We start from the raw sequence: 57,671 nt of genomic DNA on the forward strand, positions 1-57,671 counted from the left end.
ATACAGCAGTACGGCGGTGGTGGCCAGGACGGCGAGTTGGCGGGCGGTGAAGGGCCCCAGCAGCCGGTCGGAGCGGTCGACGTCGGCGGGGATGCGCACGATGGTGCTCACTGGAGGGTGCCTCCTCTCGGGGCGCGGGGCGCGCGGCGGCGCACGGGCAGATCGGGCATGGGCAGATGCAGCTGCCGCCCTGCCGGACGCGCCGGTGCGGGTGGTTGTTGTGGGTTCGGTGGCGGCGGGGCGGGTTTGACCCGGGTGACGGGGAACGGCAGCGGGTACTGGCCGCTGCGCGTCGGGCGAAGACGCGCGTACGGGTCGGCCGGGGTGGGCTCGGTGAAGTCGAAGGCAAGTTGTTGCGGTGTCGCGCGGCGACCGTGACGCTGCGGCAGCGGCTCGGGAGCCGGTGGTGATGTTCGGACCCGGCGCACCGGGATCGGGAGCGGGTACTGTCCCCCGGCCCCGGCGCGGATGCCCCGGTACGGGTCCGGCGGAGTGAAGTCGAAGGCGAGCTGGCGTCCCCTCGGTGCCCGGGTCGGACGCGGCGGTGGGGTGACGGTCGCCTCAGTCGGTGCCGGGCTGGGTTGCCGCGCGACCCGGCGGACTCCTTCCAGGGGCAGCATGAGCTGCCCGTCCCGTGTCGAGCGCACCCACGCGTACGAATCAGGCGGCCCATCGCTGGCGCCGGTGCGAGGCGCTCGTGGGGCGCGGGCAGGGCGCGGAAGTCGCCGTGCCGATCCCCCCGACGCGGCGGAGCGAGCACTGCTCGAGGTGGCTCCTTTGAGCATGCCGAGGGTCTTGTAGGCGATGAACCCGCGCACGATCGACCCGAGGAAGCTGCGGCCTTGCCCAATCTCGAGCACCGACAACAACCACATCGGCGTCTTGATCAACACGAACATCAACGCCAAAGCAACAGTGAGATCGGCAATCTCGTTGGCGTCCGGGCCGAACAGATGCCACCCACCGGGAGTCAGCAGGACCCGCAGGACGGTCACCAACGTCAGCGATTGCACAACCTGGATCGCCAGGCACGCGGCGAAGCTGCGCCACCACCAACGGGCGATGCCATCGAGGCCGGGCAGCCCGTGACACATCAATGCCAAGGGCGCGCCCACGATCAGCAGGATCGTGATCGTGACCCGCACGACGTAGGAGATGAGCAGCACCAGCAGCATCACCGACAGCGCGAGTTGCAGCAGCACGAACACGCCTCGGCTCTGGTTGCTGGTGACAGCCAGCTCGGACAGCGCGTCGGCAGCCGAGCCGGAGTCGACGCCGTCTCCGGCCAGTGCACCGGCGAGGACGTTGGCGAAACCGATTCCGGCGGTAGCGATCATCATGCTCAATCCCCCCGCCCCGAAGCCGATCACCAGGCGGGGTGCGAGTTCACGGATCGACCATTGGGTTTGGACGCTCTCGCGCATCATCAACAACGCCCCGGCGGCCATCACGACCAGGACGTAGAGCGCGACCACGATCTGCCACGACTGATTCCACAGAGCCCCGATCTCGGGTACCTGTCCCGGCTCCGGTGTGGTGAGCAGGGTTTGCGAGAGCAGTTCCAGTAGCGGGTTGAGCGAGGTCTCCACGATGCGCCGGAAGAACCCGTCGACCGCGTTCTCCACACAACCGTTGATGTTGGTGACCCCGCACTCCGCCGACCCCGACCCCGAGCCCGAGCCGGATCCGGGTGTCGGTGCCGTTGTCGTGCCGGGCGCAGTCGTTGTCGGCGGGGCCGGTGTCGGGGCGGTGGTCGAGGGCGGTGTCACCCACCGGCGCGGGGTTGTCGTGGTCGGTGGAGTGGTTGTCGGGGCGGGTGTGGCCGGTGCGGTGGTCACCGGCGGGGCCGGTGTCGGGGTGGCGGGCTGGGCGGCGGCACCGGCGGAACTGGTGAGCGCGATCAGGACCGCGGCGAGCACCGCCGCTGCGCTGGCGGCAGCGATGCGCGCGACAGGTGAGAACCGGGCGGGTGCCGGGGGTGCCTGGGCCGAGGTGATCACGGTCAGGCTCCGATGATGGACTTGAGGACGGCGACAACGACCGGTGCCAGCATCGCCAGCGCGTATCCCAGGCACGCGGCGCGGAAGGCGGTTTTGGCCTTCTCGATCTCGCTGGGATCGCCGCCGCCGAGCAGATAGCGGGCTCCGGCGATGGTCAAGAACAATGTCGCCAGCCCGGCCAGGATGCCCACCAACCAGTTGCGGGCGTTGTCGATCACCTCCCCCAACGACGAGGCGATGGCCAGCACATCGGCGTGCGGTGGTGCCGCTGAAGCAGATCCGGCGATCGGTACCAGCAGGACCACGGTCGTGGCCGCGACCAGAAGCACCCGCAGCCAATGCCGAGCCGACCGTGGCGTCGCGTGGTTGAGATGTCCCTGGTTGGTGTTCATTCCGCCACCTGCCCATGCTCGATGCTCGACTGCGCCGGGACCGCTGTGGGTGGGTTCGGCCGGCGACCTCGCCGCGGTGACCGGTCCGGCGCCGTGAGGGCTGTGACCGCCTCGGCTTCGACCGTGCTGGTGCGCTCGTGGTCGATGTCTCGGGCACGATCTGACAGCCACGCCAGCAGCGCACGCTCGGCACGGGGCCGGGCCTTGCGCAGCTTCCACAGCGACACACCCTGTTCGGCCGCCAGCGCAGTCAGCGACCGGCCCTCCCACCGCGACGCGGCGATAAGTTCGGCGGCGTCGGCGGAGATCACTCCAGCGGCCACGGCTTGGGCCAGCACCGTCTCGGGGTGACCCGGCCCGGCCCCGATCGCCCGCACCCGCTCCCCCAGCGGGGCCAGATCCTGGTCGAGGTCTCCCACCACCGTCACGCTGGTTCGCTGATGGGTTGCCGTCTTGAGGACGGCGCGGTAGGCACCCCAACGCAGCCGATGCCAGACTCCCGGCTCGTCCACGCTGACGCGCGGCAAGTGGACCAGGAACGCGGTCAGGATTTCGGACTCGACGTCGTGGCGGGCGGTGCTGCTCGCGGTTACGTACCCGCTGGCGGTCCGCGACAGCATCGGCGCGGCCAGCCCGGCGCACACCAGCATCGCGCCCTGCTCCTTGGCGCGGACTCGTTGCAGCAGCCACACCCAGATCGCGTCGACCTCTGCCATCGGGGTGGCCGGGCGCCACAGTCGCTCGCGCAACTGCCCCCAGGTCCGCACCGTGGTGGCGGGGGGCTGCGAGGTCGGCACCGGGCGCGGGTGGGCAGGCAGGGTTTCGGCGGCCATCCGGTCGAAGCCCGCCCACACCACTGCCAGCGGCGAGTCCGGCTTTCCGCCCGGTCCTGCATATGTCGCGACGCGTGAATTCGTCACTACAGATCTCCTTGATCGGTCGAGAACTTCCGACCCCGCAAGGACACCTCTCGCCCATATCCGAAACGCACCCAAACCCTATCCAAACCACACCCAAAACCTATCTGAAACATATCCAATTCATATCTTGGGCGGATTGGCGAATATTTCTCTACCGCCCGCGACGCCGCTGCCAGGCCGCCGGATATCCATTCGGATATGTATGGCTACCTGCACTTGTGAAGCTGCGGATAGCGTCGGGATATGAACTGGATATGTTTCAGATATGGTCCGGATATTGCACCTTCCTCCATCGGCAATCCGGCACAAAAATTCTTCAAAAAATTTCCGAACCCGCAGGGAACAGGCCGCCTTCCCGAGGCCCAATTGTCGACTTTAGGAAATTTTCAGAAAAAATATCGGGCAGCCGAGTCCCGATTTCGGCTTTTTGGCGGAAGTAAGCGAGTACACACCGCTCTCTCGCTCAGGAGGCCGCAATGCCCGCCAGCTCCCGCCGTCCACGCTCCACCGCCGCCGTGGCGATCCCCTCGACCTTGTGGGCGCTCGGACCCGAACCGCTCGATCCCACCGACCGCTGGCCCGACCGGGCGCTGGTTCACACGATCACCGAATTCTCCGCGCCTGATGCGCGGGTGATGCTGCTCGGTTGGCCCGCCCCCGTGACACGAGGGGCGTTGCGGATCATCGAGCCCGACACCGCCGCCGCACTGTCCACGATCGGTGATCTGGGCCGCCACGGACTCGACGCCCCCACCGACCGAACCTGGCGCGGTGAGCCGGTGAATCTGGTCGTCGCGAGTCTGCTCGCCGATCACCTCGACCCGATCGCCGCCGCCGAGCACATCACCGCGCTCGCGACCGAAGTCCTCGCGATGGGCGGGTTGCTGGTCGTTTTCTCCCGCTGCCGACACAGCGACTCCGGGATCCTGTTCGACCCGGCCGGTTCGGTCGTGGCCGCCGCGCAGGCCGCCGATCTGCTCTACCTCCAGCACATCATCGCCGCCCCCATCTCCGGGCAGATCGTCGCCGCGACTCCCGGCCCTGCTCCCTCGGGCAACGCGCGCCACGCCATCGCGCACACCGACATCTTCGTCTTCCTCCAGCCCGTCCATGGCTGAGCCCACACGCCCTCTGCCCCACCGGAACTCTCACGCGAAGGACACCCCGATGACTCTCGAACCGACCGCCACCGCCACCGCCGACGTGGACTCCGGCACCCCCGCACAGCCGGGCCCGGCCGTCGCACCGGTGTCGGTGTGGGCCACGGCCCAGACCGCGCCCACCGCCCAGCGCCGAGGGCGCTATCACCCCGACAGCACCGCCCATCCCGCGAAGATGTTCCCCGCCATCGTCGCCCACGCCGTGAACACCTACACCCAGCCTGGGGACCTCGTGCTGGACCCGATGTGCGGAATCGGCACCACCCTGGTCGAATCCCTGCATCTGGGTCGCCGCGCGGTCGGGGTGGAGTACGAGGGCCGGTGGGCGGAGCTGGCGCGCACCAACATCGAGCTCGCCCGCGACGCCGGGATCGATCTCGCCGCGGAGGTCTACCACGGCGACGCCCGCAAGCTCGGCGATCTGATCCCGGCCGAGCTGCGCGGCCAGGCGAAGCTGGTCATCACTTCACCGCCCTACGGCGACAGCTTGCACGGCCACGTGCGCGCCAACCGCAAAGAGCCGGTCCTGAAGAAGAACCACCGCTACGGCCAGATCCTCGACCGAGGCAATCTCGCCAACGTCGGTCTCGGGCGATTGTTGAGCGGATTCACCAAGATCCTGGCCGGGGCCGCCGAATACCTCGCTCCCGGTGGGTATGTGGTGATCACCGCGCGGCCGTGGCGTCAGCACGCCGAACTCGTGCCGCTGCCCGCCCACCTCTACACCTGCGGCGAGCTGGCCGGGCTGGTGCCGGTGGAGCGGTGCGTGGCACTGCTGGGCCGCCTGTCCGACGGCGAACTCATCGCCAGGTCGAGCTTCTTCCAGCGCGACTTCATCGTCAAGCAGCGCGCGGCCGGGCTGCCGATGCACCTCATCGCCCACGAGGACGTCATCATCCTCCGCAAGCCGGACGCCGAGGAGGCGACCGGACGCCGCCGCGCGGGCCGTTTCCCATTCGGCAGCGCGGCGACTCTGCCGACCGTCGAGGTCACCGGCCCGGGATCGGTGGCCGCGTGAATCCCGAGCAGGGATGGCTGGGCCGGGCGCTTCTCGCGCCCGGCCGAGCCGTGGCCGACCTCCGCGAGACACTCGAACACGCCCTCGTGTCCGCCGATGCCCTGTTCGTGGTCGCAGCCGCTGTCGCGGTGCTCGCGGCGGTACGGCTCACGGTCCGGTGGCGGCGAGGCCGGCTGAGTGCGCGTGCCCGGCAGATCACCGTGCTCACCCCGCCCTCGGTCGACGCCAAAGGCGCACTCACCTTCTGGGCACACCTGATCGGCCAGCTCCGTCCAGCGTGGGCGAGGACGCTGCTGGGGCAGCCTCATCTGGGTTTCGAGTACACCGTCACCCCTGAGGAAGGGGCGGCGATCCGGCTGTGGGTGCCGGGCGCGATTCCACCCGGGTTGATCGAGCGGGCTGTCGCCTCGGCGTGGCCTGGCGCGCATACCGACACTGCCGAACCCGCCCGACCTCCACTGCCGAACCCGGTCAAAGGGATCCGGCGGGTCGTGGCCGGAGGCGAGCTACGCCTCGGGCGCCGCGAGGGACTCCCGCTGAGCACCGATCACTCCGGTGATCTGGTGCGCAACCTGATCACCGCCGCCGACGACCTCGCCCCCGGCCACGCCGTGTGCGTGCAGATCCTCGCCCGCCCGGTCACCGGCCGCCGCGTCGCCCGCGCCACCCGCTCCGCGGCGAGCACCAGCAGCCGGACCGGTGTTGCGGCGGGACTGCTGCGCGAGGCCCTCGACCTCCTCACGCCCGGCTCGAGCAGCCCCCGCGCCTCCCGCACCCCCACCGGGGTGGGAAGCGCGCGGGCCACCGACCGGCAGACCTCGCTCGAATACAGCGCCGCCGCGCGAGGGGCAGCGGCCAAAGCGCGAGGGGCGCATTGGGAGACGGTCGTCCGCTATGCCGCCTCGATCCCCGTCTCCACCGACCCCTCCGAGATCGACTCGACAGCCGAAGCGCGGGCGGTGGCGCGCGGACGAGCCGACGCTCTCGCCACAACCTTCGGGGCATGCACCGATCACAACTTCTACCGGCGTCGCCGTCGGCTTTTCCGCCTCGAGCGGTTGATCCGGGAGCGGCGTCTCGGGCGTGGGGATGTGTTGTCGGTGCCCGAGCTGGCCACGATCGCGCATCTGCCCACCGACGATGGGCTACCGGGCCTGCAGCGCGCCGGGGCTCGCGCGCTGTCCCCGGCCCCGGAGATCCCCGTCGGTGGGGAGTTCACGAAGCCGTTGGGGATGGCCGACACCGGCACTCGCCGCCCGGTCGCGGTCAAAGTCAGCGACGCCCGTCATCACCTGCACATCCTCGGACCTACCGGTGTCGGCAAATCCACGCTGTTGGCGCGCACGATCCTCGATGACGCCGAGGCGGGGCGCGGGGTGATCGTGATCGACCCGAAGGGCGACCTCGTCACCGATGTCTTGTCGAGGCTGCCGTCTGGCATGGGTGAGCGGGTCACGCTCTTCGACGCCGACGCATCCAGTGCTCCGCCGTGTGTGAATCCGCTGGACATCGGCCGGATCGGGCGCGCGGGGATGGATCTCGCGGTCGACAACCTGACCACGGTTTTCCGCCGGATCTTTCATCAGTGGTGGGGGCCGCGCACCGACGACATCATGCGCGCGAGCCTGCTCACCTTGTGCGCGCAGCCCGGGACCGCGACCCTGGCCGACCTGCCCCGCCTGCTCACCGAGGGTGCGTTCCGTTCTCGGGTCACCCGCACCACCGCCGATCCCGTCCTGCGCGGGTTCTGGGACTCCTACGAGCAGCTCTCCGATACCGGCCGCGCCCAGCTCACCGGCCCTCTGCTGAACAAGCTGAGGGCGTTCCTGCTGCGCCCGTTCGTGCGCGCGGCCATCGCCGGTGGCCCTTCGACCGTGGACTTCGGCGACATCCTCGACCACGGCGGCATCTGCCTGGCCAGATTGCCGAAAGGGTCACTCGGAGAGGAGACCTCACGGCTGGTCGGTTCACTGCTGGTCGCGCGGACGTGGCAGGCGGTGACCGCGAGAGCCCGGGTGCCCGCCGCCGACCGACCTGACGCCGCGCTCGTGCTCGACGAGGCGCAGAACTTCTTGAACCTGTCCACCCCTATCGAGGACATGCTCGCCGAAGCCCGCGGACTCCGGCTCTCCTTGCTACTGGCGCATCAGAACTTGGGCCAGCTCTCGCGCGAACTGCGCGACGGCATCTCGGCCAACGCGCGCAACAAGGTGATCTTCGCCGTGTCGCCTGACGACGCGCGCGATCTGGCCCGCCACACCGACCCGTGGCTGTCCGAGCACGACCTGTCCCACCTCGACGCCTTCCACGCTGCCGCGCGTCTGCTGGTCGACGGCCGCAACGCCCGACCTTTCACCCTCACCACCCGCCCCCTGGACCCACCGATCCCCGGGCGCGCCCGTGAAATCGCCGCCGCCGCCCGCACCCGCCTCACCGGCTCCCGCCCCGGCCGCGACGAGTGACCCGAGCACCGACAGCTCATCCCCGCCAACGGCCGCCGCCCGTTCGTCCTGAGAAAGGTTGTGCCACCGATGCTGTCCCGCCCTGCCCAGCAGGCAGACAACCGCCGACCCCGCCCCGACAACCGGCCCCGCCCCCGACCGCTCGACAGCACCGCACTCGTCTCGCGCCTGACCGAGCGCGACCGCTGGATCCTGGGCATGCTGCACGAACACCGCGTCCTGACCACCAACCAGCTCACCAGCCTGGCCTTCCCCACCCAGCCCATCGCGCTGCGGCGGCTGAACCTGCTGCACCGCTACGGCGTCGTGGACCGTTTTCGGCCGTGGCGGACCCAGGGCAGCGCGCCGATGCACTGGGTACTCGCACCAGCCGGGGCCGGCGTCCTCGCCGCCGAAGCCGGAATCACGGTCCGCGAGCTGGGCTACCAGCACCAGCGCGCCCTCGCCATCGGCCACAGCATGCACCTGACCCACACCCTCGGCGTTGCCGACTGGTTCACCGCCCTGATCGCCCACCCCGCCCTCGACCAGCGCGGCGACCCCGGCCAGCTCGAGGCGTGGTGGTCACAGACCCGCTGCGAGCGCCTGTGGGGAGACCTCGCCCGCCCCGACGCCTTCGGCCGCTACACCCACGCCGACACCGTGCTCGACTTCTACCTCGAGTACGACCTCGAGAGCACCACGGCGCTGTCGCGGGTCGCGGCCAAGCTCACCGGCTACGCCGAGCTGGCCCGCACCACCGGCGTCGTCGCCCCCGTCCTGCTCTGGGTGCCAAGTATCGCCCGCGAGACCAAAGCCCGCGCGGCGCTGCACCGAACCTGGGAACGGCTGCCCGATCCCGAGGCCGTGCCCGTGGCCACCGCCGCCGCCGAACTTCTCACCCCCACCCACGAGGCCAGTCCCGCCGACCAGGTCTGGCTGCCCCTGGACGCCAACGCCGCCAACGCCTCTCGCAGGCGACACCTGCACCAGCTCGCCAACGCGTGGCCTCGGCGCACCCCACCCGACGCCGACATCGAACCCGAACCGACCTGGGCACCGCAGGGCGGCATCGTCACCCTGTCCCCACCACACCCACAGCCACCGACCTACGAGTCCTGGTGAGCTAGCGATGCTGGTCAAGGCACTCGGGGCAGGATTCGGCGCGTTCGTGTTCCTCACGGTCGTCATCGCGACCGTGGTCAGCGCCGTCGTGGTGTTCGACCAGGCGCTCACCCCACGCGCCCCGGGAGCCTCGACCGGCGCCGGCTCGACTCCGAGCACCGAGGCGGTGCAGGACATCCCGGCCGAGATGCTCGTGCTCTACCAGGCCGCTGCCGGGGACTGCCCCGGCCTGGACTGGAGCGTGCTCGCCGCGATCGGCAAGGTCGAGACCGACCACGGCCGCTCCACCCTGCGGGGAGTGTCCTCGGGCGAGAACGCCTCCGGAGCCGGTGGACCGATGCAGTTCCTCGCTCCCACCTTCGACTCCGTCGTCTCGAAACATCCCCTGCCCGCCGGTGGCGCGAGCCCGCCTTCGCGCTACAACCCCTCCGACGCTATCCATGCCGCCGCGTTCTATCTGTGCGACTCCGGCGCACCCGATGACCTGCGCGCCGCGATCTGGGCTTACAACCACGCCGACTGGTACGTCGACCAGGTCCTCGACCAGGCCGCCCGCTACCGCGCCACCGACACCTCAGGCGGCGACTGCCAGACCGCGTCGCCGCCGAACCCTGCTGCTGCACAGGTGGTCTCGTTCGCTTGTGCCCAGCTCGGCTTGCCCTACATGTGGGGCGGCAACGGGCCTGACGTGAATGGCGGCTGGGACTGCTCGGGACTGACTCAGGCCGCCTACCGCGCCGCCGGGATCTCGATCCCCCGCACTACCTACGACCAAGTCCACACCGGCACACCGGTATCCGAAGACCAGCTCGCCCCCGGCGACCTCGTCTTCTACGGCACCGCCGCCGACGTCCACCACGTCGGGATCTACCTCGGCGCAGGCCAGATGCTGCACGCACCCACCTTCAACGAACCCGTCCATGTCTCGCCCTACCGGTGGAAAGGCGACGACTTCTACGCCGCTAGGAGACCCACACCCACCCACGATGACGGCTCCCGCGCCGTCTCCTGACCATCCCCTCGCAGGAATGGAGGAACCCGATGCATCACAACAACTCTCGTCTCCGCCGCACCGCCCGCGCGGCGCTGTGCGCGGCCATCGCCGCGACCGCCGTGACGGCCGGTGTCGCCGCCGCAGAACCCACACCCGACCGCGCCGGTACCCCGTGCCCACGCTGGACCGCACTGCTGGCACCGGGCACCTACGAGACAAACCCCACCACCACCGGAGGGTCGGCACCCGGCATCCTCACCCTGCTCGGGGAGTCCTTGACCGCCCGCTACGGCAGCGACGTCGAGATCCGCACGCTCGCGCCCTCCCCAGGTACGGGATCGGTGAGCGGAGCCGACCTCACCGCGGCGGTCTCAGGGCTGTGCTCAGACACGCGAGTCGTTTTGGCCGGCTACGGCCAGGGCGCCGAGGTCACCGGTGACCTCGCCACAATCCTCGGCAACAACAAGGGCCCGATCCCGGCCTCCCGTGTCCTGGCCGTGGCACTTGTCGCCGATCCGCGGCGCGACGCCACCACCACTCAGCTCGGTACCCCGGTCTCCGGGCAGGGTGTCACCGGGCCACGCTCGCAGGGCTTCGGCGTGCTGAGCGATCGGGTCCGCACGCTCTGCCTCGAGGGCGACAGCTACTGCTCGACCACCGCCGAGTCGTCTCCGGTCCTCGCCGCGGTGAGCCGCGCCCTCACCACCGCCACCTCGGCCGCCTCCACCCCGGCCCCGACCAGCACCACCTCGCCCACCACCACAACGAGACCTCCCGCCACCACGACGAGCACACCGGCTACCAGCATCGGCGCGGCCTCGACCGGGCAGATCAGCGCCTCCCAGGTCCTCGCCCAGGTCGTCACCGTCCTCAACGGGCTCGCCAGCTTCACCGCGAATGTGCCCGCGATCGTGGCCGACCTCGCTCAGTTGCCCGGACTGGTCACCGCTGGGGACGTGCGCGGCGTGCACCGCGTCTCGGGGGACCTGAACAATCAGTTCGCGCCGCTGGTCGAGCTGGCCGATGGGCTCGACCTGCGGCTGGTGGCGCGTGCGCTGGCGTTGGCCGCGCCGCTGGACACGACCGGTGTCGCGGCGATCGCCGCTGAAATCGTCGGTGTCCTGGCCGGTCTCGACATCTCCCGCATCGCCACCGATGTCGGCCGCGCTCAGGAGATCGCCTGGACCGCCGTGGAATCCCTCGCCGGTGGTGACCCGGTGGCGGCGGTGTTGGCGCTGACGGGGCTGGCACCGGTCGCCGCCGATCTGGTCTCAGCCACGGCCGCCGCGTTCACCGGCCAGCAGTTCCCCACCCTGACCAACACCTACACCGCCACGACGGCCGGAACGGGCATAGCGGGCAGCGCCACCGGCACGGGCACCGCGGTTCCGGCCGCCCAGGAGGGCCACACGGCCACGTTCGACGCCACCGGCTACAACATCGCCGCCCCTGTGCTGACCGACTGGATCGAACAGGCCATCGACCGCAGCAAGTAGCCCGCGCCGTCCGGCACAGTGCACAGGAAGCGGCCCGTGGTGCCGAGCGAATTGCTCGGCACCACGGGCCGTTCAGCGGGTAGGCGGTCAGGAAATGATCGGCGGCACTGCGCGCGGGGTGAACGCGGGCGGGGCACCCTTGTCGCGGAACCGCCACGACGGCAACGGCGTGGGCGCGGCGTCGATCTGCTCATCACCGCCGCTGTCGCCGCCGTCGCCGTCGCTGGTGGTGCCCTGGTCGATCAGCTCGTTCAGGGTGGCCACGACCACCTCGCGGGCGGCGGTGTCGAGGTCGCGGTACAGGGTGCCGGTCAACGGGCCGGTCATGATCCGCACCGCGCCGGTGTGCGGGAAGAACTCGCCATCGGTCGTCACCTTCTCGTAGCGCAACGCGATCGGTACCCACGGCACCAGCGAGGCCAGCACCGGCATTTGCAGCTCACGCATGGCTGTGTCCGCGATGGCGATCCACAGCTCCAGGCTGTCGGGAGCGTGGCGGGAATCGGCGTACACGCGGTACAGGGCCGAGGCGAGGACCTTGGGGGTTGGGGTGGAGTACATAGTCGAACACCTTTCTCAGGGGGTTAGATTGAGAGGGCGGTGTCGGACTCCCCGGAGATAGCAGCTCCGGGGATTCCGGCATCGCCCGTTGTCAGGACGCGAGGGTGAACTTCTTTGGGGCCGTGCTGGTCTGGTGCGCGGTCCCGTGCTTGGTCAGGGTGACCAGAGCGTTGTGGACCGCGCCGCTGGACCGGGCCAGGGCTTTGCCGATCTGGTGTGGGGTGAACTCCTTTCCGGGGTTTTCGCGCAAGTGGTCCTCGACCTGTCCCCGCAGCGCACCGGCGGGCAGGCGTTCCACCGTCGACTCCGCGTCCGCCGCAGCGCCGTCGTCGGCCGCCGCCGGGTGTACCGGGGCCGGGGTGGCGGGATCGTCGCCCGTGGGAGCAGCTACCGCCGTCTCTGAGGTGGTGTCGGGGGCGGGGTCGGCCGGGGCCGCCTGCTCGGCGGGGGTGGCCGGTTCGGGCGCGGTGGGTTCGGCCGCGATGGATTCCGGGGTCCCCGGTTCGGCCGGTGCGGTGGCCGTCGGTTCGGGTACGGCGGGCTCGGGCGCGGCGAGGGCCTGTTCAGGTTTCGCTCCGGCGGTCCAGTTCTTCCCGGCCCCGGGCATGCCCGGGTCGGTGTCCGCCCACACTGCCCCGGCGAGTTCCCATTCCGTCAGCAGATGCCGCGCGGGGATGGTCCCGATGGCTGCGAGTTCCGCCAGCTCGGCGGTGGTGCTGCCGGGGTGGGTTGCCAGGGCCTCCCACAGCGCGCGTGCTTCGGCGCTGTGCAGCGCGGGCACCTCCGCCGCCGACACGGTGGCGGGTTCGGTCGCGGGCCCGGCGGTGTCGGGGTCCGGTTCGGCCGATGTAAGTGTCTCGGGCGAAACCGGTTCCGGCGTGGCGGGTTCGGCCGGGCCCGAGTCGGCGGGCGTGGTGGGGGCCGGGTCCGGTTCGATGGCAGCGGGTGCGCCCGCGCCCTGGGTCCAGGTTTTGGCGGCCCGGCGCGTGTCGGGGTCGGTGTGCGACTGTGCACACCCGGCGGTTTCCCACTGGGCCAGCAACCGCCGCGCGGTGGACAGTCCGATCCCGGCGATGTCGGCCAGCGCGGCGGTGGTGCTGTCGGGGTGTGCCCGCAGCGCCGCCCACAGCGCGCGGTTGCTGTCGCGGGGCAGCACCGGCACGCCACCCGAGCGCGTGCCGTGTTCCGGGGCGGGTGCGGCCGTTTCCGTGGCCACGGCGGCGTTCTTCTTTTTCGACATGGGGGCTCCTTCCAACATTGGGTTTCGTGAATTCGGTGGTGTCCCGGCGGGACGGAATGCGCACCAATCGGGGCGATTTCCCCGCCGGGTCGGTGCCGTTTACGGTTCCATGACCGCTCGATAGGGCGTGTGATGTCAAGCGGAATGCGGAAAATTGTTCCGGCTCCGGATTCCTCTCTTTCACTTCTGGAATGCCTACGGCACGAGAGGAATTCGACTCGCCACTATTCATTTGCGCGAGACCAGGTGGACTCACGCCGGCGACCTCGCCGCGATGCCGCAGCGGACGAGGACACACTCCGGAGCACGCGGCCGGTTGCGGGTCGCGCCGCTACCGCGTTGCCACTGAGTTTGGCTCCGGGTTTGATCACGCCGCCCTCGTCGTGACCTTGGGTGTTCTTCATCAGGCGCATGAGGTCTCCTGTTCGTGGGGCTGTGTTGAGGTCGGTTGTGTCGCTCGCGGGTTCATCGGGTGAGGCGCTCGTGCAGGGGGCCGGTGGTGCGGTCGAGCCACACACTCGCCCCGTGCCCGCGCCCGCTCCGGCGCACCAGGTCGGCGGCACCGGTGGCGTAGGCGGCGATGTCGTCGGGGTGAACGAGGTGAATCCGGGGGGCGGCATAGCCGCCCGTACCGCCGGTCACGTGCGCCACGGTGTACATGCCGCGCTCGTCGTGCGGGCCGGGGGCGTAGATGATGAACTGATCGCCCGTGATGGCGTTGGCGATCACGTAGATCGGCTCGAGGGCGGCGGTGGTGGGGATCGCGGGGTCGGTCATTGGTTTGCCTCCTGTCGTTGCCGCCCCGGTCGGGGCGGGATGAGGGTTGGTGGTGGTTGGGCCGCGCCGGTGGCCCGGTGGCGGCCCCGTCCTGGTGCCCCGGACGCGGTGCGCGCCCGGGGCACCCGGCGGGTTAGGAGGCGCGTACGGCGGCGGTGGCGGCGCGGCCGATGGCGGCGGCGGTGGCGGCCGGGTCGGTAACCAAGTGCAAGGTCACTCCGTCCAGCGGCTCCGGGTCGCTGTCGGCCGGTGCCAGCCACAGCACCGCGCATCCGGCCGCGCGCAGCGCGTTCACGCGTGCCTGGGCACGGTGACGGTTGCGGCCTTGGTACTGGCCGTCGGAGATGATCACCAACAGCCGGGTCGCGCCGGGCCGGGCCAGGTCGAGGGCACCGTCGAGGGCCTCGACAGCGGTATCGATGGCGTGGAGGTAATCCGGGCAACTGAATTCGGTCACCCGCGCCGGGGCGGTGCCCGGGTAGGTGATCGGTGTGACCGAGGCCCCGAACGTCACGGTCGCGGTCTGGGCGGGCATGGTGGCCAGCTCGGCCGCGCGGGCGATGATCCACGCGGCCGAGGCCGCCGGGGCGGCGTAGCTGCCCATCGAGGAGGACACGTCGCACGCGACACCGACTCGCAACGGCGGCACCGGAGGGGTTTTGCGGGTGGTGCGGGTGAACGGTTCGGCGGTCGGGATCGCCCCGGCGGCGCGTTGGGCCTCCCGGGCCAGCGCGCCGCGCATCCGCAACCGGCCCGGCGGCAGCGCGGAGGTCGTTTTCACGGCGGTCCGTTCGCGGGTGGCGGCGGTGTTGAGGGCGCGGGCCAGCACCCGCGCGGCGGTGTGCTCCTCGGGGCGGGCGGTGCGTGTGCGTCGCGTGCTTGCCGTCCGGCCCCGGCCCGACCCGTCACCGAACACCTTTCGTGCTTGCGCGGCAGCGTCTTTCGCTGCGCGTTCGGCAGCCTCCCGCGCGGCGGCGGCTACCTCGGCGGGGTCGGGGTCCACCGGCGAGGCGGCGACCGCGTTGCCGATGTTGGTCACGGTGTCGCCGATCGCGGCCCCCAGTGGCGAGGACGGCACGGGGTCGGTGTGGGGGTCGGGGCCGACGATATCGAGCCAGCGTTGGCCGAGTTCGAGCATGGCGGCGGTGTCGGTGTCGGCTACGGTGTGGGCCTCGCGCCAGATGGCGCGCAACTGGTCGAGGGTGTCGGTGCCGAGGATGGCCTCGATCGCGGTGGCGGCGGGCGCGACCTCGGCCGCCTCCAGGATGCCGCCGTCGTGCCGGGCCAGGATGAGCGCGGCGTTGCGGGCGGCGTTGTAGGGGGTTGGGGGGATCTGGGCGGCGGCGATCGCGCCGCCGTTGTCCCCGATCACGATCTCGGTGGTGCTGGCGCGCAACCAGTGCCGGTCGTCGGGGCGGCGGCGAATCTGGGCGGCCTCGATCCGTGATTCCTCGAGCAGCATCGCGGCCTCGACGACCCCCGGGTGCGCCACCGGCGGCGGGTTCCACGCCGAATGTTTGGCGTGCGCGCATTCGTGCACCAGCGCGCCCCACACCGCCGGGTAGCGGTTGCGGTCACTGTTGCGGGCCGGGTTGGCATCTGCCGGGTCGATCTTGAGGCGGGAACCGTCGAGTTCGATGGCCGCGAGCCCCGGCACGAACACCGCCGGGTTCCCGAACGCGGCACCGGGGGCGATGCTCACGGTCAAATCGTCACGGTCGGCGATCGGCGGAACCTCGGCGGTCATCGCAGCGGAGAGGGTGGCCCATCCCCCGGTCACCGGCACCGACGCCGGGGCGGGGGTGGCAGGCGCGGCGGGGGCCGCCCCCGCCCCGGCGGCGGCCGGGGCAGAAGCGGTGCCGGTGCCCGGGGTAGCGGGGGCGGGGGCGGTGATCACGTGGCCGGTCATGGCGGGCTATACCTTTCGTAGGCGGGCTGGGTGGTCAGATGCGAGGGCCGAGAGCCAGCGGGGCGTGGTTGGCGCCGTACACGGTGCGCACCACTGCGGCCACGATGGCCCGGTCGTCCTCTGGGGCGGCCCCGATCAAATTGGCGGCGGCGGTGGCGGAGTCGGTGGCGGCGGCGATCTTGTGGAACGCCAGCAGCTCGCGCAGCTGGGGCGCCCACCCGACCTCGCCCTTTTCCTGTCGGGCGGCCAGCTCCCGCGCCACCTTCACCGCCCGCCGTTCCACCCCGAGCTGGGCGGCGAGGTCGTAGTCGCTGCCCACCTGCACCTGGAACGCGAACCGGCTCGCCAGCGCATCGGACAGGATCGCCCCGTGCACCCCGGGGTTGTGCCCGGCCACCACGAAGAACCCGGGCTCGGCTTTGACCACCTCGCCGCCGTGGGCTTTGATCACGATCTCGCGGCGGCCGTCCATGGCCGGGTACACCACCGACAGCACGGTCGGCGGGATGAGGGTCGCGTCGTCGATGAACAGCACCCGGCCCTCACGCATGGCCCGGACCAGCGGCCCGTGCACGAAAACGAAAGTGCCATCCGGGTTCTGGGTGTACTCGCCCACCAGATCGGCGACCGTAGTGTCCCCATCACCCTGCACGGTCAGCAGGTCACCGTAGGCGGCCTCGATGAGCGAGGTCTTCCCGGTTCCGGGCGGCCCGTACAGCAGCACCGGCACCTCGGCCGCGCGCATCGTTTGCAACACATCGACATCGGCGCGCCCAGCCAACTTCCGCACGTGGTAGTCCTGCCCGTTCGGCCGGGCCACCGTGTTGCCGGTGCGCGCCGGAGCCGCCGGGGCGGCAGGAGTGGCCGGGGCGGCGGGAGTGGTGTTCTTCTTGGGGCTGCGGCGGGCCGGATTCGCCGCCTTACTGGCGGCCGGGGCTGCCGGGATGGCAGGCGCGGCCGGTGCCGGGGCGGCAACGGTCGGGGCGGCGGCGGTGGCCGTGGTGGCGGTGGCGCGGTAGCGGCGCGGGGCCGCCGAGGTGCGTTCGGCGTGCCCGGCGGCGGTCAGCGATTCCAGCGCGTTGCCGACCGCGCCGGACGACCGGCCGAGCCCGTTGGCAATCTCACGCGGGGACTGTTCGCGGGCCGGGTCGGCGGCCAGCGCGGCGGCAATCATGCGGCGGAGTTCGCCGTTGGGCAGGCGACCGGCGGACGGTGCAGCGGTAGCGGCGGTGGCGGGTGTGGTGGGCATTGCGACTCCTGCAATTCCGTTCCGAATTCGCGCCGGTTTTCGGCATACGTGCGGCGTGGCCGCCATTCGGATTTCTGCGAATTTCCCGGCAAATTCCGGGAACGTGGTCGACCCTAGCTCGACCTCGAACAGCCACACAACCCCGAGAAAGGCTCAATTTTCCGGACAATAGCGAATCGGTCTAGGCAATACGGAAACGCGGCGCGCACATGCACTCGCCAGCCAGGCCACGCCTCGGCCAGCAAGCCCGGGAAGAATGAATAGATAATGATCAATAGAAAAAGGAGAACGAGGGGAGAGGAGGAGGCAGGCGACTGGGTATTCAGACACAAGAGGACGCATGAAACCGGCCGTGAGACACCGCCCGAGCATGTCTATACATCTTTGTGTATAGACAATCCCCGCTGATATCCGTCCAATATTTGCCTGCCGACCTGCTGTTTCGCGCCGCAGGGGTGCGTCGTTCCAATCCTCGCACCGAATCATGCAGCGAATCTCACCATGGAACATCGCACGGAAATTCTTTCATCGAGCCACTCAGGCCGACAGGGACTCCACCCTTGAGAAAAGCTACGAATGCCCGGCGCAGGAAACCCGATCCCTCCAGCAATTATCGAATAATAACGGAATGACACGAAAGCACGAACAACCGTTTCGTAAACGGCCGGAAAACTGATTTCTACACTAATCGACAATCAACGCAATCGGTAATATCAGATCGCATTCGACTCATTGTTGGGCGCGGCGGAGCGTTTCGAGAAGCTGTCGGGTTTCCTGGCTCGGGGACTGGCCGATTTCGGCGAGTCTCCGGGTCAGGAGAGTGTAGGTGCGGGTGAGTGCGGCGGTTTCGCCGAGGCGGGCGTGCAGGCGCAGGAGGTCGTGCCAGACTGCTTCGTTGTACGGGTCGTTCTCGACGGTGGTTTCGAGCATTCCCAGGGTCGCGCGAGGGTCGTCGGTGGTTCGGGTGGCCAGCCAGCTCAAGGCATTCAGCGAGGTGCGTCGCGCCGATTCACGAATGGATTGGACCCAGGTGTCGGTGAGGTCGCTGGCCAGCTCGCTCGTCGCCAGGGCCGCGATGCGGCGGGCGGCGTCGGTCTGTTCGGCGTCGCTGCGGGCGTGGCGGCGTTGCGCTACCGCCGCGTTGAAATCCCAGTAGTCGACGCCGAGGTGGCCCGAGAGCCGGACCTGGGTGCGATCTTCGGCGAGTACGTCGGTGATCTGCCCGCCGGTGGCGGTGCTGAGCGCGGCGCGCAAGCGGCTCAACGTGTTCGCCAGCGCACTACTGCCCCGATGTCCGGGCCGCTGGCCCCACAACAGCTCGATGAGCTGCTGGCGTGGCAGCCCTTCGGGATGCAGGGCGAGCACGGCCACGAGTTCGCGAGCACGCGGCTGCAGCTGTGTTGTGATCTCCACGCTTTCCCCGGAGCCGGGGTCGTGCCAGAAGATCCGGGTAGGCCCGAAGACCCGCACCGTCAGCGCGGGCGCGCCGTCTACCGGTGTCGGCACCGGTGCAGTATCGGTGGAGGCGGTCTCGGGGTGTGAGCTCGGCTCGGGCGCCGCGGTGAGGTTGCCCTCCGCGAGCTGGCCGGCGTGCTCGGCCTTGACAGCGAGCACAGGCTCAGAAGGCGGTGCGGCGATGGCCTCACCGGCATCCACCATTACAGGCTCACGTAGGCGAGGACGCGGGGTGGGCACGGTGGCGGGGTCGATGCTGTAGATCCTCGGCCCGTCCTCGCCGCGGCGTCTGCGGCGGTCCTGGCGGACCTCAGGGGCCGCGTGAGGTGGGTCGAACTGGCCGGAGCGTTCGTAGCGGCGCAGCTGGATCTCCACATCGATGATGGTGCCCCGAGCGGGCGGGATCAGGTGCTGGCGTGTGCGGCGGCCGGTCAGCAGGGCACGGGCACCGGCGCGGGAGGCGGGCAACTCTCCCACGACCGGGAACCCGATCGCGTCGATGTAGGCGCGGCTGCCGCCGATGACCACGATGCCCCGGGGGCTTCGACGCCGGGTGAGATCCAGGAGCCGCTCGGCGGCGGGCTCGGGATCGATGTGCTCGGCGCGCACCACGAACAGGGCGGCGTCGGCGGCGGCGATGACCGGATGCGCGGGCGAGCCCGGCTCGGGGACACCGCAATCGGCGAACACGGTCGCTCCGAGCCCGCGCCAACCCCGGTTCGGATCGGTCAGCAGCGCAGCGGCCGGGACAGGATGGGCGGGGTCGTATTCGGGAGGCGCGGCCAGGAACGCCTCCCCGCCGGGCAGATGCTGCACGTGCTGGGCCAGCAGCTCAGGGGTGATGGGATGGCCGACGGCGCCTCGGCGGGCGAGGCTTGCCAGGCCGAGATGCGGGTCCGCGCCGACCATTTCGGCGAGCTGGCCGCCTGCGGGGTCGGCTTCCACGATGAGAGCTGTTTCGGGGCCGGGCCAGGTGTGGGCAAGCGCGACGGTGGTCGTGGTGGTCCCGGCGCGCGAGCTCAGTCCGGCGACGGCGATCAGGTACGGCGCCTGCGGCCTCATCGATGGGTTCCTATCCCTGCTTCTGGACGTTGGAGATCACCAACGCGCCCCCGGTTTCGGCGGGGCGGGTGTTGATCAGCTGGAGGTAGTCGATCCGCGTGCGGTCCGGGCGAATCTCGGTGATGTGGACGTTGGCGGTGGTCGGGGAGATCGGGGTGATCGCCACGCAGTGCCGGGTGCCGTGCGGGATGGAGGCGATGCCCGCGGCGAGGCCCTCGAAGGTGATCCCGCTCTCGGGCGCAAGCAACGGCATCGCCTTTCCGGCGTCGCGGTCGATGTAGTAGGCGGCCTCGAAGGAGGCGATCACCCCGGCCAGGGTGGCGGGGTCACCGGCACGCTCGGTGACCACCTCTCCGGTGAGCCCGGTGCACGGCCCCTGAGCCGTGGTGGTCGAGCTGGGTGGTGCTGCCGTGGAGGGCACCTGCGCGCCGGTGTCGCTGGTCTTGTCTGTCGGCACCAGCAGGATCCCGGCCAGGACAGCAATAGTGGCCGCCAGCGCGGCCCAGGCACCGCGCGGCAGCCGGTTCGCTGGACCTGCCCCCCATCGGAGATCCCGGGCGGCGTAGGCCGCGCTGGGAGGATTGCGTATCCGGTTGAACCAGAACTCCTCCGGCAGGACGGGCTTGTCGGGCTCGTCGAAGTCATGGCCGGAGCCGGTGATCAGCTGCAGGTCCGGAGGAGTCTGGGGCAGGTCGACCCATGCTTCGGCATCGTCGTCTTCAGGTGGTTTCCGCGGGTACCTCGCCATTCATCTCGCCTCGGTTCAGGTGTCTCCGGGGCCTGCCCGCACCCCGAGAGGGAAAGTGGGGGTCGCGGGGTGCGGGCAGGGTTCCCCGGAGGGGTCAGGGGCGGCTCACGCGCTGGGCCGCACTTCGGCCTGGGTCTGTGCCGGGATCGGCTGGGACACGGGACCGTTGGCGATGTCCTCGGTGAGCCGGGCCAGGACATCGGAGACCGCCCAGTGCGCGGTGGAGCGGTGGTCGCCGTCGTATTCGCGCCAGTCCACCTTTGTGCCGCGCTGGCGGTAGGCGATCAGCGCCTTGCGTCCGGAGCGGACCGGCACGATCTGGTCGAGCTCGCCGTGGTAGAGATGCAGCGGCACATCGGATTTCACGTGTGCGAGCGACTCCAATGCGAGGACCCGTCTCCACCAGTGGTCGTTCCAGGGGTCAGGCTCGCGGCACCAGTGCGCCAGCGGCTCGGGGAACCGTTGCAGCAGTTCGAGGACGGTGAGGTGGCGGGCTTCGGCGGCGGCGACGAGACCGTCCTCGTTGAGTACATGCCGCAGCGGGAGCTGGTTGTAGGCGTGGGACAGCCCGATCAGCCCGGCGAACGCCAGCCCGGCCAGGCCGGTGCGGGTGCTCCGACTGACCAGCGGAGCCAGGACCGCGAGGTCGGAGAAGACCGCTCCGGCGGCGACACCGCGCAGGTCGATCTCGGGGGCGTACCAGGGCTGTAGCTCCCCCGCGACCGCTGCGACACGGCCACCGTCGGCATATCCCCAGGCCACCACCGGCGCTACCGGCAGGTCCAGGTCCGAGGCGCGATAGACCGCGCGGGCGAGGTCGAGGACCGGTTTGGCACCGGCGGCGCGCGCGGCGAGGAAGGTGTGCGGGCCGGTGCCCGCACCGAGGCCCTGCCCGTCAGGGATCGCGACGACCCAGCCTCGTGCGAGGGCAGCCTCGATACCGGTGGTGTCGGGTTCGGCACCGATCGCCAGCAGTTGCGACGGCGCGCAGACACCGCCCAGGCCGCGAAACTCCGGGCAGTACACCAGGATCGCGGTCGCGCCCGGGCCTGCGATGGTCTCGGGGACCAGCACGATCCCCGAGGCCGCGATGGTTTCGGAGCGGGCGTTGGCCGTGGCGTAGACGACCTGCCACGCCCCCCGCGCCTCGCTCAGCTGCGCAACGAACACCGGTCGTGTGCGCACGAGGTCTCCGGGGCGGTAGCCATCGAGGGTCGTGACGTTGTAGAAGTCGTTGCTGCTGGTATTCATTGGTGGCTCCCGGCGAGGTCGTGGGCGAGTGCGGTCAGCCACGCGATGCCGCTGGCGAGTTGCCCGGCTGCGGCGTAGCCGGTGTGGCGGCCGTGTATGTCGGCGTAGCGAAGCCACACGCCCGGATTGGTCAGATCGGCGTTGTCGGCCATCAGCTGCCCGAACGCACCCGAGAGTTGCCCGGCCAGTTTCGGCAACTGCCCGACCGGGTCGGAGGCCACGATCGCGGTGATCTGCCCCCACCGCGCCGACGCGGCGGCGGTCTCGTCCGGGCTAGGTGGCCGGGTGCGGGGGTCGGAGGCATCGATGAGGCGCTCAGCCAGACTCGCCGCGGGCGCGTAATGGACGAACCCGGCCCCGATCTGAAAGTCGTTGTTCACCACGTTGGTCCACGCCTCACCCAACGCTCCGGACAGGAGGGCCTGGATCGAACCCAGCGCGGCCAGCGGATCACGCAGATCGGTCTGGGCCGCGAGCTGGGCGGCCATCCGCAATAGGGCGGCGCGTTCGGGGGCGGCGCAACTCAAATCGCCGTCGACGCAGACATCGGCCACTCGGCCGGTCAGCGCCCCGTACTCGACACCCGAACTGGTGGCGATCCCGCCACCGGCTGCCGGGACGGTGGTGATCGCCACCCCCGACACCGCCACCCCGGACGTGCCGGGGGCCGGGTCGGGGGTGAGTTGGCCGGGGCGGCCGGGGATCACCGGTGAGCCCGGGGCGCGATCGGGATCGGAATACAGCGCGATACCCGCCACCCGCTCAGCCGAGACGGGTCCCTCGCCCGCGCCGACAGCGTGGGCGAATTCCGAGACCACCTGCGCGCCTTGGGAGAATCCGACCACCGCGAGCGCCGTGGCCGGGCAGTCGGCGGCGACCCTCGCCGCGGTCGCGGTCAGTGCGGCGAGGCCCTCGCCGACCGAGGCCGCGTACGGGGCCGCGCCGCCACCGGTGCCTACCGCGCCTCCGAACGCGGCCGAGTACGGAATGTAAGTGCGCTGCACCAAATCCGGCACGGCGGCTACCACCGGGCCGAGTATCGCGCCCAGCATCCCGGTGTCGGCGGTCTCGGACGCCCCCGGCGAGGACTCGCCGGTGCCCTGCACTCCAAGGACCCACAACACGGGGCAACCCGGCCCGGCGGCGGATGGTTGCGCCGACCCGAAGCCTGGCGTGCACAGCGCGCTCGTGCAGGCCGCCAGCACGGTGGCGGTGAGGAGACGCAGACCGGTCACGGCTGGCCCACCCCCGCTCCGGCACCGAACCCCGCGCCCACCGTGCCACCGGCCAGCGCGCCGACCACGGCGGCGGGAACCCCGGCCACGATCGCACCCGCGACAGCACCGGCTGCCGCGCCCAATGCGGTACCGGCCACACCGGAGGTGATCGTGCCGATGACCGGCACGGTCACTACCGTGCCCAGTGCGGCACCGGCGATACCGCCGATCGTGCCACCGGCAAGTCCGCCCGCGACCGCGCCCGCTGCCGCCGCTGGTGCACCCGCCAGTGCGCCTCCGATCGCACCACCGGCCCCCGCCCCGGCGATCGTGGCACCGGCCACCCGATCAGAGCGACCCGCCGGGATCCCGATCGAGTCCAGGAACGTCGCGGCCTGCGCTTCCAGGTTCGCGGCGGTGGTGTTGACGCCGTCACGAATCTCCGGAGGCAGCCAGTCCGGCGACGGCGTCTCCCACTGGCCGATTCGGATCGTGTCCGGCGGGGCCTCGATCGGCGCGACCGGAGGCACCGGTTCCGGTGAGTGCAGCTCGACCACCTGCACCGGCGGCGCGGGAGCGGGTGGAGGCGCCGGGCGCGGGGCCGGGCCGTTGCGGACCTCGGGCGGTTGTTGCGGATACACAGCGGGATCGGGCGGAGGCGCGACCGGTGGTGGCGGAGGCGGAGCGGGTGCAGCTGTTCCGGGCTGGACCGGTGCGGTGACTCCGGGCTGGTCGGCGATCGGATCCAGCGTCACAGCACTGGTTTGCGGCGCGGCCAGCATCATCACCACCGGCACAGCGCCGACAGCCAACACACGGCCACCCCACAGCAGCCGACCCCCGTACGCGAGGGATGTATTCCCGTTTTCGGGCACGACAAATAACCCTTTCGATCGAATGAGAAAGGCGAGGAAAAGGATCAGAAAATGCGCGTGACAACGCGCGAGAAAGGCTGATACTCCCGGCTGCCCGACCACAGCCGGGAGACCCTTCGACGTATCCCTCGAATCAGAGGAATGGCCCGACGATCAGACGAACGACAGGACCAGACTCAACGCCTGCGAGGCGACCGACAGCACATTCGAGACCAGCGACGCGCCCGCGTCGAGTAGCACCAGAATGTTGTATATGTCCACGGTTTCCCTTTCTGAGGAGCTGTGATGCTCCACCATCACAGCCCCGAAAGCCGCTGCTGCGCCACCCCTTCGAGAGGTAAGGATTGTGCTAACAAAACCATTACCCCTCCAACCACATGCAGTGGCCTGCGTCGATGCGAGAAAGGGGTAACGCGAGTGTCAGTAAAGAAACTTCCCGAACGCGCGTGACCCCGGTTCGCGAGTACGGCAAATACGCCGCGCCGCCGCGCGACTGCCGATGGCTATTTGTTGGCTAGCTCACGGAGAATACTGTTTGCCGGGGATGATCTTTCTCTGGTAGGAACGAATCAGCTCGGGGAAAGTGAACCCTTCAACGTACCCCACGTGGAAGGAAGTACGGAAGACCGTAGTAGGAGGGGCTTTACGTGACCCGGACAACGAACCCGGCCCGCCATCCAAGACGACGCCAGCAGGCCCGCACCTGCTCGTCTTGTTCGGAGATACCCGACCTCGGTGGCTGGGCGCGCCGGATCCGCGAGCGCCGCAAGCTCCCGCGCCCGCGCGCCGCCGATCGCCTTCACATCAGCAAAGAGATGCTCAAGAAGATCGAGAACAGCGACGCCCCGTGCTCGCCAGCGGTTTTGAACCACCTCGTCACCGCCTACGACCTCGATCGCGCGCAGGAACGCTACACCCGCGACCTCGCCCGGCCCCCGGTGGCTCTGCCGCCGATAGCGGAACTACGCACCCGCATCGACACTCCCGAGCACCGGGCGACACTGACCTACCTCGACCGCCGCGAGATCGCCGGCGCCTACATCGATCCGCTGTGGAATGTGGTCCTCGCCAATGAACGGTTCACTGCGGGCCTGCCCGGCATCCAACAGTTCCGCGGCAACGTCGCCTTGTGGTTCTTTCACCCCGGCTCCGCCACGCCCACCGCCGAACCCATCGTCGTGCACTGGGACAGCGCCGCCGCCTACCTGGTCGCGACCCTGCGCGGCGCGCTCGGACGCCACCGCGAAACGCCGCACGCCCTCACTCTTTTCCAAGACCTACGCGGCGCGGCCACCTTCCGCGAGACGTGGGACACCAGCGACGCGGTCGCCTACGGCCGCCGCCCCGAGGAACCCGTCCACCTGCGCGACCCCATCACCGGCGAGCCGTACTCCGCACGTATCCACCTCGGCTACGCCTCGAGTTCCCACGACGTCCGATTCTGCGTGTGCTACTGCGACCCCACCCCCGGACCAGGTCTGACCGACAGTGTTAGCCGACACGGAAAGTGCCGATGAACCGCAGCTCACTGTGCCAACCCACGAATCTCCGCACCACCGAACAGGAGTACCGAATGACAGGCAATCCCCCCACCCGCCACCACAACGCCGAGCAGGCACCTCGTCCTTCGCACGCCAGGGAGATCGCGCACGCACTACCCCCGCACAGACGGGCAAGATGAAAATGCGCAAAGCCCCGCCACTCGACGGAATGCCCGACTTCCACGACTCGCTGGAATGGCTGCGCCACCGCCATCACCTCTCCCGCGAATCCGCCGCCCAACACGCCGGTTTCAGCAGCTCCTACCTCCACCAGCTCATCCGGGATCGGACCTACCCCGGCCCTCGTGTCTTCACCAAACTGGTCGACGCCTTCGACCTCGACTCCTCCCAGCGGCGACACCTGCACGAACTGTGGCAACCCTCCCTCGAACTGCCACCCACCGAGGAACTACGCCAGCGCCTCACCGGCCTGGGCATCCAAGCCCACCTCGACCACCTCGATACCCGCTACACCCTCGCCGTCTACCTCGACCCCCTCCGAACCGTGCTGCACAGCAACCGGACATTCCACCGCATGGTCCCCGGCCTCGCCGAGTCCGACAACAATTACTTCCAGTGGATGTTCTCCCCCGTCGCCCGCGACCGCATTCACAACTGGGACAACGAAGCCCGCTACACCGTCACCATCCTGCGCGGAACCCTCGGCCGATACCGCGACCTCCCCCGAGCACGAACGCTGTTCCAGAGACTGCGAACCACCCCCGAATTCCCCCGCATCTGGGAATCCACACCCATGCAAGTCACCTATGACCGTCCCCGCCCGACACCAATCCATGTACGCACACCCGGCACCGACAAGCCCCTCCCACTCAGCCTCGAGATCAGCGACTACCCCGACTGCCCCCACGTCCTCCTCGCCTACGGTCTCTACGACACGTCGGCCATCGCGCGCTAACTGCGGTCCTGTGCGGCGGTGTGGGTGTCCACGATGCTCGCCGCCTGCTGCGATCAATCAAATGGTCAGTCGAACAGTCGCCCCAGCAGGGCGCCCTGGCCGGATTGCAAGATGTGCGCAGCCTCTAGCGGTATCCAGAAGCATTCGAAGTGGGTAGGCTCGCCTTGACCGTCATGGTCTTCCTGACTGCTCCAGCGTTCGGGTGCGGCCTCGCACAACTCCAGCTGGAATACGTGCCTCTGCTGCAACTCCCACCGATACGGCGAGATGTCGTAGGAGTATTCGCCCAGCTTGCGGACAACTCTGAACTCGGTCAGTCCTGTCTCTTCGCGGGCCTCGCGCAGCGCGGCGTCCTCCGGCGATTCACCGCGACGGATACTGCCCGCGGGGACCTGGATACCGACCTCCTCGTAGGAGAACTCAGTGTGACGGAAAACCAGCAGCTTGCCGTCGCGCACGATGTAGACCAGCACTTTATCCTTGCTGACCTTTTCGGGCATCGGAGTAGTCCTCTCTGAAGAGTAGGTGGGATGAAACAGGTGACATGCACAGGCGATGAAGCCGACCAGCCCAGGGGGTCGGCTTGCAGTAAACTGGTCGAAGTCTCTTACGTCGGTTCGAGGCGACGTTACGATTCCGCGTGGTTGCTCAGCGTCAATCAGGTTGCACTTCAACGTATTCTAAGGTCAGCGCAGCGCGACTCACCATGCGCCGGAGCCGGATAGTCGGTTCGCGCCCCGAGCAGGGCGAGAGCCGTAGCGCGGACAATGAAGCGGGAGGAAGCCCGCCCCACCGACAGCCCCGGAACAAGCGAGGACCAGGCGTTGCGCCGCACTGCTACAACGGCCGAGGCAGCATCTCGTCAGGGGAACCGCGGCCTTGTGAGGATCGCGGGCGGGGCGCGGATAGATGCTGCACAACATGAGCTTGTCCACCACCGGTTTGTGAGCGAAGGGAGCTGTGCTGTGGAGGACATCACGGTGCGTTCGGTCGATGGTGTTCGACTCGATACCGCCCTTCATCCGGCTTCATCAGGTACCGGCCGCGGGGTGGTATTGCTGGTCCACGGAATCACCGTAGATATGGATGAGGGCGGCGGGATGTTCATCCGGTTGGCCGAGCAGCTCGATGCTGCGGGGTTCAACGTGGTGCGGTTCTCCTTCCGTGGTCACGGCAACAGCGGCGGGACACCTCGCGGGGTCACGGTGGCTGGGGAATGTCTCGATCTCCAGGCTGCCGTGGAGGCTGTTCGTGAACGCTTTACGGGGCCGCTTTCAATCGTGGCGGCAAGTTTCGGCGCAGTGTCCACGACGCTGTCACTGCCGTGGCTGGAAAGCACCCTCCATCGACTGGTGCTGTGGAATCCAGTTCTAGATCTACGCCGAACGTTCCTCGAGCCAGAGTTGGCCTGGGGAAAGGAGAACTTCGGCCCACAGCAGCAGAAAGACCTCGCAGAGCACGGATGGCTTGTCGTCGACGGCCAATTCGAGCTTGGCCGAGTGCTGTTCTACGAGTTCGCGCACTATCGGCCCCTCGATCTGTTCCTCGAAAGCACAGTGCCATCCCTGATCGTGCACGGTGACCGAGACTCAGCGGTCTCCTACGACATTGCCGCCGGAGCGGCTCGATCACGACAGAACACGACGTTGCACACTGTCTTCGGTTCGGATCATGGGTTTGACTCACGCCAGCGCGAGGACGAAGCAATCACCACGACGGTTGAATGGCTTGTCGACCAGTCCGCGTCTGAATCGTGAATACAGCTGACCTCTACGGTCCGATCCAACTCGGCGAAACCTACCTGTGTCGGCACGAGCGGGTCATCGCTGAAATTCCGTCGCCGACGAGCGTCTCGCTGGGTACGGTTCGGGCATGTCACCTGACTCCGAGACCTCGATTGTTCTCGATGCAGTGCGCCTTCGGCCGTTGCGCGCATCGGACGAGCAGGTGATCCGCGCGGCGCATGAGGCCATGGCCGACAGCGACGGATTCCCCTTCGCATTGGGTCTCACACCGGCCATGCCCTGGCGGCAGTACCTATCGGCGCTGGAGGACTACCGCCACGGGATCAACTTGCCCGACGGAATCGTGGCAACCACCTTCCTGGTCGCCACGGTCGATGACCAGGTCGTCGGCCGCACGTCCATCCGGCACACCCTCAACGACGGATTGCGTCAACGAGGCGGTCACATCGGCTACGGTGTCCTTGCACCATTTCGGCACCGTGGCTACGGCACCGCCATCCTCCGCCACAGCCTCACCGTCGCCCGCGCGATCGGCCTCGACCGGATACTCATCACCTGCGACGACAGCAACCTCGCCTCCCGGCGCATCATCGAAGCATGCGGCGGCATTGTCGAATCGGTCGTACCATGCAGCGACGGCACTCTGAGTCGCCGGTACTGGATCGACTGAGCTGCCCATCCGACGCGATCAGGTCAGGCGCAGTTCGTACACCGCCCGGCTGCGGCCGGGTCCTTTGAAGTCGCTGATGATCGAGATGCCGTTGACCTCGTGGTCGCCGGGCACGTTGACGAATCCGAGAGCAGTCCAACTGGCGTGTGGTGCATGGTTCTCGGGTTCGGATGTCAAATACAAACGCTCGCAGCCCCACTTCTCGGCCTGTGACCGCACGCTGCGCAAAAGCGCTCGCGCGATCCCGCATTGCCGATACTGAGGATGGGTCATGACGTCCTGGACGTACACGTCTGCGGGGTCGTCTTGGCTTCGGAATGCGATGACCGCTCCGGTGATGGTGTTGTCCTCGTCGATCGTGATGGGGCAGGTCGAGGAGAACAGCTTGGCGTAGAGCCAGTAGTCAGACAAGGTGCGGGCACTGACAAATGGCTCCCCGAGCCCCATGAGTTCGCGGACTTCGCTGATGTGTTCTGGCTGTAGTGGCGTGACGATCACAGACACTCCTCGGTGTGAGACTTTCGGACAATGCTGGTCAACTGCTGGGCCATGTCGGCAGGTACCACCGCGTCGGCGATGCTCCGGCCGACGACAGCGATGTCCCCGTCATCGCTGCTGGCGAGGGCGTCATCGGCAGTGCTAAAGCCGCCGGAGGCCCTGACCGGCAATTGACTACACGTACGGATGGGTCTGCGGTCGCGAGTGGGTGGTTGCTACCGACGCCGAGGGAGATGTTGGTTGTGACGACGAAGCCGTCGATGCCGACGCGTTCCATATCGCGGAGCCCGGCAGCGTTGACATACGCAGGCGACGCATCGAGGCGCGCATCGTGCGGATCAATGGGACCTCAGGGATGGTCCCGCTGTTGCGGGTCATGAGGTTGTTGACGCGGGAGATCCGGTCTTCGCCGCCAAGTGCCGCTCCACTGATGCCACCTTGCCGGTCATAGCGTCGGTGACGCCCGGCCGAATATCACCCTTCAGCACGATGCTGCATCGGGGTGCGACAGCCATGACCGCGTCGATCGCCTGCTTGATCACCGCCATGACTTCGTCCCATTCACCCTCGATGGTGGTGAAGAGGGCGTTCGTTTCGTTCGGCAGTCCGCTCGCTCGAATCACGCGGACAGCCTCGGCAACTCCTTCGCCGACGCTCTCGCCGGTCCCCATCGGCGTGACTGAGAAAGCGATGATCACGGCAGCTCCTATCGGTAAGGTCCTGAGGTCATGAGGCGTGGAGCAGATCGGCGATCCCGCGCCGAAGTTCCTGGGCGCCAGCGGAAGATGTCAGACGGTCGGCGCTGGCGGCCCGGTACACCAGCTTCAGGCCGTCGAGGACACGCGCCGAGCTAGTGCCGCGAGCGCTTTCGACCGCCTGGGTTCCAAGCGCCAATCCTTCATCGCTATCCCCATGGCGCAACTCCAGGGCAGCCAGCCGGATCAGGCTGAGCTGACGTGACCGGGCATGCTCATCGGACAAGTTGAGCGCTGTTCGGAGCCTTGCGGTCGCGCTCCGCACTTCGGCATTCTGGTGGTACGCGAGGTCGAACAGTCCTTGCGCCGTGTCCCCCTGAAGCAGCGACTCGGTGTAGTAGGACTTGAAGCCTTCGTGGTCGGTATCCGGATGATCCTGCGCCTGCGCTTCGGCGAAGAACTGCTCGGCTTGCTCGACAGCCCGCATACACTCGACCGCATTACCGAGCTTGCCGAATGCTCGTGACTGCACCGCCGCCATGTCGGCGCGGCGCAGCACCGACAGTCGGTCGGAGCGAACCGATGCCAGCCCAAGCAGCGTCAGCGCGTTGTCGGCATTCCCGAGATAAATATCCTGACGGGCCAAGCATGTCAGAACTGCCGCGCGCAGCCACCACTCGTCAGCTTGCTCGGCGCAGTGCCAACCCGCGCGAAAGCTGGTGCGGGCTGCCTCATGGTCGCCGCGGTCGTACTGTGCCCAACCGACGACCCGAAAGAAGGTCCCCACCACCGCGTGCATGGCGCTGCGTACCGGCTCCGACATATCCGCCCGTAGGTAGTCCACTGCCACCCGGAGCTGCGCGACCATGCCGTCCCCGATGTGCAGGCCAGCGTCGTCCGCCGCACGGAACAAGGCGGCCCAGTCACCGACGCGGTTGACGTGATCCATACCCACGCGGGCGGGTGCGTGGTCGATTGGGCGGGTGGCCATCGCGACCACATCGTCGGTTACAGCCGTGGCAGATACGGCTACCAGGCCGCGAAGAAACTCACCGCGACGCACATCATCCACCTGATGTTGTGGGGGCCATGCCTCCCCATCATAGGGTGCGCGAACGGCAGGTCCGGCGAACGAACGGCGACCACGATCGTGCCGCTCACGCCACACCGCCTCCCCCTCAGCCACGATCCGCTCGAAGCGTTCGCGGTCCTCGGGCGTCGCCCGCTGCTGGTATGTCGTATCCAGGCTCGCTTGGGTACCAGATCGCGGCGTGACCGCGCTCAGCCCGCTGCGCCAGTTCGTGATCGTGGTGGTCTCGACACCGAGCAGCGCGGCGAACTCACGAATCGACTTGCGCATAGCTTCTTGGAGTGCGGCGGCTTCGAAGCCGGTCCACTGTCGCGCTCGTACCATCGCCTTTGCCTATGTTTTTGAGCCTGACCTGGGCAAATACCTACGCTACGCCCACAGTACCCCATCACCGCGCGGTTACGTCCGAAACCACCTGTGCGCCAGGGTCAAAGGCGGTACCCGGTACCGGGCCGACGCCGCAAACGCCTCACGCGGTGCACCGGCGGCCAGGGTGGCGGGCCGGTGGCGAAAGCCCCCGGTGCCGGGTACCACCCGAACTTTTGCCGCCTTGGACCCGGAAAGAAGCACTGCGGGATGCCTACCAGTTCCCTTGCCATCTATCAATTGATCGCCATGACCGGACAGGCGGCGCATCAAGCGCCCCTAGTGCCGTTCACGATCTCGCAAGCGCATGCGGTGATGCGTTACCACGTTGCCTGCCGGGCGAAGCGCTGTCCGCGAAAGGCCGCCGCGCTCGACACGCTCGTCCAGGCCGGCCGGGTGGTGCCCTCCGAGACGAAGCCACGGTGATCCGGATGAACGCACTGCCGAGCGGATCCGCGGGCGACGTCGGTGATCTGCCAGAAGCTGATCGCTTGATGGAACTGTGCGAGGGCTACGACAGTCTGGTCGCGGAGATCGAAGCGGGCCAGCGCCTGCCGCCAGGGTTGTGATGCGCCATGCAACCGACCCAGCCGCCTCGGCGAATCCGCCACATCCACATCGAATCCGGCGCGCTGCGCCTGGATTTCCAAGCCAGCGCCGAGCAGGCCCAGCACGTGGCCGACGAGTTTGCGCAGGGATTCCCGGAGCTGGTGGTGACGGTCGATGACGACGTACAACCCGATCTGCCGCCGCTCCCCTGCGCCGCACTCTGGGACTGACCCGTTTCTCCATCACCCACGTATCCGTGGCCGTGCGTGCCCACACATAACGTCTAAATCCAGAGGGATACAACATTTATGCCGTATGAACGGCCCGAGTATGTCGTGTACGGGCTCACTCCAGACAAGCCACTTGCTTTCACGCTTCCGCCCGTTGAGGCCCAACCCAATCAGCCGTTGCCGGATGCCGGGCCGTTTCTGCGGGTGTGCGCGGGCGCGGAGGAACCGACCACTGCGCTGCTGCGGTGCGCGCGGCAATTGGTTGGCGGGTGGCGTCATGTACACGAACATGGCCGCAGCGGCTCGGCCTCGGTCGATGAACAGCTCAGCTTGCTGATCTGGCTGATCGACCGAGAGGCTGGCGGGCATACCAGCGGGAATGTGTTCGAGGCACACGCTCGGATGTCTCCCTCGTCATATGGCGATTGGGTGGCGTGGCTGGTGTGGAAGTACGTGCTGTATGCGCTGCGGCAGCACGACTCGGAACACCACGAGCGCGACGCGGCCGAGCTGATGGCCTGCATCCGGGCGTTCGACCAGTTGGTCGCCGACGTGCAAGCAGGGCGGGTGCGGCTGCCGGAGCAGGCAGGGGCGTTTCCGCCCAAGACGGTCCAGCGATCCGCAGGAGGGCGATCGTGACTACCTCGGACCCGTTGCCTCACAGAACCTTTGTCTCCGCAGATGGCAAACTGGCGGAGTTCATGTGCCAGGTGCATCTGATGGAACTGACCCGCCACCGCGCCCAGGAGCTGCGCCATATCCACCGCTTTCACCACCCGGACGAATGCATCGTGCATCTGGAGGCGGCTTATCTGCTGCTGATCGAGGACGGCTTCTGACCGATGCAGCCGTTCCTCGTCACTGTCCCGTGGGTCGGGTCGATCTTCTTCGTCGGGGTGCTGTGCTTCCGGCTCGGCTACTGGTGGAAGACGACGGAGCTGCAGGGCCGGCATGCTGTAGGGAACGTGCCGGGGCGAGACGATCGGCGGAAGTCCGACGAAGATGACCTCGGTGACGAAGCATCGATGAGTGCACCACCACCGGCAAGACCGCGGCGGTGGCGGAGCGATGATGACGACACCGAGGTGATGCCGGTGATCGACAACGCTGTGAATGACCAGTAGGGACTGCACCATCAACGTAGCCCGCTCCCTTTCAGGAGCGGGCTACTGGCGTTGCGGAGACTTCGGTTTGTACCCGTCGGCGCGGCCGATTTGACTGTGCGGTCAGCTCTCGCGGTACCGCGCCAGAATCTGCTTCACGGAATCCGTGACCGGTGGCTCTTCGACCAGGCTGGTCCAGGTGTACGCGTCGTGTTCTGTCAGTTTCACGGGCTCGGCATGGCCGACCTCGACGGTGAAGTTGAACTGTCGGCTTTTCTTGCCGCTGCCGGACTGGTAGTCGAATTCGCCGAGGTAGTTCGTGATGGCGGTGACGTCGAGGCCGGTCTCTTCCTTGACTTCCCGGATGAGGGCTTGGTCGATGGCTTCGCCGGGGTCGACTTTGCCGCTGGGGAGTTCCCAGATTCCACCCATGAAGTCGTCGGCGGGGCGTTGCAATAGGAGGACTTTGCCGCCGTGATGTACGACGGCGCCGACGACGATTTGTTGCACTTCGTCCTGGTCGGCTTCCCGTGTCAGCTTCTCCAGCAGTGTTGTCTCGATCATCTAGTTCTATCCTTTCAGGTCGGCGTGGTGGGTGATGACTTTGTGCAGTGCTTCGATGTAGCGGTCGACGAGCGGCAGGTCCTCGTCTCGATGCCAGACGGGGAGCTTGAGAGTTGCGTGGTGCAGCGCTTCTGCCCGCGGGTAGTCGCCGGGGGCGTAGGCCAGTTTGCCGGTGAAGGCGGGGAACAGTGGACCTGGCTCTTGGAAGAGCGGCAGCAGGTTGAGGGGGCACGTCGATCCGGGCCGGTCGAACTCGCGGCAGCCCTCGGCCTGCAGTGCGGCGTGAAAGCGCTCGACCGGCACATCGTCGAAGAATTCACTGTCGTAGAGAATCGTGAGTCCGTACCAGGCTGGTCGCGTGTGCCGTTCGTGCCAGGTGATGGTCAGGCCGGGCTCTTGCCGGAGTTCGTCGTGGATGTACTCGGCGATGCGTTGACGCCCTGTGAGGTAGTCATCCAGATGTGCAAGTTGTTCCAGCGCAATGGCTGCGGCCAGTGGGTGGATGCGATGTTTGAGTCCCATGCCTGTCACGGCGTAGCGGCTGAGGTCGGAGTGGGCTGGGATTTCGTTTCGGCACCGCTTGTTGTACTGGCCGTGCAGCAAGACGCGGTGGTACACGTCCTCGTCATCGGTGAGGATGAAGCCGCCTTCGCCTGCTGACAGTGGTTTCGGCCCGTTCATGCTGAACGCGGCGGCTTGCCCGAACGTCCCGACCTTCTGCTCACCGATGCTCGCGCCGTGGGCATGGGATGCGTCTTCGAGCAGCAATAGCCCGTGGGCGTCCGCCAGTGTGCGTAGACGTTGGACTTGTGCGGGTATCCCCCACATATGCGTTACCACAATGGCTTTGGTTCGCTTGGTAATGCGTCGCGGCACGTCGACCGGATCGAGGTTGCCACTGGCGTCGCAATCGGCCAGGACGGGAGTCACGCCCAAGTGCAGCAGCGGTGTGGCGGTAGCGAAGAAGGTATACGCAGGGACAATCACCTCATCACCTGGCCCAATGCCGCAGGCGGCGTATATCGAATACAGCGCAGCGGTGCCTGAGCTGGCGAGCACGGCGTAGCGGGTACCGAAGTAGTGCTGTAGTGCGTCTTCGAGTCGGGCGATAACACTGGAGCGGTCGTAGATCGAGACGCCCTCGTCGAGCTGATCGAGGATGGCGATGCTGGTGGCCTCGGTCAGTGGGGGCCATGCAAAGTGCGGTGCCGCTTCGGTTATGACGGGTGGGCCGCCGAGCAGCGCCAGTGGTGAGGTCACAAGAGCTCCTTGGGATTGATGTGTTTGCGGGTGCGTGCGGCCTCGTAGCAGGCGGTGACAAAGGCCATGTGAGCGAGGTTTTCGGCGGGACCGCTGAGGTTCGGTCGCGTGCCGTCGACGACTCGGTGGAAGTAGTCGATCTGGCAGGCCGCGGCTGAGGGCCAGGCTTGTTCCCGACGCAGCGACTCGATGACCTCGCCGCTGTTGGTCAGCCGGCGGATGCGGCCCCGTTCCAGATGTACGACGCCGTCAGACCCGACGAGCCGGATCTCTTCGGTCTTCGGCCCGAGGAACCGCGAGAGCAGCAACGAGCCATAGAGGCCGCTGTCGTAAGAAAAGTGGATGAGCGCGGTATCTTCGGCGTCATAGCGGCGGTCCGGCCGCGCACCGACCGACAGCTCGGCTGTGATGCTGTCGGGCAATCCGAAGTACCACAGGAGCAGGTCGATGAGGTGGTAGCCCATGTCGATCACGCAGCCACCGCCCGCCTTGGCGGTCTGCCCGCGCCAGCCCTCGGATGGATCATCGACATGCACGGTGTAACGGGCGTCGATCAGAAACGGCGTGCCGATCTGATCAGCGAGCTGTGGAAAGCTCGTGTAGATCGGGTTGAATCGCCGTTGCAGCGTGACCATCAGCTTGATGCCGGACCGTTCGCACAACTGCGCCAGTCCGTTGGCCTCGACCAGGTCGGTGGCGAACGGCTTCTCCTTGAGGACGTGGACCTTATGCTCCGCGGCCGACTCGATCACCGCCCGACCGACATCGTGCGGCACGCACACCACCACAAGGTCGAGTGCCTCGGTCTCGAACATCTCGCGATAATCGGCGAAGCCGGGCACCTGATGCGCTGTTTCCTGCTCGCGCACGACACTCGCATCCTCATCACAGACGGCGACCAACTCGACGTGGTGCGAGGCTACGAGTGCTGGAAGGTGATCATTGATCGCCTGGCGCCCGAGGCCCACCACACCAGCCCGCAGTGTTGTGCTGCGGTCAGCGATACGGCGCGACGTGCGCCATCCGGATTCGATGTCCGGGCGGGTGATGCGCGACACCGGTGCTGCACCGAGCGCGCCTCGGACCGATTCACATGGTCTCATTTGATCCCCCAACTGATCGTTGTGCAGACGGCCCCTGCATATCGGAGCCGTCGTCCCAGCCTCACGCACGCGGCGCGTCTAGAAGAGGGCAAGTTACGGGGCAGATAATCTGCACGACCGAGCGTCGGTGCTGCTGGATAGACTGAACCGACCGATATCGGCGAGGGGACGCATGCAACCGAACGTGCAACTCCAGCAGCGACGAGAAGCCACACCGTCGCGGGTGACACCTGGTCAGGTGATAGGCCGCGCCGAGCTGGCCGAGGCCGTCAACGCCTATATCTGGCGACAGCACGGTCAGCGGCGCGAACTCGATGCCCGCACCATCGCCCGCTACGAGCGCGGCACCGTCCGCTGGCCCAACAAGCTCTACCGCGAAGCGCTCCGCACCATCCTGCACGCCACCGATAGCGAACTGGGCTTCGTACCGAATCGGAGGCGCCGCGAATCGCCGGCCATGCCGGACCGCACGCTCGCGATAAACCTGTTCAGCCCTTTCGACCCAGCCAGCGGTCATGCCCACTATTTCGGCCCGAACGTCGACGACAAGCCGATTGGCCGTGTCGGCATGACCGAGGTCATCAACGTCCAGACAGCGACGCGCACTATCGCTTCGGCGGAGAACTTGCGTGGCGGCGGTTCGATCAGCCTTGTCGCGGGCAGGCAACTTGGCCGCTTCGCGCGGCTACTCGATGCGAAGGCGTCGCCGAGTACCCGCAGGGCCCTGCTTGAAGCGATTGGCAACTTCGGCAGCGTCGCCGGATATGCGGCCTTCGACGTCGGCGATCACGCCGCGGCTGAGCGGAGGTTCCGGCTCGCACTCTGGTGCGCCGACACAGCCGGATCCTGGGAACTGCGCGCCAGCACGCTCGCCGACATGGCCCGCAAGATGGCATATCTCGGTAACGCTGATGGCGGATTGTCTCTCATCGAGCTGGGCCAGGTGCGATCCGACCGGCTGTCCGCCACAACCCGCGCCATGCTCAGTGCCCTACGCGCCCAATACTTGGCCGCCGTGAAACGACCCGACGAAGCACTCTCCGAAGTGGCACGCGCCGACGAGTACTTCGCCCAGCGCAGCCCCGCCACCGACGCCCCCTGGCTGTGCTTCTACGACGAGGCCGAGCACCTCGGCAGCACCGGCAAGGCCCTGATCCCGGTCGCACAGGCGCAGCACCGAATCGAGGTAGCGGCGCCGAGGATCCAACAGGCGGTCGAACTTCAAGCCGCGGAATATCCCCGATCCCAAACGTTCTCGCTCACCCGACTGGCAACCTTGACTATGCAACTCGGCGATCCGAAGGAAGCAGTCGCCCTCGGCATCCGTGCCGCCACACAGGCCAGCCAGCTGGATTCCCATCGCATCCAAAACGAACTGCAGCGATTGGCCGCTGCTTCGTCACCTCACCGGCGAATGAGCGACGTCGTGGAACTGCGCGAGGTCATCACCCGCCGATGCCCGGCGAGAGCAGCGCCATGACCGGCACAACGGTATCCAGGGAAGTACTGGCAAAGGCCGCCCAGCAAGCCGGGCTTGATCTGCATCAGCCAGAGGCGATCCGCGAAGGATCTCACGCCATTTACCGGGTCAGTGACATCGTGGCGCGGATCGGAAGACGCGGCAGCCTGGAGGATGCCGAGCGGGAACTGCGCGTGTCGGGATGGCTCAATAGTTCCGGCATCCCCACCGTGGAGGCGGTATCAGAGCTGCCACAGCCGATCGTTGTCGACGACCGCCCCGTCACCTGGTGGCACCTCATCCCGGAACACCGGCCAGCCACGCCTGCAGAACTCGGAGCCATGCTCCGTGCGCTCCATTCGTTGACACCGCCAGCCCATTTCGAGCTGCCGAGATACGACCCCTTCGATGATCTTCGCGAGCGATTGGCCACCGCGGGCGTGATAGACGATGGTGACCGAACGTGGCTGCTGACACGCTACGACGAGCTGCGTAAACAATATGACAAACTGCCGGATCCCCTACGGCTCGTAGTGATTCATGGTGATGCCTGGCAAGGCAACCTGGTCGTGCCCCCGTCAGATATTCCGACGGTGCTGGATCTCGACAAGGTGTCACTTGGCCGTCCGGAATGGGACCTCGTGCAACTAGCCGTTGACAACACCGACTTCGCACGAGTCCCTGACGCCGACTACCTGTCCTTTGTGAACGCATATGGCGGCTACGACGTCACGACCCGGCAAGACTTCCGCCTATTCGCCGATATCCAAGAACTCAAATGGGTCGGGTTTGCTCTCGAACGAACCTCTGCGAGCACAACTGCTGCGACGCAGGCGAATCATCGAATCGCATGCCTCCGCGGGACAGTGCCGCGGCCGTGGCAATGGGAAGCGCTGTAACGGCGGCGGTGTCGACCAGAATGCCCGCGTGTCCGGGTAGGCGACAATCACGGATTCCTTGCGCCCGTAGTCGCACATAAGGTCAAGCTAGGGGTTAGTACACCGTCCACAGCACACACCCGTCCTCGACCATCCGGTATAGAAGGGTGCCGATCCCGGAGCAGGCCTCACCGTCAATCTTGGCCTTTCAAGATCTGTAGCAGTCGGGTTGCGGCGTGGGCGAGGGGGATGGCTTCCTGCTCGATCCGGGGAAACGGGGTAGGGCCCGCGGTTGCGATTATGTTGTAACGGCGCTGCATCCAGCCGGAGTCCCGACGGGCCCTAACAGCCAGTAGCAGAACACGGTAAACTATATCGAGAGGAGCACCACGACGATATCGTCGCCAAACGCCTCGGCCTATTGTCCGGGGCTGTAAGCCGTTGCGGCAGTCCATATCATTTTCGGCAGCGCTCAATGCCTCGATTTAGCAGCGAAGACCGCTAGGCCGCCAGCGGGGGGGTATGATGCTATTCATCCCCGACTATGAACTTGGCGCGAGCAAGCAATTCGTCGAATGTGATGATCTCCACATCACTGACGGAGCGGCGATAGAGTTCGAATGACGACACTTGTTCGCGGTTGAGCCCGGCCTCGGTCTGGAATTGAGCTGCCATGCCCGCTACGACGACCTGTCGCGGTCGAATCGTCGCAATCTCGAATCCAGCCGGTACGCCGTCTCTCAGAAATGCGCGGTGAATATGGTCTCGTATAGAGCGAACAGCCTTGTCGGCGGTCTTCTGTACTTGGCATACGGCACCCACGAGCTCTTCGTCGGGCCGATAGACGTCGGGCGGCCGGTAAGGGTTGGGCTCAAGGAGCATCGTATCGTGTCGTTTGATTTCGCAGAACACCAGGCTACTGAGATGACCGCGAGTGCGAAGCAATGCGTCCACACGCTTTCCTGCCCCGTCGAAGACGTTGGCGCCAGTCGTGGGCATTTCGAGCTTATGGCGATCGTAGTGCTCACAGGCGATGAGCGTCAGGCCATATCCGAAGATCCACGGGTTGGTCTCGAAGAACTGTTGCCAGAGCGCCTCCGGCTTCTTTGACTGCGCTCTCATCTCTGCACAAAAGAACGTGTCATCCGTCAAAAGTTTCTCGAAATGATCCAGCTGCCCTTTTCTGTCGGCGATAAGATCAAGATCCGATTGCGTAATCTTGCCGCCGTATAGCCTAGCCACCGCATTGATGACGTCAGACTTTTCGTTGTCCTCGAGTATTTCGACTAGCCGCAGGCCGTCCTCGCGGATTCGATCTACAAACCAGTCTTGCAGCAGCCACGCCAGGGCGCGCCTTTGCGAAGGGTTGTACGAATCAACCCCAATTGCCGATCCCTCCGAGTTGATGACGTCCACTAAGCTTAGCGCCAAATTCGCTGCCCCACGAGAGGTCCTCCCGCCTTCGTTGCTGAATTTTCGCGTCTCTCCGTGGTCGGCGAGTATAGCCCTCACCTTCATCCCGCTAGCGCCCCTCACCTGTGAGTTTGAAATGTAGATGTCGGGTATCAACGGGAAGGATTCGGCGAGAAATTCTGTAATGTACAGTCCGGTGCACATGACGACAGAGCTAACCACACCATTGGTTCTTCTCTTGGCTTCATACCAGGGCCTAATAGCTTCGCACATCGTGTTCGCAGCTGACATGATTTGCGGCGCACCTTCGTGGCCGTTCGCCGTCACCATCTACCGTTTCCTTCCGTTGAGGCCGCAATCGCAGGCGGAACACCACCCTGCGTCTGCGATGGGCCTTACCGAAACCATTGCCCAAATCCTGGGAGCCTGAAGTTGGGATCGAGCATCAGGTTCGAATTGCGCCACGCATTCTTCGACGGGGTCATCACGGCAGATTTTTCCCACGCAAACGCGGAAGTGTCAGGCGGAGCGAGGTCGCGCAGAATGTCGTACGAGACCTCGCGGATGGATACGACATGTGATGGATCAATGACGTCGACGGCGAAGGCGGCGCTATCGAACACAACCTGTATCAAGCGCCACCGACTTCGGTACTGCAGGCACCGATCGAACTCATTGCGGGAAATATGAAACGTTCCAGCAGTTCTCCGACCTGCAGCTTTGACCTCGATCCGGTCCGCTTCGGGACCGGGAATCTCGATGTCGTATCCGTACGAATCGGACAGTTTGGCGACGTGGACGGGGCTCAAGCCCTGATACCGTAGCGCGGCCAACACGAAGAGCTCGGCGGCATCGCCAATCTCCTTCGCCAGCGCCGCGGCGGCATCCGAGGAGACTTCGCTGCGTGCTGCGATGAGGATCCGGTCGAGGTTTGGTTCCAGCCAGAGCAAAGCGTCGAGATCTGAAGTGGGGATGTACTCTCTCGACACCTTGTTCTCGTGCACAGCCAACGTAAGCCATATCGGCGGATGCAAGCACAGCAGTAGACGCGCAACTTCATTCATGGCCGTTCTGCCGCCGGTCTCCGCTGCTACGTCGAGCATCGGCGACACGACTACTTTGTCATCGATTCGAGCGAGGCCGTAGGCGAGCATTGCCTCCGCATAGCTTGTGATGTCGACAGCTGCAGCAAGGTAAGATCCGTGCATCCGGGCAGAACGCACCCAGTCTCCGACGCTGGCTCGGGGCGCAAGGCTGGCCATGCGGGCTAGCAGCAGAGTGCTGTATACGGCTCCGTGTCTAGGGAACAGCACGTGACCTGCTCGCCTGAAGGTGTGATAGGACTGCCGTGGCATCGTCTTTGGTAACCACATGTTCCTCGGCGTGCGTGTCTGGCTCCGGGAGAGCGACTTTCACCAGGCCGGGGTCGTTCATCAGCTTCGCAAGAGCATCCACTTTCTCACGCAGGCGTCCGTCGACGACATCATCGATCGTTCCACGACTGAGCAGCAGCGTGAAGCGAGTGAGGACTCCGTCCTCAAGGCCGAGCCTGTGGATCCGATCCTGGCTTTGCAGGAAGTGTCCAGCGTTGAAGGTCCGGTCGAGATAGACGGCATGGTGACACCAGTGGTGCAAGCTCACGCCCTCCCCACACGCCGCGGGATTCGCCAGGAGTACGTGGCAATCGGGGTCGTTCCGGAAGCGGTCGAACTCGTCGTCGCGAGTGAGGGTTCCCGGCGCGGCGGCGTCGGCTGGGGGAACGCCACCGTGAACCAGTGCGGGCCGATGTTCACGCAAGTGGTTGGCCAGTAACTTGAGATTGCGCACGAAGGTTGACCACACGATCACCTTCTGGCCATTGGTTGCAGCATCCTTGACGATCTCGGAGAGCCTGTCGTACTTCCACGGCACTTCGAGTTCTCGGTACCGCTGGAGCAGCTGCGCGATTGGTTCGTCGCCCTTTAGTTCGAGCGGAGGGTGGTCGAAGCCCAGTTCGTCACAGGGATCGGATCCGGCGATCAGCAGCATTGGGTTGGTGGCTGCCTCAAGCAAATACATCGTGATTCGGCCGAGCCGGCCAAATCGACGCCGGTCCTCTTTGTCGAGCTTGAACTCGCCCCGGTACTGCCCCAGGAGCGCATCGTAGATCGCTTGCTGAACGAAGTCCATAGGTGCGCGCTCGATATCAAATTTCGTGTCCGGGAGGCCTAGTCGGGATTTGGGGGTCCGCACAAAGTACCTGGCGATGGCATCGCGGGTGGCTCGAAGCACATCCTCATCCCTCCCGTCTCGTTCGTTGTAGGCCGCTTCTGGCAGGATCCTCTGATCCTGGCCCGGGTAAAGGAATCTGATCGGAGCGACGAGGTCGAAGGCCCCTTGCGGTGCTGGGGTTCCGGTTAGGACATCTCTCCGCCGGGCGGCGTAAGCGAGGTCCAGCACCGCCCTACCGTGCACGCCTTGTTCACCTCGTTTGATTCGGTGTGCCTCATCGAGGACGACCTGAGTCGGCTTGAGCGCCAGAAATTCTCGGATGCGATCATAGTCGGCAGCCACTCGGTTGTAGTTCGTCAACAGAACATCGACGTCATCGGGAATCATTGATCCCACACCCGAATGGACGACGACCGACGGTCCAGGTACAAGACATACCGCCGAATCCTCCTTCCATGCCTGGAAAGAGGCGATCGGACCGATCACGAGCAGGCGCTGAACCTTGCCACGCGCCCGGTTCAAGGTGAAGTTAGCTAGCGCCACGGTCGTCTTTCCAGCACCCGGCACAGAGAAGTCTGCACCATGCGGCAACTGGAGGATGGCAGCAAGATTTTCGAGCTGAAAGGGTTTCAGCTGCCGCTTGAAGCCGGCGCGCTCCAACTCGCGCTGGAGATCGTCAACGGAGGTTCGCACCTGCTGTGTGACTGCGGTCTCACGTTCTCGCCGGTCGCGGGCGAGCAGACGAAGCTGATCGGTGAGAACTGGGCCTAATTGAAGGGTCTCGCCGAAGAGTGAGCGTACTTCGTGGACGGCCTTAAGCTCGGCAAAGAACACGTCAGCGCGAACGTTGGTTCGTGTTGGGGTGCCGCCGACAATGCCCCTGGACAACGCTTCCTGAAGTCGCGCCCACGCCCCAGGCTTCGTGTCCGGTCGTCGTTCGATGACGACCTTTGGCCGACCGCCGGGATGAAGTTCGGCAACGATCACCGGATCAGTTCAATCTGCTCGATGATCCGCCTGATGTTCATGATCCTCTCGGACAGCGCCACCTCGTCCCAGTTGTCGAACGCGCGAGCCTTCGGTAAAGCCTCCAGCGTCCGCTTGAGCTCAGCAATTGCCTTGTCCGCTCGTTCGAGAGGTGCCCGCACGGCATCTTTATCACGCTTGTCTTCCTTCGCCTCATCGGCAGCTGCGGCGATCGAGCTGTTGATGCTCCGCAGAATGTCCTGGACGAGCGGCCTTTCTCCGTCTCCCAGGGATACGCTTGCTTCTGGTCGCTGGGTCGCCACGAATGAGAGCAAATTGTGAAGCGGCGAAGGCGGTTCAGTCCCTCCAAGATCTGCGAGGGGATCATCCTGCAGTTCTTCTGACGCTGAGGCCTCGGCGGCTTCCAGGACCGGCTTGAGCGCGGAGTCACCTTCGATTTCGCTGCGCACTAACTTCGCGGCATCGGCACGCTTAAGGTGGCGAAGATCGCGGTATTTTGCTCCGGTCAACACGCCGAGGAAGTAGACGGCTCTCACGGCGTCGGCTTCGTGGGGCGACTTGTTCTTGATGTGCCCAGCAAGCTCCTCGAATACCGATTCGTTTTCGACGAAGTCCACATGCAGCCGTGTGCCGTTGGACAACGCCACCAATTGGTGCAGCTGTTGCAGCTTTTCATACTCGCCACGGACGTCGCTGACCTTGCGATGCATGCGTTTAGCGACAAGATCCCAGTTCTTGCCAGCGCGGTCGTAGTGCTCCTCGATCAGCAACGCTTCGTTGACCCAGGAGTATTTCTGTTTGAAGTCCTGGGCCACCTGCAGCTCGGTTTCCAGGTCGACAAGTTCTTCGGGCAACGCATCCTTGGGCAACACAAGGCACCGGACATACTGGGCCGAAACGACGCCATCGTCCTGCAGCAGGGAGCGGAGCGCCGCAGTCCGTCTGTTGCCGTTGATCAATACCCCATCGGCAGTGATGATTGCGGGATCTTGCTGCCCCCGCTCCTGAAGGTCCTTCTTCAGGGTATCGAAGCCATCTTGGCTACAAAGGATCCGATACTGGATGCTCTGCGCCTCCAAACCGAGGGGATCGCGGGTGAAGAGATCCTCACGGCCTGCGAGGTGGATCTCCCGCAGTTGTTCAGCCCTGGTCCGATGATTCAGAGTCGAGAACATCGGCCAGTCAACCGGGAGCTGCACCAAGGGAAGGTTCTTGTCATCCCGCGGCCAGGCAGGTACCGCGACGTGATTCGTCTTGTCTCTTTTTTCCAGCCACTCTGCACGGTCCGGGTCGAGGTTGTGGTTTGTCAAGGTCAGCTCCTGAATGTGGTCGCACGGCCCGGTCCGAACCGCGAGGTAATGATCGTGCGCAGTGCGTTGCCGCGGCGCTGAAATCCGACGTGGCCGGTGAAGTACCCGACTTGCTCGGTTGGTATCCCGAAGGCTCCGAGAATGACGCGCGGAAACAGTCGCTGCTGACCGCCGTCCCAGTTCCATTCACTGACACCCTCGCGTCGGTCCGGCATGACGTAGACGCACGGGGCAGAAACCTGGATCCCGCCGACGTCCATCGCCTTAGCACTCTTCGGGCACAAACGTTGTCTACTTCCACACAAGTGATTGTGAAAAATTACGCCTGAAAGAGTGTCTGGAGCGTCGCCGAAGAACCGTTGGCGAAGTCGGTTGACCCCCTTGGCGATGTGCTCTCCTGGCTGGTACCGCATGCTGTCGCACAGCCACCAAAGGTAGGTTTCATCGGCCCAGTCCGGCGCAGACCACCTAACGCTGCTGTGCGCTCCGTCAGGGCAGCCTTTCTGGATCACTGCAATGACTGATCCTTGGATGGTCAGCCGATAGACGGTGTCCTCGCCATACTTTGGCCTATCAAATCGGTCGATGGCCCCGGCTGCGAGCATCGCCTGGAACACCCCTGCCAAAAATTCCTTCCTGTCTGAAACACTGGCGCTCATGCTGCCTCGCAAGCCCTCGATTGCGGCTGGCAGTGCACTGCGATACTCGGCTGGCGTCAGACCGTACCGCTTGATGAGGTCGCTGTCGCTTCCCAGGTTCTGGATGAGCCGAGAGACGCTGTCAACGATGAACTGTGGCGGTGCACCGGCATGCTTGCATGGCGCGGCTTCGTCAGCGCTCACGTGCGAGGCTTCCGCCCGTTGAAACTGGGCGCCGGGGCCCCCGGATCACGCAGCTCATGCACCACCACCCTGGTTCGTTTTCTTGGACTTCCGTCTCTGATCAGTCAACGTATACAGGCATCGTCCGACACAAGTCGCGACATCACAGCTCGGCGCTGCACCAACCAGCGTTTGGGTTGCGCTGCTATGGGGTTCGTGCTTCGTCGACAGTTGCGATGCCGTTTCGGGTGGGCCGAGATCGAAGACGTTCACGATCAGACATCGGCAGTTCTACAAACGCGTTAGCAACCACTGTCTTACTGCAGCATCCCGGTGAAACCGGCCCCGTCGACCCGGCTCGGGGCCACGGTCGCCGCCGCTGGAGGCCAGCATCGACTTCGTCGGCTCGCGATTCGCTCGATCGTCGCGCCACCCGAGATCCTAGTCGTCTTAGTCTGTTTCATCCACAGCCGCTCCTCATGCGGGTGAGCCTAGCGCCCATTCGGCACGGAGGGCGCCGAACGCTTGGCAAGCACTGGTCACCAGGCGCCTGGCACAACCGCAGGATCGCTGTGTCGTATCACAGGGCGATCCAGTCGGTATGCCGATGACATCCCGCGACCGCTGGACCAGCCCATCGCCACCACTGCGAGAGTTCAGCGACGCCCACGGCTGGGCGCGACATCACTCCATTCTGAACACCACCACTACCCACCTGCGGCTCCAAGCGCTCGCGGAATACCTCCAGGACTGGGCATGGCTCACCGGCCGCGCGGCCGAACTCTCCGACCACACCGCCTCGGGATTCACTAGCCCCCGCAATCGACTCCTCTCGCTCACCGGCCTTGATCGCGCATGTCAGCTTCTTGCGGACTACCGTCGCGAAGATCGCTAGGCTGCCGTGGTGCCCATCGCCGAAACCACCCGCCGCATTACCCTTTCACTCTCGGCGGCACCATCGCCATGTCGACCAACGAGCACGGCGGCGTCGCTCCCTCCCTGACGGCTGAGCAATTACGCCCTGGCCACCCTGGAATGGGTCGGCAGGCACGAGAACCTGGTGGTCGCCGGGGCCTCCGGCACCGGCAGGAGCCACTTCGCCGAAGCGGTCGCGCACTCGGCGATCGAGAAAGACCTGTGGGTCTGCTGGTTCACCCTCGAATCCCTCGCGGCAACCATCGGCAAGGCCAAAGCCGACGGATCGATCACCCGCGCGGTCGCCCGCACCTGCTCCTGCGACCTGATCGTCTGCGACGACATCGGCATGCTGCCCGTCGGCCCGGACGCTGCCGAGGCGTTCTACCGCGTGATCGATGCCGCATACGAGAGACGCTCCATCGCGGTGACCAGCAATATTCACCCCAGCGGATTCAACACGATCATGCCAAAGACCTTGGCCACCGTGGCAGTCGATCGGCTCCTGCACCACGCGCATCTCGTGCTGACCCAAGGGGACTCGCACCGCCTCACCGAAGCACTCGCCGGCAAGGGAGTGATGCCCTTGGCCTGACCACCCACCCGGAGAACCGGTGTCCGTCAGCCCGGAGACCTGCTGTCCGCCCAACCGGACCCATTGGGGTCCCCGGAGATCCCGATGACCGTTGACACGGCTGCCCCTTGTCAACGACTGGACACGAGCTGAGTTCGGAAATCCGGATGCACGTCTCGCGCGACGGGCGGAGAATCTGGCTCGACTTGCGGCGCAGGTCTTCGAGCGAGGTCAGGCCAACGACGGCGCTTGGAGAGCGTTGCTCGTCCAAGCGCTCCGCGTTACCCGCTTGTCAGCGTCTCGGCTCCTCTACCTCCACGGAGAACTTCCCCCGGACCTGAGACTCGGGGATCTCGGACAGTTGCTGGACCTGGTCTGAGGCGCACGCGATCACTCGGTCGGCGGCAACGGGGGAAAATTTGGATACCAATCCGGGTCCAGGGCATAAGGCAAGGAGGAGCGCGGGAGAATGACGGAGCTTACGAACCAACTGACGCAGGTGTATCGGCCAGAGCTCGAATCCCTGGCGGCATGTCTTTACGATATCGAGGAAGGCGGCGACGCCCTCGCGGATGGCCACGACCTGGCGTCTCTTGACGCCGCCTGCGACCTGGCGCTACAGAATCTCCGGGAGGGATTTCCAGCCTCTGATGGGGTGTGTGCCTGCCTCCTCGCACCAGATCGAGACTGACCATCGCCCAGGCAGGAGCTGCGGCTCCTCCACCTGGGCCGAGCCGCACCGCGTTCCTTTGCAGGCCGCTACTCGTCGTACGTCTCATCATCATCGAGCTCCTGCGAAGGCTCACCGGGCTGCGGTTGCCCATCTGTTCCAGCGAACTCGCTAAGAACCGGGCCGGTCAGCTGGAGGACATCGATAGCTGACGGGTCCGGTTCCGGCAGTCCTTCGACGTAAGCCAGTCTTTGCGCCGAGAGGTAGGTCAACCGCACAGCTTGAACAACCAGCGCTCGCCGAAGCCCGGCCGACACCTCCCCACGTTCGCGCGCTACAGCTGCGAGCCTGGCTATCGCTTCCGCGCGACGAGCAATCCGGATGTCAGGATGCTCTCGTTCGTGACGGACCTGGTCAGAAATAAGGGGACCTCGAAGAGGCACCGGCAGTTCGCATCGCGGCGAGACCGGAGGGATCTTTTCGTTCAGGATTGCCTTATACCGCGAGTTTTCAATGGCATCGAGATATGCCGTGTACTCGCACTGGTTGAGATGGGACTGAGCCTGCCGGAAGGCTTCCTTGTCCTTCTTAGTGACGCCCTCGTACTGCCACAACGGCCAGATCGCGACCTCGGCCACCTCGAAGATGTCGAGGATACGCATCGCAACCGCATCGGTTCTCTGGTTGGTCAGGTGCCGCTGGATCCGTACGCGCAACTGCTCGTTGGTCTGTCCCACGTAGATGGGCTCGCCGTCATAGTCGTAGAAGGCATATACCCCCACTTCGCCGACGCCACCACCCGGCCATTGGAGTCCTTCTCGCTCAAGAACTTCTTGAGTAGAGCGCGAAAGTCCCGCACGTCGCCCGCGGGCAATTCGCGCTTCGGCGCCTTCTTCGTGGCATTGAATGACGTCTTTCCATGACTGGACATCGGTTCCTCGCACCCCCGGTGGTGTGGCTCAAACCTCCGCGCGACGGCAATAACTCACGCGCAGACGATCTTTCGGCGACTGACCGAGTGAACAGTACTCCGCTCCGCCGACACGACCGCCGCAAGATCAGCCTCTGCTGCTCTCTCGTGGACACCGCCATCACGAACCGGAGCCAGGGCTCCAAGAGACGCGACGCGCATATGATCGGCATCAAGCTCGCTGTTTGCGGACATAGGGCGGGCTGGTCCGGATGCTGGAGACCAAGCGGTCCAGCGTCTCCTTGTTGCGGATCTGGCATTCCCACACCACAAGAACCTTCCAATCGTCGGCTTCGAGTTGCTCGCGGCGGCGAGCGTCGCGAGCAATATTGCCGTCGAGTTTGCGGGTCCAGTAGTCGATGTTCGACGCTGGCCGGGCGGCGGCCCCGCACCCCGGGTGCTGATGCCAGAAACAGCCATGAACGAATAGGGCGATCCGGCGACTGGGGAACACCAGATCCGGCTTGCCAGGCAGTCGCGCTTCGTGCAGGCGATACCGCAGACCAGCAGCGTGCAGGTACCGGCGCACCGCCATTTCCGGAGCGGTGTCGCGTGAACGAACCGCACGCATCGTCCGACTACGCTGCTCGGGCGTTTCCTTCATCGGCTCCGCTAGCTCGCCTTGCGCTTCTTGATCGCGATCAGCATCGCCGGATCGGTCTCGAACTCCTCGACGATCTCGTTGTATCGCTTCACGAGATCGCTGATGGCAACCCGACGACCGCCATCGGCAAAACCGCCGAGCTCATAGAGGTTGAGGGCGATGAACTGCTCAGCCTCGAACACGTCGATGCGGTCGGCCAGCCCCTTGGTGAACGCCAAACCCTCAGCGAGGGACACCCCCTGCTTCGACGTAGTCGTAACGATGATCGGCCGCATCCCGTCGTTGAGGTTCTCCCGACAACGCTCGATGAGGTTCTCGCTAGGCGCCGTCGTGACGTGGATGGCAGTGTCCTCGACGACGAAGTCACCAGCCCGGCCGGAGTGCTCATCAGCAGTCGAGTGGTTGTGGTGCTCGATAGCCACCTTGCCTTGCATGGCGCAATCCAGCTTCGCGCCGATCAGATGCTGCAGAACCGCGCCCGCATATCGCATGCCCGGGGCTTGCGCGTCACGTTGTTCGGCTTGCGAAATGATGTCGCGAACGACCGCGCGCAGACTCTGAGCCGTGTCGAGTTGCAGCGTCATCGGGCGCGCCGCGAGTTTCTCCCGCACCCGCTCGATCCAGAACGACTCCGCCAGGTCGAGATCCACTGGACCCGACTCATGCATAGCATTGAGGAAGCCCACATACGCGTGCATCTGCTTCGGCGTTGCACGGTTGCTGCGGCCAGCCATCTTCGACAATGTCCGGTCGATCCCGTTCCGCCTCAGCACCGAATTCAGCACGGTCGGCCCTAGCCCGGAGACCTGACCGCCACCCGGCGTCAGCAGTGTGGCCGGTTCGATCGGCAGCCCATCCCGAGCGCGCTCGGTCACGAGAATGCCGACCGCAAGCGCACCTCTCGTCGTGAACCGGTTCTCGGTGACGAAATTCTGCAGGGCGGATATCAGGCCATCGACTGTCACGCAGTCAGTTTTGCAGGAGGCTCCGACACGGCAGCGGCCAGCTCATCCGCCAACACGGGTTCGAGGATGTTCTTGGCAAGGAAGTTCACCACATACACGACCACGCCGTCGCCAGCAAGGTGGTACACATCGTTGTAACTCCCCGGCCGCTGGTAGGTGTCTTCCAGACCCATCAACCGGATGACTTCCAGTGGCGACAGGAGACGCGATCGAACGTCGCCGCCCTCGACAATCAAGATCGTCTGACGACTACTGCCGCCCGTCGGGGTTCGCAGGCAGCCAGCGATGTCATCGAACCGGACCTCGGCGCGCTGTTCGTTCTTGCGCTTCTTCTTCCCGTTCACCTCGATCCAGTCACCTTCGGGGCGCATCCGCTTGTACACGGTCCCGACCCGACGACCCCCCTTCTCAGTCGCCGCCAGCTCCTTATAAACCTTCTTCAGGTTGGCGTCGTTCATCAGCTTGAGGATCGATTTAGTCTCGGCGTCCGAGTGCCACTGGACGCCCTCCGGGTTGGCCTCTTTCTCGACTAGTTCCTCGAGCGTTTGGAACCTCACCCGCTTCGCGGGTGGCTCGGGCAGATTCCACCAGATCCACTTGTCTGCTGCAGCCGCGACCCGCTCGGTGAGTCTGCGATGCGCCGCCTTCAGCGCAGATGAGTGCCACCGGTCGGAAGGCGTGTCAGCGATCAGATGAGCAGGGATCCGAACGGAATCGTGGACAGCGATGATGAACAGCCGAGGCCGCGACTGCGGAACCCAGTGAATGGCGTCGACCACGACGGCGCCGAAGCGGTAATGCTCCTTGGCGAGGACCCTGCCGAGCTCGACGAAGTCCCGTCCGTCGCTCTTGCCGGTGGCCTCGTCCTTCCGCCCCGCTGTGAGAGCGCCGACAACATTTTCGAGCACGACCAGTTTCGGCGCACGCTGCTCGGCGTTCAACGCCTTCATCAGCTTCCAGAAAGGATGAAACGTGCCTGACCGAGCGCCGCTCAAACCCGCTCCTGCACCCGCCAACGAGAGATCCTGGCAGGGGAACGACGCCCATGCCAGGTCAGCACGCCCTGGCGGCAGATCGGCGATGGACAGGCTGGCGACATCACCGACGTTCAGATGATCGCCGCCCCAGTTGGCCGTGTAACTAGCCGCCTTCTTGGCGTCGATATCGTTGGCGAACACGCACTCCCAGCCATCGCCCAGACCCGCATGCGCCATTCCGCCGCCAGCGAAGAACTCGTAGAAGCTCGGCATCTAATCCCTCATATCTCGCTGCACCGGTTCAGCACCACCTACACACTGCAACCACCGCAGGCAACTGGACGGCCGCGCGATCACTACCTCGCCGCACAGCTCCGCAACCCTCTCGCAATGGCGTCCTCCATCGAATTACAACCATGGAATTATCCATCAGATTCCGGGTCACACCGTACCGTGGCGCGGCGACACCCAGCTAGCAACGGGCCGAAATGACTGCAGATGACTCCCGTGCCCGTCCAGAGCCGCCGGGAAGGCACGCAGATAACCTCAGGACCATCTGGGCGATCGCTGGTGGGTCAGTCTGCGTTGGCCGACGTAACCGCAGATTCAACGTCGCCTCGCTCGTCCAGCGGCACCGAAAGCCCAGGCCGTCGGACCCAGCAACACCTGAGCGATTCGACGGTCGAGGTTGACAGCGAGGGTCCACGGGACCGGCAATCAGTCAGCTGGATCCCTCAGCGCCACAGGCGAGGCACCGCGTTCCTCTCCATGGGCCACGCGAACCGCACGCCAGCAAATGTAGGCCGGTGATGCCGCGGTATACCCTCCTCGCCCCCGATCGTCGGTGACCACAAAGGGCGAAACAGTGCACGTCTGCGGCGACTGCAACAACGGCATCAGATCCCGTACAGCCGCCCAGCGCGCGGGTTCCGGCTCTGGCAGCTGGGCTCGAGCAGTTCGTCGATCCGGATGACATCGCCCCCAGGAAGACTGTGACTGTAGCGCCGGATCCGAACACCATCGCGGCCAGCAGCGTGCCGCAACGACGGTGCCGCGTCGACTTGTCTCCTGTCGCCGAGCGCGCCGCCTGGAGGAACCGGGACACGCCGCCTTGCCAATTGTGAAAGTTCCAAGCGATCAACTAAAGTGCAGCATGCATGAAGTCGCCGCGCACTGAAGCGTCGACATAATTCAGACTGGAGCGGCGACATGAGATCTGTACGAGGGTCCGATTGGGAGGCCGACGCCTTCGGCGAGCACGTCGAAGTGCTGCGTGAGCGTATCCCAGCCGCGCTCGCGGTCTCGCACACGCGAGCACGCGCCGGTCACGATGCCGCGCGGTCGACGAAACTCCGGGTCTACGGAACGACGCTGTGGGAGTGCCAGCACGAGGAACTGGTAGCCGCGGTGATGTCGATCGACGGGGCAAAGGTGGCGAAGTTCGGCGCCTACGAGCTTCCCGTTCTGGCGGGCAGGGTGTTGTTCCCGCTCAGGTACGCGGACCGGTCCGGCGTTCCGGTGGAGAACGCCCGTCTTCCAGTGCCGGTGTCCGGGCAGCGGCAGCGGCTGTTCGGCGCGCACGCGACCGAGGTGGAACGCCCGCACCCGTACCTGGATGAGTCGTGGGCCGACTACGACCTGCTCAAGGATTACGAGGTGTTCCCTCAACTCGGGGACGGCACGGAGCTGATCGTGGTCGCCTATGCCTGCAATCTGGAGGCTGGTGTAATGAATATCGAGTGGGGCAGGGCCGAGCACGTCGGTGGTGGCGAGCTGCTCTGGGGTGAACACACGCCGCTGCCGCTGGTCCCCGCAGGACTGCCCGGTATCGCGGCACACGGCGACGGACTGAGCACGGCTGGCCGGGGCAGCGAGGTGCCGCGTTTCGACGCGGCCGAGGAACCCGGACTGACCTTCGGACTGCGCCCCACCGGCGACAGGAAGCTGGACGTGCCCCCGCAGACCGAGCGCCGCACCGACGAGGCCCACACCCGGGACAATGACCAAGACTGATCAGCCACAGCTCTTCCTGCTCCAGCCAGGCAAGTCATCGCCACCGACTCCGGCCGATGTCGCGAGTGCGTTCGACCCGGCCCGGTTGACCCAAGCCCGGCAGCTCAAGGGGCTGACCAAAAAGGATGTCGCCGACGACCTGCGGGTCACCCCGGCCGCCGTCGGCCAGTACGAGGCGGGGGTGGCACGTCCTCGCCCGGAGGTGCTCCTACGCCTTGCCGAGGTGCTGGGCGTGCCGGTGGCGTTCTTCGCCGCCGGCCGACCCAACGCGCAACTGGACGCCTCCGGCACGCACTTCCGCAGCTTGCGCTCGACGCGAATGTTCCAGCGGGACAAGGCCGTCGCCTACGCCTCTCAAGTGTGGGAGTTGACCCACGCGCTGGAGCGGTGGGTACAACTCCCCATCGTCGACCTGCCTGGTTTCGCGGGCGGCGAGATCATGTCGACAGACGGCCCGGCACCCGATCCTGTTCGGGCGGCCCAGCAACTGCGCGCGTACTGGGGGCTCGGGAAGGGGCCGATCGCCCACCTGGTCCGGCTGATGGAGTCGCGCGGCATCGTGGTGGCGATGCTGCCATTCGAGCGCGCCGAAGCGGCACGGATCGCGGCCTTCTCCACATCCCGACTGCCTCGACCGTTGATCGTGTTGACCCCCGACCGCGCCGACGACGTCTACTGGTACCGGTTCAGCGCGGCGCACGAACTGGGCCACCTGGTTCTACACGGCGACACCGCGCCCGGCGATCACCAGCACGAGCGGGAAGCCGACGCCTTCGCCGCGGAGTTCCTCACCCCGCGAGCCAGCATCGCGCCGGAGCTTCCGGCCCGGGTTGACTTCACCGCGCTGGCACGCCTGCAGACCGCATGGGGGGTGTCGGTGAAATCATTGCTCTACCGCTGCCGCGAACTGGGCTTGTTCTCCGCTCCCACGGCCAGCCGCGCCTACCAACGCCTCAATCAGCTGAAAGCCCAGAATCTGTTCGTCGACGAGCCGATTGCACGCTATCCCGGCGAGAAGCCCGTGCTGTTGGCACAAGCCTTCGAACTGGCGACACAGCACGGGGCAAGCCTCACCGGTCTTGCCTCCGAACTCGCCTGGCCCGTCGAACGGGTCCAGGAGCTTCTGGGTCTGCGATCCGATCGCCCGGAGCTTCGATTGGTGCCGTAACAGGACATCGGCGCTCGCCGTTACCTGAAATCGGGTAACGATCCGACGAGCTACTCGGATGCACATCTCACAACAACTCACCTGCAATGAAGGCGGGACATGCACATCTCGCAGGTTCACGCGAGCAACTACCGATCATGCCGCGAGGTGACGGTCACGCTCCGACCGGACCTCACAGTGCTGGCCGGAGAAAACAACGCTGGCAAGAGCACCGTGATCGATGCCTTACGAGTACTGACCGAACCGTTGGACAACGGCAGAGTCCCATGGCCCAGCGATGCCGAGGTCACCGCCGGCGAGCTCACCACTCGCCTCGACGTCACTCTCGCCGACATCGCCAGCGGACAGTCGGGCACCTACATCGAGGGACGGGTGTCGGAGCCGGACTCACCCGATATGTTCCTGGCCCGCTGGGGTCTCGAATACCAGCGGTCTGCCGACGATCAGCGGCGGGGTGCCACGGGCTGGTTCCGGGGCGCGGACATCCCCTGCGCAGATCCCGCCCTGCGCAGCGGAATCCGGCACGTCTACCTCAAGCCGCTCCGCGACGCCGTCCACGACCTGGGTGGTGCGTCCGCCGGACGGATCCGCGCGATCCTCAGTGGGCTACTCGGCGGTCAGGAAGCCACATCGACGTTTCTCGAACAGGCGCAGAAAGCGCTCAACGGCATCATCGACAACGACATCATCACCCGGTTGCAGGAAGAGATCAACGCACCGCTCGAGGAGTTCACCGCCGGCGCCCATCCGCAGCAAGCCGGATTTCAGATCACCGACCCCAGCCTCGCCTCGATCGCTCGCACCCTCCAGATGATGCTGGGCGACGCACCGGGCATCCTGGGGCCGCTCACTTCATCGGGCTTGGGCTACGCGAACGCTCTGTATATCGCCACCGTCCTGGCCGAACTGCGAGCGTTGAAGGACACCGACCTGACGGTACTGCTGGTCGAGGAACCCGAAGCCCACCTTCATCCTCAACTACAGACCCTTCTCCTGCGACACCTCCGACGACGAGCCCACGACTCACGACTCGCGACCAGCAAGGATAGTGGCCAGCAGGTCGACCCCACGGCTCCTGCCGGGCATCTCCAGGTCGTGGTGACCACCCACTCCCCGGTGCTCTCGGCAGCGGTCAGCGTACGCGACATCGTCGTGATGACTCGTCGACGCGACCCCGAAACCCGGCGATGGGAAGGGCGAGCGGTTGCTGTCGGTGCGCTGGGCTTGAAAGACAAAGAAATCCGCCATCTCGACCGACTTCTCGACGTGACCCGTAACGCCCTGCTCTATGCGCCGCGAGCGATCCTCGTCGAGGGACTGTCAGAAGCTCTCTTGCTGCCGGCGTTCGCCGCGCGCGTTCTGGCTCCGGCCGACGATGCAGGGCCAGCGGACGTTCTTGCGGCCCGTCAAGCGTGGGAACGCTTCCACGGCACGACCATGCTGCTGGTCGAGGGCGTCGGGTTCCCGACCTACCTGAAGTTGCTGTTGACCCCCGTGGCGGATTCTCGTATCGCCCAACGCATCGCCTTGATCACCGACACCGACCGGGCAGCCGGGGAAGACGACCCGCAGCGGATCGTCAACTACGACGCAGAAGCCGAGCGGCACGGCCGTGAGCGACTGGGTGTCTTCGCAGGTGAACGATCACTCGAACCGCAACTGTGGCAGGCGAGCAACGAGGGCGTCCTCCGCGACGCGTTCCTCGCTTGCCATCCCCAGTCCCAACATCGCTGGGACACGATCCTGGGATCGGACGATCCATCCCGAGCGTTCTGGGGCTTGTTCGATCCGGACAAGAACCCGGATGACGAAGACAACCCCGCGAAGGGCACAAAGGTTTCGAAACCGCGCTTCGCGCAGGAACTGGCCGACATCCTTACTCGGCAACCTGAGCGTCCCTTCAACATCCCCGGCTACATGCAAGAGGCGATCAAGTACATCACGACCGCTGAGGAACAGGCTCCGGCCCAGTGAGCCTGGCCATCGAACACGCCCAAGCCGAACAGCAGCACGCGATCGACACCGACGCACCTCTATTCGTGCAGGCGTGTCCCGGTGCCGGCAAGACGCATGTGATCGTCTCCCGCCATCTGCAACGTCCGGCAGGTGCACTCCGTAGTGGACGAGCCCTGGTGTCGTTCACGCGCACCGCTCGCGACCAGATGAAGGCCCGGTGCATCACCGAGGGGCACCCGGAAATGGCCCAGTTTCCCCACTACATTGGCACTCTCGACGGATTCATCTGGCATTTCCTCGTATCCCCGTTCCTCAAGCTGCCCCAGCCACCGCAACTGCTGGAATCGTGGGCACAGCTGTCCAGGGCCGAGGTGGAGTTGGGAACCCGCGCCGTCGCCCTGTCCGCCTTCACCTTCACCCTTGATCCCGACACACTCCAAGAAGATGTTGTCAAACCCGGAGAGAAGAGCAGCGCCGCGAGAACCATGTCCGACTCGCCGTACTCATGGGCACGATGGAAGCAGGCCGTGCTCAGGTATCGAGACCGATGGCGCGAACGCGGCTACTTCACCGGCCACGAAGCCCGTCTCGAGGCGATGCGTTACTTACGCACCGACCCGCGGCGCGTAACGGTTCCGTTGCGCTCACGCTTCACCGAAGTGATCGTCGACGAGGCACAGGACTGCTCGATCACCGACCTTGCCATCCTCGACGTACTCCGCATCCACGGTGTCCCCCTGGTCCTCGTTGCCGACCCCGACCAAGCGATCTACGGCTGGAATCAAGCCGATCCGGCCCGACTGCTCAACATGCGGGACACGCTCGGCAGCCGAGCCACCTTGTCAGGCAACCGACGTAGCGCACCTCCGATCTGCGCGCTGGCCACAACGCTGCGCACCGGGAACCGCCCTCCCGACACCAGCGTGGTCCACACCAGCGGACCCGCTGTCCACCTCATTCCCACCAGGTTCGGCAAGGCGGGCAAGGCGGTACACAGCCGCACCGGGCAGGACCTCGTCGAGTTGGCCGTCGAGTTGGCCGACCGCCACCACGAGGCGGAGATCACGAGTCCCTCGGTACTTGTACTGGCCCGTAAACACGCCCTACTCCCACCGGCCCTTCGCCGCGCGGAGCCCGACAGCAACACGATCACTCGCCTCGCTCGTGCATATCAATGCCTGCAATCCGGTACAACCAAGGCAACCGAACTCGATCAAGCATGCCAACAAGCCGAGCAGATCCTCTTGGGCTACTGGTACCCAGAGCAGACCGGCAGCGTCACGCGGATCTGTCGCACCGTCGGGCTCTCGCCTGCCGCGCTACGGCGCCACGCCTACGCCTTCCTGCAGGACCTTTCCATGCCCTCCGCAGCATGGGCGGGCGAAGTGAACGCCCGCCTCAAAGCGTGGTGGCGTCCGAGCGGGGCAGCACCAGGCGGCGGCAAGGGCCTGCTGCGAAGCAAGATCGCCTCCATCGGGCAGCGGGCACCACAGCACCCGACGGCGCGGCTCACCACAGTGCACCAGGCGAAAGGCGATGAAGCCGACGCCGTGTGCGTGC

At 66.2% G+C, this 57,671-nt stretch carries 54 protein-coding genes (2 of these 54 only partly in view); 24 read left to right on the forward strand and 30 right to left on the reverse strand.

From position 1 onward, the window contains the following. Positions 1-111 carry the start of a TraG/VirB4 family ATPase gene (locus tag ACWDMM_RS22275; protein WP_449939227.1) on the reverse strand. It extends 2,721 nt beyond the left edge of the window, so the window shows 111 of its 2,832 coding nt (coding positions 1-111); it begins with the start codon at positions 109-111; its stop codon lies beyond the left edge, outside the window. After that, complete coding sequence (locus tag ACWDMM_RS22280; protein ID WP_449939230.1) at positions 108-1,625, reverse strand: hypothetical protein; 1,518 nt, start codon at positions 1,623-1,625, stop codon at positions 108-110. The genes ACWDMM_RS22275 and ACWDMM_RS22280 overlap by 4 nt, the downstream gene beginning before the upstream one ends. Positions 1,626-1,635: 10 nt before the next feature. Between ACWDMM_RS22280 and ACWDMM_RS22285 the strand changes: the two genes are divergently transcribed. Beyond that, entirely contained in the window at positions 1,636-2,016 is a 381-nt protein-coding gene (locus tag ACWDMM_RS22285; protein WP_449939232.1) for a hypothetical protein, read from the forward strand. On the opposite strand, the gene ACWDMM_RS22290 is transcribed toward ACWDMM_RS22285, so the two are convergent. Next, entirely contained in the window at positions 2,003-2,392 is a 390-nt protein-coding gene (locus tag ACWDMM_RS22290) for a pilin (RefSeq protein WP_449939234.1), read from the reverse strand. The genes ACWDMM_RS22285 and ACWDMM_RS22290 overlap by 14 nt on opposite strands. After that, on the reverse strand, positions 2,389-3,312 hold the full coding sequence (locus ACWDMM_RS22295; RefSeq protein WP_449939237.1) for a hypothetical protein: 924 nt from the start codon (positions 3,310-3,312) through the stop codon (positions 2,389-2,391). Before ACWDMM_RS22295 ends, ACWDMM_RS22290 begins: the two co-directional genes overlap by 4 nt. Before the next feature lie 476 nt (positions 3,313-3,788). On the opposite strand from ACWDMM_RS22295, the gene ACWDMM_RS22300 reads away from it, so the two are divergent. From ACWDMM_RS22300 to ACWDMM_RS22325, 6 genes are all read left to right on the forward strand, one after another. Beyond that, positions 3,789-4,430, forward strand: a complete 642-nt coding sequence (locus ACWDMM_RS22300; RefSeq protein WP_449939239.1) for a hypothetical protein — start codon at positions 3,789-3,791, stop codon at positions 4,428-4,430. 49 nt (positions 4,431-4,479) lie between these two features. Beyond that, positions 4,480-5,490, forward strand: coding sequence for a TRM11 family SAM-dependent methyltransferase (locus tag ACWDMM_RS22305; RefSeq protein WP_449939242.1), 1,011 nt, complete (start codon positions 4,480-4,482; stop codon positions 5,488-5,490). Next, complete coding sequence (locus ACWDMM_RS22310) at positions 5,487-7,952, forward strand: helicase HerA domain-containing protein (protein WP_449939244.1); 2,466 nt, start codon at positions 5,487-5,489, stop codon at positions 7,950-7,952. Before ACWDMM_RS22305 ends, ACWDMM_RS22310 begins: the two co-directional genes overlap by 4 nt. A 69-nt stretch (positions 7,953-8,021) precedes the next feature. Further along, positions 8,022-9,056 (forward strand): replication-relaxation family protein, encoded by a 1,035-nt coding sequence (locus tag ACWDMM_RS22315; protein ID WP_449939246.1) that lies wholly within the window; start codon positions 8,022-8,024, stop codon positions 9,054-9,056. 7 nt (positions 9,057-9,063) lie between these two features. Next, complete coding sequence (locus ACWDMM_RS22320) at positions 9,064-10,068, forward strand: NlpC/P60 family protein (protein ID WP_449939249.1); 1,005 nt, start codon at positions 9,064-9,066, stop codon at positions 10,066-10,068. Positions 10,069-10,097: 29 nt separating this feature from the next. After that, on the forward strand, positions 10,098-11,546 hold the full coding sequence (locus ACWDMM_RS22325) for a cutinase family protein (RefSeq protein WP_449939251.1): 1,449 nt from the start codon (positions 10,098-10,100) through the stop codon (positions 11,544-11,546). An 87-nt stretch (positions 11,547-11,633) separates the two neighbouring features. Here the strand turns inward: ACWDMM_RS22325 and ACWDMM_RS22330 are convergent, their stop codons facing one another. The 10 genes from ACWDMM_RS22330 to ACWDMM_RS22375 all read right to left on the reverse strand — a co-directional run bounded on the left by ACWDMM_RS22330 (position 11,634) and on the right by ACWDMM_RS22375 (position 23,827). Further along, positions 11,634-12,107, reverse strand: coding sequence for a hypothetical protein (locus tag ACWDMM_RS22330; RefSeq protein WP_449939254.1), 474 nt, complete (start codon positions 12,105-12,107; stop codon positions 11,634-11,636). A 91-nt stretch (positions 12,108-12,198) separates the two neighbouring features. Beyond that, the gene (locus ACWDMM_RS22335) at positions 12,199-13,347 is read right to left on the reverse strand and encodes a hypothetical protein (RefSeq protein ID WP_449939257.1); all 1,149 of its coding nucleotides are present in this window, start codon (positions 13,345-13,347) and stop codon (positions 12,199-12,201) included. A gap of 465 nt (positions 13,348-13,812) precedes the next feature. Further along, positions 13,813-14,124 carry a hypothetical protein gene (locus ACWDMM_RS22340; RefSeq protein ID WP_396945017.1) on the reverse strand — a complete coding sequence of 104 codons (312 nt, stop codon included), beginning with the start codon at positions 14,122-14,124 and terminating at the stop codon, positions 13,813-13,815. 133 nt (positions 14,125-14,257) lie between these two features. Next, entirely contained in the window at positions 14,258-16,033 is a 1,776-nt protein-coding gene (locus ACWDMM_RS22345) for a VWA domain-containing protein (protein ID WP_449939260.1), read from the reverse strand. 34 nt (positions 16,034-16,067) lie between these two features. Further along, positions 16,068-17,282: an AAA family ATPase gene (locus ACWDMM_RS22350; protein ID WP_449939263.1), complete on the reverse strand. Its 1,215-nt coding sequence runs from the start codon at positions 17,280-17,282 to the stop codon at positions 16,068-16,070. A 729-nt stretch (positions 17,283-18,011) separates the two neighbouring features. Further along, positions 18,012-19,799, reverse strand: coding sequence for a BTAD domain-containing putative transcriptional regulator (locus ACWDMM_RS22355; RefSeq protein WP_449939265.1), 1,788 nt, complete (start codon positions 19,797-19,799; stop codon positions 18,012-18,014). 10 nt (positions 19,800-19,809) lie between these two features. Further along, entirely contained in the window at positions 19,810-20,547 is a 738-nt protein-coding gene (locus ACWDMM_RS22360; RefSeq protein WP_449939266.1) for a hypothetical protein, read from the reverse strand. Positions 20,548-20,652: 105 nt separating this feature from the next. Then, positions 20,653-21,798 carry a lipase family protein gene (locus tag ACWDMM_RS22365; protein WP_449939269.1) on the reverse strand — a complete coding sequence of 382 codons (1,146 nt, stop codon included), beginning with the start codon at positions 21,796-21,798 and terminating at the stop codon, positions 20,653-20,655. Then, positions 21,795-23,033, reverse strand: a complete 1,239-nt coding sequence (locus ACWDMM_RS22370; RefSeq protein ID WP_449939271.1) for a cutinase family protein — start codon at positions 23,031-23,033, stop codon at positions 21,795-21,797. Before ACWDMM_RS22370 ends, ACWDMM_RS22365 begins: the two co-directional genes overlap by 4 nt. Then, on the reverse strand, positions 23,030-23,827 hold the full coding sequence (locus tag ACWDMM_RS22375) for a hypothetical protein (protein WP_449939274.1): 798 nt from the start codon (positions 23,825-23,827) through the stop codon (positions 23,030-23,032). Before ACWDMM_RS22375 ends, ACWDMM_RS22370 begins: the two co-directional genes overlap by 4 nt. A 710-nt stretch (positions 23,828-24,537) precedes the next feature. Between ACWDMM_RS22375 and ACWDMM_RS22380 the strand changes: the two genes are divergently transcribed. Both ACWDMM_RS22380 and ACWDMM_RS22385 read left to right on the forward strand, forming a co-directional pair. Beyond that, positions 24,538-25,407, forward strand: a complete 870-nt coding sequence (locus tag ACWDMM_RS22380; RefSeq protein WP_449939276.1) for an MmyB family transcriptional regulator — start codon at positions 24,538-24,540, stop codon at positions 25,405-25,407. Positions 25,408-25,567: 160 nt separating this feature from the next. Beyond that, a complete protein-coding gene (locus ACWDMM_RS22385; RefSeq protein WP_449939279.1) occupies positions 25,568-26,347 on the forward strand; it encodes an MmyB family transcriptional regulator in 780 nt (259 codons plus the stop codon). Between the two features lie 65 nt (positions 26,348-26,412). Here the strand turns inward: ACWDMM_RS22385 and ACWDMM_RS22390 are convergent, their stop codons facing one another. After that, positions 26,413-26,847: an NUDIX hydrolase gene (locus ACWDMM_RS22390; RefSeq protein WP_449939281.1), complete on the reverse strand. Its 435-nt coding sequence runs from the start codon at positions 26,845-26,847 to the stop codon at positions 26,413-26,415. Positions 26,848-27,312: 465 nt separating this feature from the next. Between ACWDMM_RS22390 and ACWDMM_RS22395 the strand changes: the two genes are divergently transcribed. Further along, the gene (locus tag ACWDMM_RS22395) at positions 27,313-28,104 is read left to right on the forward strand and encodes an alpha/beta hydrolase (RefSeq protein ID WP_449939282.1); all 792 of its coding nucleotides are present in this window, start codon (positions 27,313-27,315) and stop codon (positions 28,102-28,104) included. Between the two features lie 115 nt (positions 28,105-28,219). Then, the gene (locus ACWDMM_RS22400; protein ID WP_449939284.1) at positions 28,220-28,762 is read left to right on the forward strand and encodes a GNAT family N-acetyltransferase; all 543 of its coding nucleotides are present in this window, start codon (positions 28,220-28,222) and stop codon (positions 28,760-28,762) included. Between the two features lie 18 nt (positions 28,763-28,780). Here ACWDMM_RS22400 and ACWDMM_RS22405 read toward each other — a convergent pair whose 3' ends face one another. The 3 genes from ACWDMM_RS22405 to ACWDMM_RS22415 form a co-directional block, all read right to left on the reverse strand. Continuing rightward, on the reverse strand, positions 28,781-29,260 hold the full coding sequence (locus ACWDMM_RS22405; RefSeq protein WP_449939286.1) for a GNAT family N-acetyltransferase: 480 nt from the start codon (positions 29,258-29,260) through the stop codon (positions 28,781-28,783). A gap of 374 nt (positions 29,261-29,634) precedes the next feature. Then, positions 29,635-29,958, reverse strand: coding sequence for an MTH1187 family thiamine-binding protein (locus ACWDMM_RS22410; protein WP_195140407.1), 324 nt, complete (start codon positions 29,956-29,958; stop codon positions 29,635-29,637). A 28-nt stretch (positions 29,959-29,986) separates the two neighbouring features. Continuing rightward, positions 29,987-31,315, reverse strand: a complete 1,329-nt coding sequence (locus tag ACWDMM_RS22415; RefSeq protein ID WP_449939290.1) for a hypothetical protein — start codon at positions 31,313-31,315, stop codon at positions 29,987-29,989. Positions 31,316-31,621: 306 nt separating this feature from the next. Between ACWDMM_RS22415 and ACWDMM_RS22420 the strand changes: the two genes are divergently transcribed. The 6 genes from ACWDMM_RS22420 to ACWDMM_RS22445 all read left to right on the forward strand — a co-directional run bounded on the left by ACWDMM_RS22420 (position 31,622) and on the right by ACWDMM_RS22445 (position 33,314). Then, complete coding sequence (locus ACWDMM_RS22420; protein WP_195140409.1) at positions 31,622-31,837, forward strand: hypothetical protein; 216 nt, start codon at positions 31,622-31,624, stop codon at positions 31,835-31,837. A 5-nt stretch (positions 31,838-31,842) separates the two neighbouring features. Further along, the gene (locus ACWDMM_RS22425; protein WP_449939293.1) at positions 31,843-31,980 is read left to right on the forward strand and encodes a hypothetical protein; all 138 of its coding nucleotides are present in this window, start codon (positions 31,843-31,845) and stop codon (positions 31,978-31,980) included. 6 nt (positions 31,981-31,986) lie between these two features. Continuing rightward, complete coding sequence (locus ACWDMM_RS22430; protein ID WP_449939296.1) at positions 31,987-32,190, forward strand: hypothetical protein; 204 nt, start codon at positions 31,987-31,989, stop codon at positions 32,188-32,190. Positions 32,191-32,268: 78 nt separating this feature from the next. After that, positions 32,269-32,829 carry a hypothetical protein gene (locus tag ACWDMM_RS22435; protein WP_449939299.1) on the forward strand — a complete coding sequence of 187 codons (561 nt, stop codon included), beginning with the start codon at positions 32,269-32,271 and terminating at the stop codon, positions 32,827-32,829. After that, positions 32,826-33,029, forward strand: a complete 204-nt coding sequence (locus ACWDMM_RS22440; protein WP_195140412.1) for a hypothetical protein — start codon at positions 32,826-32,828, stop codon at positions 33,027-33,029. Before ACWDMM_RS22435 ends, ACWDMM_RS22440 begins: the two co-directional genes overlap by 4 nt. Before the next feature lie 3 nt (positions 33,030-33,032). Then, positions 33,033-33,314, forward strand: a complete 282-nt coding sequence (locus tag ACWDMM_RS22445; RefSeq protein WP_449939303.1) for a hypothetical protein — start codon at positions 33,033-33,035, stop codon at positions 33,312-33,314. Between the two features lie 102 nt (positions 33,315-33,416). On the opposite strand, the gene ACWDMM_RS22450 is transcribed toward ACWDMM_RS22445, so the two are convergent. Genes ACWDMM_RS22450 through ACWDMM_RS22460 form a run of 3 tightly spaced genes read right to left on the reverse strand, consistent with a single transcriptional unit; the run spans position 33,417 to position 36,175 of the window. After that, positions 33,417-33,857, reverse strand: coding sequence for an NUDIX hydrolase (locus ACWDMM_RS22450; RefSeq protein WP_449939305.1), 441 nt, complete (start codon positions 33,855-33,857; stop codon positions 33,417-33,419). A 6-nt stretch (positions 33,858-33,863) separates the two neighbouring features. Then, entirely contained in the window at positions 33,864-35,117 is a 1,254-nt protein-coding gene (locus ACWDMM_RS22455; protein ID WP_449939308.1) for a DegT/DnrJ/EryC1/StrS family aminotransferase, read from the reverse strand. Beyond that, positions 35,114-36,175 (reverse strand): Gfo/Idh/MocA family protein, encoded by a 1,062-nt coding sequence (locus ACWDMM_RS22460; protein WP_449939311.1) that lies wholly within the window; start codon positions 36,173-36,175, stop codon positions 35,114-35,116. Before ACWDMM_RS22460 ends, ACWDMM_RS22455 begins: the two co-directional genes overlap by 4 nt. A 217-nt stretch (positions 36,176-36,392) precedes the next feature. On the opposite strand from ACWDMM_RS22460, the gene ACWDMM_RS22465 reads away from it, so the two are divergent. Continuing rightward, positions 36,393-37,700, forward strand: a complete 1,308-nt coding sequence (locus tag ACWDMM_RS22465) for an XRE family transcriptional regulator (protein ID WP_449939313.1) — start codon at positions 36,393-36,395, stop codon at positions 37,698-37,700. After that, positions 37,697-38,578 carry a phosphotransferase enzyme family protein gene (locus ACWDMM_RS22470; protein ID WP_449939315.1) on the forward strand — a complete coding sequence of 294 codons (882 nt, stop codon included), beginning with the start codon at positions 37,697-37,699 and terminating at the stop codon, positions 38,576-38,578. Before ACWDMM_RS22465 ends, ACWDMM_RS22470 begins: the two co-directional genes overlap by 4 nt. Before the next feature lie 507 nt (positions 38,579-39,085). Here the strand turns inward: ACWDMM_RS22470 and ACWDMM_RS22475 are convergent. From ACWDMM_RS22475 to ACWDMM_RS22495, 5 genes are all read right to left on the reverse strand, one after another. Then, complete coding sequence (locus ACWDMM_RS22475; protein ID WP_449939318.1) at positions 39,086-40,300, reverse strand: DUF4928 family protein; 1,215 nt, start codon at positions 40,298-40,300, stop codon at positions 39,086-39,088. 65 nt (positions 40,301-40,365) lie between these two features. Next, positions 40,366-41,232: a DUF3883 domain-containing protein gene (locus ACWDMM_RS22480; protein ID WP_449939321.1), complete on the reverse strand. Its 867-nt coding sequence runs from the start codon at positions 41,230-41,232 to the stop codon at positions 40,366-40,368. A 37-nt stretch (positions 41,233-41,269) separates the two neighbouring features. Next, entirely contained in the window at positions 41,270-43,168 is a 1,899-nt protein-coding gene (locus ACWDMM_RS22485) for a DEAD/DEAH box helicase (RefSeq protein ID WP_449939322.1), read from the reverse strand. After that, positions 43,165-44,478 (reverse strand): hypothetical protein, encoded by a 1,314-nt coding sequence (locus ACWDMM_RS22490; RefSeq protein WP_449939324.1) that lies wholly within the window; start codon positions 44,476-44,478, stop codon positions 43,165-43,167. Before ACWDMM_RS22490 ends, ACWDMM_RS22485 begins: the two co-directional genes overlap by 4 nt. Before the next feature lie 2 nt (positions 44,479-44,480). Then, on the reverse strand, positions 44,481-45,320 hold the full coding sequence (locus tag ACWDMM_RS22495) for a hypothetical protein (protein WP_449939327.1): 840 nt from the start codon (positions 45,318-45,320) through the stop codon (positions 44,481-44,483). Between the two features lie 1,009 nt (positions 45,321-46,329). Between ACWDMM_RS22495 and ACWDMM_RS22500 the strand changes: the two genes are divergently transcribed. After that, positions 46,330-46,809, forward strand: coding sequence for an ATP-binding protein (locus ACWDMM_RS22500; protein WP_449939346.1), 480 nt, complete (start codon positions 46,330-46,332; stop codon positions 46,807-46,809). A 738-nt stretch (positions 46,810-47,547) separates the two neighbouring features. On the opposite strand, the gene ACWDMM_RS22505 is transcribed toward ACWDMM_RS22500, so the two are convergent. The 4 genes from ACWDMM_RS22505 to ACWDMM_RS22520 form a co-directional block, all read right to left on the reverse strand. Beyond that, positions 47,548-48,402 carry a GIY-YIG nuclease family protein gene (locus ACWDMM_RS22505; protein WP_449939330.1) on the reverse strand — a complete coding sequence of 285 codons (855 nt, stop codon included), beginning with the start codon at positions 48,400-48,402 and terminating at the stop codon, positions 47,548-47,550. Positions 48,403-48,600: 198 nt separating this feature from the next. Continuing rightward, positions 48,601-49,032 carry a very short patch repair endonuclease gene (locus tag ACWDMM_RS22510; protein ID WP_195140441.1) on the reverse strand — a complete coding sequence of 144 codons (432 nt, stop codon included), beginning with the start codon at positions 49,030-49,032 and terminating at the stop codon, positions 48,601-48,603. A gap of 8 nt (positions 49,033-49,040) precedes the next feature. Beyond that, positions 49,041-49,997, reverse strand: coding sequence for a DUF4928 family protein (locus ACWDMM_RS22515; RefSeq protein ID WP_449939334.1), 957 nt, complete (start codon positions 49,995-49,997; stop codon positions 49,041-49,043). Then, positions 49,994-51,247, reverse strand: coding sequence for a DNA cytosine methyltransferase (locus ACWDMM_RS22520; RefSeq protein WP_449939336.1), 1,254 nt, complete (start codon positions 51,245-51,247; stop codon positions 49,994-49,996). The genes ACWDMM_RS22515 and ACWDMM_RS22520 overlap by 4 nt, the downstream gene beginning before the upstream one ends. 936 nt (positions 51,248-52,183) lie before the next feature. Between ACWDMM_RS22520 and ACWDMM_RS22525 the strand changes: the two genes are divergently transcribed. From ACWDMM_RS22525 to ACWDMM_RS22540, 4 genes are all read left to right on the forward strand, one after another. Beyond that, complete coding sequence (locus tag ACWDMM_RS22525; RefSeq protein WP_449939339.1) at positions 52,184-52,987, forward strand: hypothetical protein; 804 nt, start codon at positions 52,184-52,186, stop codon at positions 52,985-52,987. Further along, positions 52,974-54,155 carry a helix-turn-helix domain-containing protein gene (locus ACWDMM_RS22530; protein ID WP_449939340.1) on the forward strand — a complete coding sequence of 394 codons (1,182 nt, stop codon included), beginning with the start codon at positions 52,974-52,976 and terminating at the stop codon, positions 54,153-54,155. Before ACWDMM_RS22525 ends, ACWDMM_RS22530 begins: the two co-directional genes overlap by 14 nt. Positions 54,156-54,254: 99 nt before the next feature. Further along, complete coding sequence (locus ACWDMM_RS22535) at positions 54,255-56,129, forward strand: ATP-dependent nuclease (protein ID WP_449939342.1); 1,875 nt, start codon at positions 54,255-54,257, stop codon at positions 56,127-56,129. Further along, positions 56,126-57,671, forward strand: partial view of a UvrD-helicase domain-containing protein gene (locus tag ACWDMM_RS22540; protein ID WP_449939344.1) — the 5' portion only. Its footprint extends 200 nt past the window's final position; the window shows 1,546 of its 1,746 coding nt (coding positions 1-1,546); its start codon is at positions 56,126-56,128; its stop codon lies off the right edge, out of view. Before ACWDMM_RS22535 ends, ACWDMM_RS22540 begins: the two co-directional genes overlap by 4 nt.

The sequence above is a fragment of the Nocardia sp. NPDC003726 genome (genome assembly GCF_053586955.1).

What these genes read in the sequence shown, in the direction of transcription:
- ACWDMM_RS22315 (WP_449939246.1), top strand. Translation starts at nt 8,022, where the DNA reads ATGCTGTCCCGCCCTGCCCAGCAGGCAGACAACCGCCGACCCCGCCCC.
- ACWDMM_RS22305 (WP_449939242.1), top strand. Translation starts at nt 4,480, where the DNA reads ATGACTCTCGAACCGACCGCCACCGCCACCGCCGACGTGGACTCCGGC.
- ACWDMM_RS22470 (WP_449939315.1), top strand. Translation starts at nt 37,697, where the DNA reads ATGACCGGCACAACGGTATCCAGGGAAGTACTGGCAAAGGCCGCCCAG.
- ACWDMM_RS22365 (WP_449939269.1), bottom strand. Translation starts at nt 21,798, where the DNA reads ATGAATACCAGCAGCAACGACTTCTACAACGTCACGACCCTCGATGGC.
- ACWDMM_RS22320 (WP_449939249.1), top strand. Translation starts at nt 9,064, where the DNA reads ATGCTGGTCAAGGCACTCGGGGCAGGATTCGGCGCGTTCGTGTTCCTC.
- ACWDMM_RS22335 (WP_449939257.1), bottom strand. Translation starts at nt 13,347, where the DNA reads ATGTCGAAAAAGAAGAACGCCGCCGTGGCCACGGAAACGGCCGCACCC.
- ACWDMM_RS22290 (WP_449939234.1), bottom strand. Translation starts at nt 2,392, where the DNA reads ATGAACACCAACCAGGGACATCTCAACCACGCGACGCCACGGTCGGCT.
- ACWDMM_RS22435 (WP_449939299.1), top strand. Translation starts at nt 32,269, where the DNA reads ATGCCGTATGAACGGCCCGAGTATGTCGTGTACGGGCTCACTCCAGAC.
- ACWDMM_RS22340 (WP_396945017.1), bottom strand. Translation starts at nt 14,124, where the DNA reads ATGACCGACCCCGCGATCCCCACCACCGCCGCCCTCGAGCCGATCTAC.
- ACWDMM_RS22465 (WP_449939313.1), top strand. Translation starts at nt 36,393, where the DNA reads ATGCAACCGAACGTGCAACTCCAGCAGCGACGAGAAGCCACACCGTCG.
- ACWDMM_RS22430 (WP_449939296.1), top strand. Translation starts at nt 31,987, where the DNA reads ATGCAACCGACCCAGCCGCCTCGGCGAATCCGCCACATCCACATCGAA.
- ACWDMM_RS22330 (WP_449939254.1), bottom strand. Translation starts at nt 12,107, where the DNA reads ATGTACTCCACCCCAACCCCCAAGGTCCTCGCCTCGGCCCTGTACCGC.
- ACWDMM_RS22285 (WP_449939232.1), top strand. Translation starts at nt 1,636, where the DNA reads ATGTTGGTGACCCCGCACTCCGCCGACCCCGACCCCGAGCCCGAGCCG.
- ACWDMM_RS22475 (WP_449939318.1), bottom strand. Translation starts at nt 40,300, where the DNA reads ATGGTGACGGCGAACGGCCACGAAGGTGCGCCGCAAATCATGTCAGCT.
- ACWDMM_RS22520 (WP_449939336.1), bottom strand. Translation starts at nt 51,247, where the DNA reads ATGCCGAGCTTCTACGAGTTCTTCGCTGGCGGCGGAATGGCGCATGCG.
- ACWDMM_RS22420 (WP_195140409.1), top strand. Translation starts at nt 31,622, where the DNA reads ATGCCTACCAGTTCCCTTGCCATCTATCAATTGATCGCCATGACCGGA.
- ACWDMM_RS22480 (WP_449939321.1), bottom strand. Translation starts at nt 41,232, where the DNA reads ATGGCCAGCCTTGCGCCCCGAGCCAGCGTCGGAGACTGGGTGCGTTCT.
- ACWDMM_RS22535 (WP_449939342.1), top strand. Translation starts at nt 54,255, where the DNA reads ATGCACATCTCGCAGGTTCACGCGAGCAACTACCGATCATGCCGCGAG.
- ACWDMM_RS22325 (WP_449939251.1), top strand. Translation starts at nt 10,098, where the DNA reads ATGCATCACAACAACTCTCGTCTCCGCCGCACCGCCCGCGCGGCGCTG.
- ACWDMM_RS22345 (WP_449939260.1), bottom strand. Translation starts at nt 16,033, where the DNA reads ATGACCGGCCACGTGATCACCGCCCCCGCCCCCGCTACCCCGGGCACC.
- ACWDMM_RS22450 (WP_449939305.1), bottom strand. Translation starts at nt 33,857, where the DNA reads ATGATCGAGACAACACTGCTGGAGAAGCTGACACGGGAAGCCGACCAG.
- ACWDMM_RS22300 (WP_449939239.1), top strand. Translation starts at nt 3,789, where the DNA reads ATGCCCGCCAGCTCCCGCCGTCCACGCTCCACCGCCGCCGTGGCGATC.
- ACWDMM_RS22385 (WP_449939279.1), top strand. Translation starts at nt 25,568, where the DNA reads ATGAAAATGCGCAAAGCCCCGCCACTCGACGGAATGCCCGACTTCCAC.
- ACWDMM_RS22445 (WP_449939303.1), top strand. Translation starts at nt 33,033, where the DNA reads ATGCAGCCGTTCCTCGTCACTGTCCCGTGGGTCGGGTCGATCTTCTTC.
- ACWDMM_RS22530 (WP_449939340.1), top strand. Translation starts at nt 52,974, where the DNA reads ATGACCAAGACTGATCAGCCACAGCTCTTCCTGCTCCAGCCAGGCAAG.
- ACWDMM_RS22350 (WP_449939263.1), bottom strand. Translation starts at nt 17,282, where the DNA reads ATGCCCACCACACCCGCCACCGCCGCTACCGCTGCACCGTCCGCCGGT.
- ACWDMM_RS22360 (WP_449939266.1), bottom strand. Translation starts at nt 20,547, where the DNA reads ATGGCGAGGTACCCGCGGAAACCACCTGAAGACGACGATGCCGAAGCA.
- ACWDMM_RS22415 (WP_449939290.1), bottom strand. Translation starts at nt 31,315, where the DNA reads ATGCGCAAGTCGATTCGTGAGTTCGCCGCGCTGCTCGGTGTCGAGACC.
- ACWDMM_RS22525 (WP_449939339.1), top strand. Translation starts at nt 52,184, where the DNA reads ATGAGATCTGTACGAGGGTCCGATTGGGAGGCCGACGCCTTCGGCGAG.
- ACWDMM_RS22510 (WP_195140441.1), bottom strand. Translation starts at nt 49,032, where the DNA reads ATGAAGGAAACGCCCGAGCAGCGTAGTCGGACGATGCGTGCGGTTCGT.
- ACWDMM_RS22355 (WP_449939265.1), bottom strand. Translation starts at nt 19,799, where the DNA reads ATGAGGCCGCAGGCGCCGTACCTGATCGCCGTCGCCGGACTGAGCTCG.
- ACWDMM_RS22390 (WP_449939281.1), bottom strand. Translation starts at nt 26,847, where the DNA reads ATGCCCGAAAAGGTCAGCAAGGATAAAGTGCTGGTCTACATCGTGCGC.
- ACWDMM_RS22425 (WP_449939293.1), top strand. Translation starts at nt 31,843, where the DNA reads ATGAACGCACTGCCGAGCGGATCCGCGGGCGACGTCGGTGATCTGCCA.
- ACWDMM_RS22400 (WP_449939284.1), top strand. Translation starts at nt 28,220, where the DNA reads ATGTCACCTGACTCCGAGACCTCGATTGTTCTCGATGCAGTGCGCCTT.